The 57,671-nt window shown below is 53.6% G+C and carries 41 protein-coding genes and 2 riboswitches (2 of these 43 running past the window's edge); of the genes, 30 read left to right on the top strand and 11 right to left on the bottom strand.

Features of this window, described 5'->3' with window-relative positions; all coding sequences use genetic code 11:
- A protein-coding gene (locus tag G006_RS28230) for a hypothetical protein (RefSeq protein ID WP_152428814.1) crosses the window boundary here: on the top strand, positions 1 to 41 show its 3' portion. 244 nt of this gene lie to the left of the window's left edge; 41 of the gene's 285 nt are visible here — the last part of the coding sequence; the start codon falls outside the window, past its left edge; it ends in the stop codon at positions 39 to 41.
- A gap of 351 nt (positions 42 to 392) precedes the next feature.
- Here the strand turns inward: G006_RS28230 and G006_RS0106345 are convergent, their stop codons facing one another.
- From G006_RS0106345 to G006_RS0106320, 6 genes are all read right to left on the bottom strand, one after another.
- Positions 393 to 701 (bottom strand): hypothetical protein, encoded by a 309-nt coding sequence (locus G006_RS0106345; protein ID WP_020482339.1) that lies wholly within the window; start codon positions 699 to 701, stop codon positions 393 to 395.
- 100 nt (positions 702 to 801) lie between these two features.
- Positions 802 to 4,089, bottom strand: coding sequence for an error-prone DNA polymerase (locus tag G006_RS0106340; RefSeq protein WP_020482338.1), 3,288 nt, complete (start codon positions 4,087 to 4,089; stop codon positions 802 to 804).
- A complete protein-coding gene (locus G006_RS0106335) occupies positions 4,073 to 5,563 on the bottom strand; it encodes a Y-family DNA polymerase (RefSeq protein ID WP_020482337.1) in 1,491 nt (496 codons plus the stop codon). The genes G006_RS0106340 and G006_RS0106335 overlap by 17 nt, the downstream gene beginning before the upstream one ends.
- 7 nt (positions 5,564 to 5,570) lie before the next feature.
- Positions 5,571 to 6,185: a translesion DNA synthesis-associated protein ImuA gene (gene imuA, locus G006_RS0106330; RefSeq protein ID WP_020482336.1), complete on the bottom strand. Its 615-nt coding sequence runs from the start codon at positions 6,183 to 6,185 to the stop codon at positions 5,571 to 5,573.
- Entirely contained in the window at positions 6,182 to 6,799 is a 618-nt protein-coding gene (gene lexA, locus G006_RS0106325) for a transcriptional repressor LexA (RefSeq protein WP_020482335.1), read from the bottom strand. Before lexA ends, imuA begins: the two co-directional genes overlap by 4 nt.
- Positions 6,800 to 7,106: 307 nt before the next feature.
- The gene (locus G006_RS0106320; protein ID WP_020482334.1) at positions 7,107 to 7,913 is read right to left on the bottom strand and encodes a response regulator; all 807 of its coding nucleotides are present in this window, start codon (positions 7,911 to 7,913) and stop codon (positions 7,107 to 7,109) included.
- A gap of 153 nt (positions 7,914 to 8,066) precedes the next feature.
- Here G006_RS0106320 and G006_RS0106310 point away from each other — a divergent pair, with 153 nt between their 5' ends.
- The 6 genes from G006_RS0106310 (at position 8,067) to G006_RS0106285 (ending at position 16,814) form a co-directional block, all read left to right on the top strand.
- Complete coding sequence (locus G006_RS0106310) at positions 8,067 to 8,630, top strand: DUF447 domain-containing protein (RefSeq protein WP_020482332.1); 564 nt, start codon at positions 8,067 to 8,069, stop codon at positions 8,628 to 8,630.
- Positions 8,627 to 9,313, top strand: coding sequence for a (5-formylfuran-3-yl)methyl phosphate synthase (locus G006_RS0106305; protein ID WP_020482331.1), 687 nt, complete (start codon positions 8,627 to 8,629; stop codon positions 9,311 to 9,313). Before G006_RS0106310 ends, G006_RS0106305 begins: the two co-directional genes overlap by 4 nt.
- A 123-nt stretch (positions 9,314 to 9,436) precedes the next feature.
- Positions 9,437 to 12,742 carry a bifunctional diguanylate cyclase/phosphodiesterase gene (locus G006_RS26955; RefSeq protein WP_020482330.1) on the top strand — a complete coding sequence of 1,102 codons (3,306 nt, stop codon included), beginning with the start codon at positions 9,437 to 9,439 and terminating at the stop codon, positions 12,740 to 12,742.
- Between the two features lie 63 nt (positions 12,743 to 12,805).
- Positions 12,806 to 13,720 carry an AEC family transporter gene (locus G006_RS0106295; RefSeq protein WP_026146887.1) on the top strand — a complete coding sequence of 305 codons (915 nt, stop codon included), beginning with the start codon at positions 12,806 to 12,808 and terminating at the stop codon, positions 13,718 to 13,720.
- Positions 13,717 to 14,937: a competence/damage-inducible protein A gene (locus G006_RS0106290; protein WP_020482328.1), complete on the top strand. Its 1,221-nt coding sequence runs from the start codon at positions 13,717 to 13,719 to the stop codon at positions 14,935 to 14,937. Before G006_RS0106295 ends, G006_RS0106290 begins: the two co-directional genes overlap by 4 nt.
- Positions 14,928 to 16,814 (top strand): ATP-binding cassette domain-containing protein, encoded by a 1,887-nt coding sequence (locus G006_RS0106285; protein WP_020482327.1) that lies wholly within the window; start codon positions 14,928 to 14,930, stop codon positions 16,812 to 16,814. Before G006_RS0106290 ends, G006_RS0106285 begins: the two co-directional genes overlap by 10 nt.
- A 24-nt stretch (positions 16,815 to 16,838) precedes the next feature.
- Here the strand turns inward: G006_RS0106285 and G006_RS0106280 are convergent, their stop codons facing one another.
- Positions 16,839 to 17,246 (bottom strand): hypothetical protein, encoded by a 408-nt coding sequence (locus G006_RS0106280; protein ID WP_020482326.1) that lies wholly within the window; start codon positions 17,244 to 17,246, stop codon positions 16,839 to 16,841.
- A 102-nt stretch (positions 17,247 to 17,348) separates the two neighbouring features.
- Between G006_RS0106280 and G006_RS0106275 the strand changes: the two genes are divergently transcribed.
- The 3 genes from G006_RS0106275 to ppk2 are packed head-to-tail and all read left to right on the top strand — an operon-like array spanning position 17,349 to position 21,298.
- Positions 17,349 to 19,133: a bacteriohemerythrin gene (locus G006_RS0106275; RefSeq protein WP_020482325.1), complete on the top strand. Its 1,785-nt coding sequence runs from the start codon at positions 17,349 to 17,351 to the stop codon at positions 19,131 to 19,133.
- A gap of 19 nt (positions 19,134 to 19,152) precedes the next feature.
- Positions 19,153 to 20,472, top strand: a complete 1,320-nt coding sequence (locus G006_RS0106270) for an HD domain-containing phosphohydrolase (protein WP_020482324.1) — start codon at positions 19,153 to 19,155, stop codon at positions 20,470 to 20,472.
- Between the two features lie 43 nt (positions 20,473 to 20,515).
- Positions 20,516 to 21,298, top strand: a complete 783-nt coding sequence (gene ppk2, locus G006_RS0106265) for a polyphosphate kinase 2 (RefSeq protein ID WP_026146885.1) — start codon at positions 20,516 to 20,518, stop codon at positions 21,296 to 21,298.
- Between the two features lie 244 nt (positions 21,299 to 21,542).
- Here ppk2 and G006_RS28225 read toward each other — a convergent pair whose 3' ends face one another.
- The 4 genes from G006_RS28225 to G006_RS0106250 form a co-directional block, all read right to left on the bottom strand.
- On the bottom strand, positions 21,543 to 21,755 hold the full coding sequence (locus G006_RS28225) for a hypothetical protein (RefSeq protein WP_152428813.1): 213 nt from the start codon (positions 21,753 to 21,755) through the stop codon (positions 21,543 to 21,545).
- A gap of 92 nt (positions 21,756 to 21,847) precedes the next feature.
- A complete protein-coding gene (locus tag G006_RS26950) occupies positions 21,848 to 22,585 on the bottom strand; it encodes a DUF4365 domain-containing protein (protein WP_020482322.1) in 738 nt (245 codons plus the stop codon).
- Between the two features lie 284 nt (positions 22,586 to 22,869).
- Complete coding sequence (locus G006_RS0106255) at positions 22,870 to 25,125, bottom strand: hypothetical protein (RefSeq protein ID WP_020482321.1); 2,256 nt, start codon at positions 25,123 to 25,125, stop codon at positions 22,870 to 22,872.
- Between the two features lie 57 nt (positions 25,126 to 25,182).
- Entirely contained in the window at positions 25,183 to 26,322 is a 1,140-nt protein-coding gene (locus G006_RS0106250) for a hypothetical protein (protein WP_020482320.1), read from the bottom strand.
- Positions 26,323 to 26,475: 153 nt separating this feature from the next.
- On the opposite strand from G006_RS0106250, the gene G006_RS0106245 reads away from it, so the two are divergent.
- From G006_RS0106245 to G006_RS0106145, 20 genes are all read left to right on the top strand, one after another.
- Complete coding sequence (locus G006_RS0106245; RefSeq protein WP_160167662.1) at positions 26,476 to 27,021, top strand: type II secretion system protein N; 546 nt, start codon at positions 26,476 to 26,478, stop codon at positions 27,019 to 27,021.
- 22 nt (positions 27,022 to 27,043) lie between these two features.
- Positions 27,044 to 28,951, top strand: a complete 1,908-nt coding sequence (gene gspD / locus G006_RS0106240) for a type II secretion system secretin GspD (RefSeq protein ID WP_020482318.1) — start codon at positions 27,044 to 27,046, stop codon at positions 28,949 to 28,951.
- Positions 28,938 to 30,449, top strand: a complete 1,512-nt coding sequence (gene gspE / locus G006_RS0106235; protein WP_020482317.1) for a type II secretion system ATPase GspE — start codon at positions 28,938 to 28,940, stop codon at positions 30,447 to 30,449. The genes gspD and gspE overlap by 14 nt, the downstream gene beginning before the upstream one ends.
- 6 nt (positions 30,450 to 30,455) lie before the next feature.
- Complete coding sequence (gene gspF / locus G006_RS0106230; protein ID WP_020482316.1) at positions 30,456 to 31,667, top strand: type II secretion system inner membrane protein GspF; 1,212 nt, start codon at positions 30,456 to 30,458, stop codon at positions 31,665 to 31,667.
- 96 nt (positions 31,668 to 31,763) lie between these two features.
- Positions 31,764 to 32,195: a type II secretion system major pseudopilin GspG gene (gspG, locus tag G006_RS0106225; RefSeq protein WP_020482315.1), complete on the top strand. Its 432-nt coding sequence runs from the start codon at positions 31,764 to 31,766 to the stop codon at positions 32,193 to 32,195.
- The gene (gene gspH, locus G006_RS26945) at positions 32,180 to 32,722 is read left to right on the top strand and encodes a type II secretion system minor pseudopilin GspH (RefSeq protein WP_152428812.1); all 543 of its coding nucleotides are present in this window, start codon (positions 32,180 to 32,182) and stop codon (positions 32,720 to 32,722) included. Before gspG ends, gspH begins: the two co-directional genes overlap by 16 nt.
- Positions 32,719 to 33,093, top strand: a complete 375-nt coding sequence (gspI, locus tag G006_RS0106215) for a type II secretion system minor pseudopilin GspI (RefSeq protein WP_020482313.1) — start codon at positions 32,719 to 32,721, stop codon at positions 33,091 to 33,093. The genes gspH and gspI overlap by 4 nt, the downstream gene beginning before the upstream one ends.
- On the top strand, positions 33,086 to 33,664 hold the full coding sequence (gene gspJ / locus G006_RS0106210; protein WP_020482312.1) for a type II secretion system minor pseudopilin GspJ: 579 nt from the start codon (positions 33,086 to 33,088) through the stop codon (positions 33,662 to 33,664). The genes gspI and gspJ overlap by 8 nt, the downstream gene beginning before the upstream one ends.
- Positions 33,661 to 34,596, top strand: a complete 936-nt coding sequence (gene gspK, locus G006_RS0106205) for a type II secretion system minor pseudopilin GspK (protein ID WP_020482311.1) — start codon at positions 33,661 to 33,663, stop codon at positions 34,594 to 34,596. The genes gspJ and gspK overlap by 4 nt, the downstream gene beginning before the upstream one ends.
- Positions 34,589 to 35,782, top strand: coding sequence for a type II secretion system protein GspL (gene gspL / locus G006_RS0106200; RefSeq protein ID WP_020482310.1), 1,194 nt, complete (start codon positions 34,589 to 34,591; stop codon positions 35,780 to 35,782). Before gspK ends, gspL begins: the two co-directional genes overlap by 8 nt.
- Positions 35,763 to 36,278: a type II secretion system protein GspM gene (gene gspM / locus G006_RS0106195; protein ID WP_020482309.1), complete on the top strand. Its 516-nt coding sequence runs from the start codon at positions 35,763 to 35,765 to the stop codon at positions 36,276 to 36,278. The genes gspL and gspM overlap by 20 nt, the downstream gene beginning before the upstream one ends.
- Before the next feature lie 719 nt (positions 36,279 to 36,997).
- A riboswitch (cyclic di-GMP riboswitch) is annotated at positions 36,998 to 37,076 on the top strand.
- A gap of 39 nt (positions 37,077 to 37,115) precedes the next feature.
- The gene (locus tag G006_RS0106185) at positions 37,116 to 37,907 is read left to right on the top strand and encodes a hypothetical protein (protein ID WP_020482307.1); all 792 of its coding nucleotides are present in this window, start codon (positions 37,116 to 37,118) and stop codon (positions 37,905 to 37,907) included.
- 100 nt (positions 37,908 to 38,007) lie between these two features.
- Complete coding sequence (locus tag G006_RS0106180) at positions 38,008 to 39,567, top strand: hypothetical protein (RefSeq protein WP_020482306.1); 1,560 nt, start codon at positions 38,008 to 38,010, stop codon at positions 39,565 to 39,567.
- 109 nt (positions 39,568 to 39,676) lie between these two features.
- Positions 39,677 to 41,266: a ShlB/FhaC/HecB family hemolysin secretion/activation protein gene (locus G006_RS0106175; protein WP_152428810.1), complete on the top strand. Its 1,590-nt coding sequence runs from the start codon at positions 39,677 to 39,679 to the stop codon at positions 41,264 to 41,266.
- A 461-nt stretch (positions 41,267 to 41,727) separates the two neighbouring features.
- Positions 41,728 to 41,806, top strand: a riboswitch (cyclic di-GMP riboswitch).
- Positions 41,807 to 41,850: 44 nt separating this feature from the next.
- Positions 41,851 to 52,431: a filamentous haemagglutinin family protein gene (locus G006_RS0106170; RefSeq protein WP_020482304.1), complete on the top strand. Its 10,581-nt coding sequence runs from the start codon at positions 41,851 to 41,853 to the stop codon at positions 52,429 to 52,431.
- 303 nt (positions 52,432 to 52,734) lie between these two features.
- A complete protein-coding gene (locus G006_RS0106165; RefSeq protein ID WP_020482302.1) occupies positions 52,735 to 54,522 on the top strand; it encodes a DUF2341 domain-containing protein in 1,788 nt (595 codons plus the stop codon).
- Positions 54,523 to 54,651: 129 nt separating this feature from the next.
- Complete coding sequence (locus tag G006_RS0106160) at positions 54,652 to 55,056, top strand: ExbD/TolR family protein (RefSeq protein ID WP_020482301.1); 405 nt, start codon at positions 54,652 to 54,654, stop codon at positions 55,054 to 55,056.
- Between the two features lie 11 nt (positions 55,057 to 55,067).
- Positions 55,068 to 55,730, top strand: a complete 663-nt coding sequence (locus G006_RS0106155) for an energy transducer TonB (protein ID WP_026146884.1) — start codon at positions 55,068 to 55,070, stop codon at positions 55,728 to 55,730.
- Positions 55,731 to 55,748: 18 nt separating this feature from the next.
- Positions 55,749 to 57,443 (top strand): putative porin, encoded by a 1,695-nt coding sequence (locus G006_RS0106150; protein WP_020482299.1) that lies wholly within the window; start codon positions 55,749 to 55,751, stop codon positions 57,441 to 57,443.
- 11 nt (positions 57,444 to 57,454) lie between these two features.
- Positions 57,455 to 57,671, top strand: partial view of a hypothetical protein gene (locus tag G006_RS0106145; RefSeq protein ID WP_020482298.1) — the 5' end (the start) only. Its footprint extends 443 nt past the window's final position; 217 of the gene's 660 nt are visible here — the first part of the coding sequence; the start codon lies at positions 57,455 to 57,457; its stop codon lies beyond the right edge, outside the window.

The following is a 57,671-nucleotide window of genomic DNA, read 5'->3' as shown; positions in this document are numbered from 1 at the left end:
CTTTGAATCAAAGCGCATTCACTGTCTCCAAAACAATGTGACATTCTTGTGTTTGATTCCAATAGTTATCCGCCAGTTTTTCGCGACGGTGATTTTGTGGTTCTTCGTCCAGAATCTGTAAAAGCGGTTATAGGGATGCCGCTTGTTTCCTGCGTTCCTCGCTTTTGCTAGGGGTTGCCGAAAGGGGCTTCCTGCCCCTTCGGCAACGTGCGGCATCCATGCCGCACCCCTGCGGGCTATTCCTATCAAAAGCTGCGGTACTCGGCGCGGCATACGGGACAAACCGTCCGCAAATTTATATTGCGTAGGCTGGGTAGGAGCGATAGCGGAAACCCAGCTTGAACGTCTTTGACCCACCCAAGAACGGCATTTTAGGGCTCGTGACTTGCCGATCAAGACAGGAAAGATTTCAGTTTATCCGTGAAGCTGTGCCAGCCTTCTTCTAATTTTGCGGCGGATTCTTTCCAACCGGTTTCAAAGTTTTCTTTGACATCGTCCCAGGTTTCGTCGGCGACGGCAGCGATTTCTGCGGCTTTGGCCTTGGCTTGTTCCAATTTCGGCTCCAGGTCGGCGATGGCCGCGCGAGCTTCCTCCAGCGCCTCGTGGGATTCGTCTAGTGCTGTTTGCTTGAGCGCTTCTAATTTCACTTGCTGTTCGTCAATTGAAGCATTAACTTTGGCTAGCAGTTCATCTTTGGTCATGACACTGTACTCCCGCTTGGAGATGGGTTGAATGAACTGGCAGTCTAGCAAACTTGTGTTACCGGATGTCGATCTTCGCGGGTTTTTGCAATTTAGCGATTCAATGAAAATCCCTGGATTGACTTACCAAGTCGCCGATCCAGCTACTCCAATCCTCCAACTTCCCGGCGACCAGATGTAACACACCGTCTTCTTGCTGGATGGTCCCGGTTACCGATAGCAGGCGGGCTTTCAGTAAAGGTTTGCGTTGTGCCAGAGCGGTGGCGGGCCAGACCACCAGATTGACTTGGCCGGTTTCGTCTTCCAGGGTGACAAAGGTCACGCCGGCAGCGGTCATCGGCCGTTGCCGACAGATTACTAAGCCGGCGACCTGGGCGATGCTGCCGTTGCGTCGTTGCCATAAGGACGCGGCGGTGGTGACGCCGCGGCGGCGCAAACGTTCGCGCAACAGGCCTAGCGGATGCTCGCGGAGGCTGAGCCGGGTGCTGGCATAGTCCGCCAATACCTCCTGGCCCGGCTTGGGGGCTTTTAATAGCGGAGTGGCTTCGGCGATGACCGGTACGCCAAATGCTGGGGTGGCTGCTTCCACGCCGCTGGCCGCCCAAAAGGCGCGATGTCGGTTGCCGGCCAGGGTTTTCAAAGCATCGGCCGCCGCCAAGCATTCCAAATCTTGCCGATCCAGACCGGCACGCGCGGCGAGATCGGTAACATTGGCAAATGTTTGTCGGCCTCGGGCCTGGATAATCTTTGCCGCCGCGATTGCCGATAAACCCTTGACTTGATTAAATCCCAAGCGTAAGGCCGGCGCGGCGTTGGCGGGAAACTCCAATGAACATTGGCTTTGACTGGCTTGCACATCCACCGGTCTGACTTCCACTCCATGGCGGCGGGCGTCTTGCACCAATTGCGACGGCCCGTAAAAGCCCATCGGTTGGCTATTTAACAAGGCGCAACAAAACGCCGCCGGATGATGGTGTTTCAACCAAGCAGAGACGTAAGCCAGCAAGGCAAAGCTGGCGGAATGCGACTCCGGGAAACCGTAATCCCCAAAGCCTTTGATCTGTTGAAAAATCCGCTGGGCGAATTCGGCGCTGTAGCCGCGCGCCCGCATGCCGTCCAGCAGTTTGCGTTCGAACGGTTCCAGCCCGCCCTTACGCTTCCAGGCTGCCATGGCTCGGCGCAGTTGGTCGGCTTCGTCGGCAGTAAAACCGGCGGCGACCATAGATAATTGCATGACTTGTTCCTGAAAAATCGGGATGCCCAAGGTGCGCTCCAGTACGGCTTTAACTTCCGGGCTGGGATAATCGACCGGTTCCAGGCCCTTGCGCCTCGCCAGATACGGATGCACCATCTCGCCTTGAATCGGGCCGGGGCGGACGATGGCGATTTCGATGACCAGATCGTAATAGTTTTGCGGCTTCAGGCGCGGCAGCATGGTCATCTGCGCCCGCGACTCGACTTGGAACACGCCGATGCTGTCGGCTTGTTGCAGCATTTGGTAAACCGCCGGGTCCTCAGCGGGAATATCGGCCAGGGTCCAGGCGATGTTAGGTGAGCCTGTTTCTTCGGTAGGGGTGATAAAAGTCGAAACAGTCCCTTCTCCCTCCGGGAGAAGGTTAGGATGAGGGCGGTGGTTATGATTTGAATATCCCCTCACCCCAGCCCTCTCCCGGCGGGAGAGGGAGTTTTTGCAATTCTCTTCAACAAAGGGATATTGGTGCTGGGGCGGCCGGCAATATTGACCAAGATATTCCAAGGCCTTACGAATCGCACTGAGCATGCCCAGTGCCAGCACGTCGATCTTCAACAAGCCCATCGCTTCCAGGTCGTCTTTTTCCCATTGAATCACGGTGCGGTCGGTCATCGCGGCATTTTCTACCGGCACCAGGCGTGAGAGCTCGTCGCGAGCGATCACGAAGCCGCCGACGTGTTGCGACAGATGGCGCGGAAAGCCCTTGATTGCCTGAACCAGCACGGCCAAGCGTTGTACGGTGGGGCTTTCCGGGTCGAAGCCGCATTCTTTCAGCGATTCCGGCATTAGCTTATAGCCATCCCATCGATCCACGCTGTCGGCCAGGCGTTCGACTTGCGCCAGGTTCAAGCCCAAGGCTTTCCCGACATCGCGTACCGCGCTGCGGGTGCGGTAAGTAATCACCGTAGCGGCCAAAGCCGCTCGGTGCCGGCCGTATTTTTGGTAGATGTATTGAATGACTTGTTCGCGGCGCTCGTGTTCGAAATCCACATCGATGTCCGGCGGTTCGTTGCGCTCGCGGGATAAGAAGCGCTCGAACAATAGATTCATCCGGCCCGGATCGACTTCGGTAATCCCTAGGCAAAAACACACCGCCGAATTAGCCGCCGAGCCGCGGCCTTGGCAGAGGATGCCTTGTTCCCGCGCGTATCTGACAATGTCGTGTACAGTCAGAAAATACGGCTCGTAAGCCAAGTCGGCGATCAGAGCCAGCTCGTGTTCGATTTGTTGGCGGACTTTTGCCGGCTCGCCATGCGACCAGCGTTTGCGAACGCCGGCTTCAGTCAAATGCCGCAGCCAGGACGTGGGCGTATGCCCATCCGGCACCAGTTCTTGCGGATACTCGTAACGCAATTCGTCCAGCGAGAATTGGCAGCGTTCGGCAATGATTAACGATTGTTGCAACCATGCCGCTGGATAAAGCTCGGCCAGCCGGGGCAGGGGGCGTAGGTGACGTTCGCCACTGGCAAACAAAGCATAGCCCAGTTGCGATAAGGGTTGACTGAGGCGAATTGCGGTCAGTGTATCTTGCAAAGCCCGGCGCGAGCGGTGGTGCATGTGCACATCGTTGCAAGCGACAATTGGAATAGCCAATTGCCGGGCTATGTTTTGGGCTTGTTGGAAATGGCTTTCATCGCAGCCTGATAAAAATCTGCCGATACCCAGCCAAAGATCGTCGGCAAACAGCTTTTTCAACCAGCGGCCATCGTCTGCCAGGAATTGGTCGTTGGCTAACCAGATGGCCAGACAGCCTTGCGGAAAATGCTTGGTTAAATCGGGTCTAGTCAGCCGATAGCTGCCCTTTTCGGCTTGGCGGCGGGCCAGGGTAATCAAGGCGGACAGGTTGCCGTAGCTGCTTCTATCGGTTGCCAGCAAGACCAGTTTCAGACCGCCTTCCAAGACAAACTCGCTGCCGATGATCAAATTGATATTGTGTTTCTTAGCTGCCAGATGCGCTCTTACCACGCCCGCCAGTGAGCATTCGTCGGTCAGCGCCAGTGCCTGGTAACCCAGGCTGGCTGCTTCCTCGACCAGTTCTTCAGGATGCGAGGCGCCGCGCAGAAAGCTGAAGTTGGACAGGCAGTGCAATTCCGCAAAACCGAGGTTTGGCGCGCGGGCCTCATCCGAACAGGCCATGGATAAACCACTGTTGTCTGGCGGTTAAATCGCGATATACCCACAGCTTACGACCGCGTTTATCTTGGGCGATGTGATAGTCGCGGCGGATCGGCAGGTCGTCCCACCAGCCGGACTCGATGCGTTCCGGCGAGGATAGCAGGCTAAGGCCGCTTAGCCGCACCGGTTCGGGATTAGTCAGCAGCCACAAAGGTCGAGGCGCTAAATCGGGATTTGCGGTCAGCCGGTTTGGCATGTCGGTCATGGCGCGTTCCGGGCGATGGTCGGCTTGCATACCTGGAAATGTCAAGGCGTGATGGCCCAGTCTGGCCTGCAACTGATCCAAAACCGCTTGCCATTCGGCTTCGCTGCCTGGGGTTTCGTGGTCGTCGAACAGGCTAAAGCGTTCCGGCTGAAACGGCGCTATGGCTTCGCTCTGCAAAGTAACGGCCAGCACCGGCGCGGGTAACGGCGAGCGTTCCAGTTTTTCGTACAGCAAGCCGCACCAGTGTTTAGGGTCGCGACTGCCCGCGCGAAAATCCAATGTTAAGCGAGTGGCGGGACGGTCGTAATGGTGCAGTTCCAGGGTGATGCCTAGTGTTGTGGCGTCGCGGTTTTTTAGAAATGCGGCAAATTCGCCGGCCAGCTGTTCGACAGCCGGAAAGAAATGCTCGATACGTTCCAACTCGATCGGCATCTCTCTGCTGGCCTGGAAGTGGGGTGGACGATGGAAAGCTTGTAAAACTTGAGTTTGTTGGCCGGCGAGTCTATCCAGTTGTTGCAATAACACGGCGCCATAGCGCTTTGCCAGGCCGTCGCGCGGCAGTCGCCACAAGTCGGTGAGTTGGCGAATACCCGTGCGGAATAGCCGGTGTAAGATTTTATCGTCCAGCGCCAGGGCGGCGACGGGCAGCGGACCTAATGCCGAGCGCAAAGCCTGGCGATCTGTGACAATGGTTTCCAGGCTTAGTCTTGCCAGTAAGACGCTAGCTGTTGGGGACGGGCTAATGGCGATTAGCGGACGATGCCTAGCGGTTTGCAATGCCGTTCTTAGTTTATCTTGTAAGCGCTCTACGCCGCCGAACAGGGTCAGACAGGAACGAATTTCCAGTAGCAGGCAGTTTGGCTGATCCAGGCTGACCCAGGGGCTGAAATCCAGCGCAATTTCGGCGAGTTGTTGTAATGCCTGGCGTTCGGCGAACGGATCGCGGTTCCGAATGCTCAAGCCGGGACACAGGGCTAAAGCGGCAGCGGGGGCCATGCCTGGTTCGACGCCGGCTTGCCGGGCTGCTTCCGAGACCGCATATAAACGAGTTTGGCCTTTGCTCTGCGCCGAACAGGTGACGGCCTGATCTAAATCCAGATGCAGTGCGGCCAAAGCCAAGTCGGGAAAATACGCACACAACCAAATTTGGTTATTGGCTGCGTTGGGTTTGGCAATGGCATCGACCCGGTGCGCCGGGGTTGGCGATAGTGCTTTGGCGGTTGCAGCCATCGTTTTCTTATAGCGGCAAGATTAATGACGCGCGTTGCAAACTGCCGCGCGCCTTCAAAATGTGCAAGGCCAGGCCGGTCTCCGCCGGCTTGACTTCCAGACGTAATGCCGTATACCCGCTGCCGCTACGTTGCTTTGGAAACAGTACTGCCAACGCGGAGCCGGCTTCGGCGGCCAATTGTAAGCGGCGGATTTGATGATCGCTGAGCCGGCGCGGCCAGGCCAAGGTCATGCCGCAGCGGCGGCTGCGCAGCAGTTTTTCCAGACTCCAGGGAATATCCGACTCTTGCCGACAATCCACTACCAGAACATAAGTTAAATCAATGCCGGCCTGCGCCAATGCCGGTGCGTAAGCTTGCTGCGGCGGGGCGATCCAGGCTATCCAGCGTTTGCTTTGCGTCATGCCGGCCATGGCCGGCAGCAGCAGGCTTAATTCGCCGATGCCTAAGCAGGGCGATAGAATTTCCAACACGCCGCCTAAGGGCCAGCCACCACCTGGTAGCAAGGCATCAAGCTCGGCAAAGCCGGAAGGAATGACCGGCCAAGCTTGGTTTTCCGAACGCAAGCCGCGCCAGACGCCGGTTTGCGAGCGCAAGAGCTGGTCTATGGCACTTGCATTCATAGCCCGCTGCGAATCACGCCGACCACCACGCCTTCGATCACCAAAGGCTCGCGTTGCAAATTCACTACGATTACCGTGAAATCCGGATTGGCCGGTTCCAGATAAGCTATGTGGGCATGGGTGTCCAGGCGTAGCCGTTTCACCGTGGCTTCGTCGTGAATCCGAGCCACGACGATCTGGCCGTTGCGGGCTTCCGGCGTGCGTTGCACAGCCAGCAGATCGCCATCCAAAATGCCGGCATCGCGCATGCTCATGCCTTGTACCCGCAACAGATAGTCGGCGCGGTTATCGAATAACTCCGGTCCCAGCCGACAATAACGTTCGATATGTTCTTCGGCCAGAATCGGCTGGCCCCCCGCCACTCGTCCGACCAGTGGCAAGCCTTGGTCGGGATCGATTGTCGGTTTGAGTAGGCGGATACCGCGCGATGCGGCCGGCACCAGTTCGATGGCGCCCTTACGCGCCAAAGCCTGCAAGTGGCCGCGAATACTGTTGGTGGAGCGCACACCAAAGGCAGCGGCGATTTCGGCGATAGTCGGCGGAAAGCCGTCCAGCAGCAAACTGCGCTCGATGAAGTTCAGGATTTCTTGTTGGCGGTCGGTAAGTGGTTTCATGCTGTTTATATAGTTACTGCTTTTATGGGCAGTATAGTGCTGTTGGTCGGATTGACGCAAGCGGTCAGAACGGAAAGAGACTCCCGCTTGCTTGGCAGCGGCGGCTGAGATAGGTTGGATTATGAAGGGATGTTAATTAGCTGAAGATATGCTCAAGCATTGGCCTAACAAGCGCTTACTTGGTACAGACCGGCAGAGCCCAAGAGTGCAGACCAAGGGCGAGTTATGGCAGGTGAAAAGGGATAGGCCGCCGGTCTCTAGCTGTTGGCGGATGGGGCGGTTAATCGGGATAAAGCTTAAGCAAGCTTCAATCCGGTTCCAACACCCGAAACAACATTTCCTTAACGGTCTGCGGGTCGAAAGGTTTGTCGCAAATCGCCGAGACCCCGGCTTTGTGGACATTGCTGAGGCGGGTTTCGTTTTCTTCGCTGGTCACCATCAAGATCGGTATGATGGAATTGCCTAAATCCTGGCGGATGGTTTTTATCAACTGCTGGCCGTCCATCACCGGCATATTGTAATCTGTGACGATCAGGTCGAAGGCGTTTTGGTCACGAGCGAATACATCAACGCCTTCCTTGCCGTCCTGAGCCTGGGTGATTTTGACGATGCCCATATTGTTCAACACCCGGCTGATATGCTTGCGGGCCAGCGGACTGTCGTCAACCACCAAGACCCGCACGTTTTCGATGTCGTAATGTTCCAGGCTGATCTCTTGCGGATCGATGAACTCGATAGTGGCCCGTAAGGCGTTTTTTAAATCATCGTGCGCAAACGGCTTAGGCAAAATCGCTACTACGCCGGCTTGGCGGATGGTGTCGAGAACCGCGAAACTCGATTCGCTGGAAATCAGCATGAAGGGGACATGGCTCAAAGCCTCGTCGCCGCGCAGATGCTCGACCAGTTCGGTAGCCATCATATCCGGCAGATACAGGCTGCTGATAATCAAATCCGGGCGATGATTATGCAAGCTTTCTAGTGCAGTTGCCGCATTGGCAACGCCTTCGATTTTGGCAATTCCTTCGTCACGTAAGTGCTGCATGATGACTTTTAATTGCGTGGCTGAAGGTTCAATCAGCAAAATCGATAAGTCGGCAATATCTATGGCATGCATAATCGTCTGGCCTGGTTAATGTTGATCGAAATTGCATCCTGCATGCGCTGGCTGGAAAAAAAATCCCCAAGGGTAGCCGGCGAGATTAAAATTGCGCGTTGGTTTGCCGGTAAACCGGCAACATTTCACGCTTCAGGATAGACCTAAACCACCATGATTCAAGAAACCCTCGTCACCACCGTCAATCTGCAAGGCGATACGCACATCGCGCCGATGGGGGTGCATGTTGAACAAGATCAATACATTATCTTGCCGTTTCGGCCCTCGACCACGCTGGATAATCTGCTGGCTAACAAAACCGCTGTCATCAATTATTGCGACGATGTACGGATTTTTGCCGGTTGTCTGACCGGGCGTAGGGACTGGCCCTTATTGCCCGCCCAACAAGTCGCAGGGTATTATTTAGCCGACAGCTTGGCGCATACCGAACTACAGCTTGTCGGAAGCGAAGACGACGACACCCGGCCGAAATTGTTTTGCCGCGCTGTGCACACGGTCAACCATAAGCCGTTCCAAGGCTTTAACCGGGCGCAATATTCGGTGCTGGAAGCGGCGATTTTGATCAGCCGGCTGGATAGATTGCCTTGGGAGAAAATTCAAGCCGAGCTGGATTATTTGCGCATCGGTCTGGATAAAACCGCCGGCGAGCGTGAGCGTCAGGCTTGGGATTGGTTAATGACGGCTATTGAGCAACATCGCCGGGGAGCGCAAGTATGACCGCGATGTTGGCTAGCGTGAATAGTCTGGCCGAAGCCGTGTTGGTCGAAGCCGCCGCCGTCGACATTATCGATTTAAAACAACCGGCTCGCGGCGCGTTGGGGGCGTTGGACGTTGCCGAGGTTGCCGAAATTGTTCGCCACTTGCAACCGGGTAGCTGTGTTAGCGCCACTATCGGCGATTTACCGATGCAGCCCGAATTGATCCTGCCGGCCGTGCAAGCCATGGCGGCTACCGGGGTAAATTATGTGAAGATCGGTTTTTTTCCGGGCGGCGACTGGCAGGCCTGCATTGCGGGATTACAAACGCTTGCCGAGCGGGGAGTGGCCTTGGTCGCGGTATTGTTTGCCGATACCCGCCCGGATTTTGTGATCATCGATGCCTTAGCCAAGGCCGGTTTTCGCGGGGTGATGCTGGATACCGCCGATAAACAGCTCGGCTCGTTGACGCGGCTGATGACCCTGGACGAATTGCAGAGTTTTGTCGATAGAGTCGCCAGTCTGGGCTTGCTGAGTGGCTTGGCCGGTTCCTTGCGCGCCGACGATGTAGCGAGTTTAGTGCAGTTAAGTCCGGATTATTTGGGGTTTCGCGGCGCCTTGTGTCGGGAGCATTCCCGCACCGCGCAACTGGATGTCGCGCAAATCGACAGACTTAGACAACATTGGCGCGCTTTAGCGTATTGAATGAGCCTGCTGATGAATTGACAGTACCCATCGCACTATCGATAGAACATAACAATAACACTAGCCGCTAACAGACTTAAGTCTACATAATATTGGCAGACCGGCAAACAGCAAGGGAACACTGTGGAGCAATATAGCGAACAAAACCAGGCCAGGCCTCTGCTTTGGACGGTGCTACTACTTTTACTTGCGCAGTTGCTTAGCTTGTATTTTCCGCTATCGGAATCCTTGCGGCCGTTTGTCAGCCAATCCTTAGGCGTACATACCTTGATGGAAGGTTTTTCCATCGTGATTTCCGCATTGGTTTTCGCCGTGGGTTGGAGCGTTTATCAAAAGGAAAACTCCGCCGGATTCATGATGCTGGCCTGCTGTTTCTTAGGCGTGGCGGTCCTTGATTTAATGCATACCCTGTCTTTCAGTGGTATGCCGGCCTTTATCACAGAAAGCGATCCGGAAAAAGCCATCGCTTTTTGGTTGATGGCCCGCGCGTTTGCGGCGCTAGGCTTAGTGATGGGTTTGCTGGTGCCAAGCAGGCAAATATCACCGGTATCGCGTTCGATGATGTTGAGCGGTGTATTGCTCTACATTGCCCTGAGTTGCTGGTTGGTGTTTTTCCATCAAGACTGGTTACCGCGCACCTTTGATGCAGTTCAGGGCTTAACGTCTGTTAAAAAAGCCTGCGAATATCTATTGGCCGGCGTCTATGCTCTCAGCGCCCTCGGCTATTTACTCCAAACCCGCCGTCAACATTCTTACGATCCGGCTGGTTTGGCGGCGGCTGCCGCTATCATGGCCATGAGCGAGTTGTTCGTGACCTTTTATGCCAGCGTGACCGATTTATATATTTTGCTCGGCCACATCTATAAAGTAGTCGCCTATGGCCTGATCTACCGTTCGGTATTTCTCAACAGCATCCAACTGCCTTACCAGAGGCTTTATCAAGCCCATCAGGCGCTGTCCGGTAGCGAAGCCAAATTTCATGCAATTATCGAAGAGTCGCCAATTGCTTATGTACTGCATGATAGCCAAGGCAATATCAATTATTTGAACTCGGCTTTCGTGAAAACGTTTGGGTATACGCTAAGCGATATTCCGACCTTGGCGGAATGGTGGTGGCATGCCCATCCCGATGCCGAATATCGGCAGCAGGTCATCGCTAATTGGCACAGTTATCAGCGTGTTCCCCATTCCGCGGCCGAGTCCAGCCAAACCGCGGAATTGAAAGTGTGTTGCAAGGATGGCAGGTGCCGGATGGTGTTGGTTGACATCGTCTTATTGGGCGATAGCTTGGCCGGGAATCAATTACTGATTTTGCGCGATATTTCCGAACGGTTGGAAGCGATGCACAAACTAGCCGATTCGGTAAACATGCTGCAAACCGTCATCAACACCATCCCCAGTCGCGTATTCTGGAAAGACCTGAATTACCGTTATCTGGGGGCCAACTTAGCCTTCAGTAGGGATGCCGGGCTAGATAGCCCCGCCGAATTGATCGGTAAATCCGATGAGCAATTAGTTTGGCGAGATTTAGCGCACTTATATCGAGCAGACGATAAGCAGGTAATAGAGAGTAATACGGCAAAATTGAATTACGAAGAAACGCTAATGGGGCCGGCAGGTAAAACCATGCATTTGCGAACCTCAAGAGTGCCCTTACGTAATTTGCAACAACAGACTATTGGTGTGTTGGGTGTGTACGAGGACATTACCGCGCGGAAAAGCGCCGAAGAGGAAATGCAACTGGCGGCCTTGGTGTATTTGAACAGTAGTGAAGCAATGATGGTCACCGATGCCACGGGCACTATCATCACGGTTAATCCGGCATTTACCACGGTAACCGGATATTCGGCGGACGAAGTGATAGGCCGCGCCTTTGTTGGCGGCGCCACCGAGCCGCACGATCAGGCTTTCTACAAAACCGTCTTGCGGGTAATCAATACCAACGGTCAGTGGGCCGGCGAAATCAGCGGCCGTCGCAAGAACGGCGAGGATTGCATCCAGTGGGTAACTATCAACTCCATTCTGAATGAGAGCGGTGGTGTGCACAGGCGGGTGGCCTTGATCGCGGATATTACCGACCGGAAAAAATCCGAGGAATTGATTTGGCGGCAAGCCAATTTCGATCCGCTGACCGGTTTGCCGAATCGCAATATGTTTTTAGATAGGCTCAATCAGGAAATCAAAAAGGCTTTTCGGCATGGGCGGCATGTGGCCTTGATGTTTCTGGACTTGGACCGCTTCAAGGATGTCAATGACAGCATGGGCCACTTCATGGGGGACGTGTTGTTGAAGGAAGCGGCACGGCGCATCAGCGGCTGCGTGCGCGATTGCGACAGCATCGCCAGGCTGGGCGGCGATGAATTCACCGTGATTCTCGGCGAGTTGGACCAAGTGGATGGCGTCAACCGGATCGCCCGGAATATCTTGCAGGGCTTGGCGGAACCGTTTCGGTTGGGAAACGAGACGGCCTACATTTCCGGGAGTATAGGTATTGCCCTATATCCGGACGATGCGCTGGATACCGATTCGTTATTAAAAAATGCCGATCAGGCGATGTACGCCGCTAAAAATCAGGGTCGCGACCGTTACCAATATTTCACTGCCTTGATGCAGCAGAACGCCCAACTACGCATGCGGCTGGCCAACGATTTGCACGGCGCGCTGGCCCGGCAGCAGTTTTTACTGCATTACCAACCGATCATCGAATTCGCCAGCGGCAGCATCGCCAAAGCGGAAGCTTTGTTACGTTGGCAGCATCCGACGCTGGGAATGGTTAGCCCGGCCGAATTTATTCCGGTTGCCGAAGATACCGGGGTTATCGTTGATATTGGCGATTGGGTTTTCGACACCGCTGTGCGTCAGGCCAAACAATGGCGGCAAACCTACCATCCGGATTTCCAGATCAGCGTGAATAAATCGCCGGTACAGTTCCGCAAGCAAGCCATGGAAGCCAATCAATGGATAGTCTTGCTGCGGGAGCTGGAATTACCAGGCCAGAGCGTGATTGTCGAAATCACCGAAGGCTTAATACTGGATGCCAGCAATAGCACTCGCGAACAATTGTTGGCGTTTCGCGATGCCGGCATGCAAGTGGCTTTGGACGATTTCGGCACCGGTTATTCGTCCTTGGCCTATTTGAAAAAATTCGACATCGATTACATCAAGATAGACCAGGCGTTTGTCAGAAGTCTGGTGGCCGGCTCCAGTGACATGGCCTTGTGCGAAGCCATTGTGGTGATGGCGCACAAGTTAGGCATCAAAGTCGTCGCCGAAGGCATAGAGACCCAGGAGCAATACGATCTATTAAATCGAATGGGCTGCGATTACGGACAAGGCTATTTAATTTCCAGACCGGTTCCGGCCGATCAGTTCGAACTACTACTCGACAAGGCCGTAGCCCAAGCACCGTGCGGCGATCAGCGTATTTAGTCAATTACTAGGGCAAATGCTTTAGCCGCGTGTCACCGCCGCCAGCCTGATAAAATGCGCGGCATGAATACAACCTTGATGCAAATGACCGTGCTGATGCTGTGCGGTGCCGGTTGGCGGGTCTTGACGCCTAACCGTTTGTCGGCAGACCAGACCCGGCTGGTGTTAACCAGTGTGGTTTATTACTTTTTTATGCCGGTTATGGTGCTGGATGTGCTGTGGCGGGCGGATATTGGCTGGCAATCGTTACAATATTCAGCATTGGGTTCTATCAGTATCTTGTTGGCGATTTTGGCAAGTTGGCTGCTTGCTAAGTTGTTTAGATTCAAAAATCCGCAAACCGGGGCGGTGATTTTGGCGGCAGCTTTTCCAAACGTCACGTACCTGGGCTTGCCGGTATTGGAGCAGATTTTCGGCGACTGGACCCGGTCTTTGGTCATCCAGATCGATTTGTTTGCCGAAGCGCCGTTGGTATATACCTTAGGCATAATGCTGGCCCGCCATTACGGAGCAACCGGGGAACCGAAGCCAAAATCGCTCTTGGCGTTTTTTAATGCGCCGCCATTCTGGGCCGCTTTTGTCGCGGTCGTGTTAAACCTTAATCAGGTGCCGATACCGTTCTGGGTAGGCGGCTTACTGCAAAAATGTTCCGGAGCGGTGGCACCGTTGATGATTTTTTCTTTAGGCCTGGCACTTAGTTGGCGGGATATACGTGTGCGCAACTTACCGTTCATCGCTCCCACCGCATTGATTAAGTTATGGCTGATGCCGCTGATTGCGTTGTGGCTGGCAAATTTGCTCAATTTGACCGGCCAGCCCAGGGCGGCGGCCGTGATGGATCTAGCCATGCCGAGTATGGTGATGGGCATCGTGTTATGCGACCGCTATAAGCTGGACAGCGGTTTATATGCGATGGCCGTGACGGTGACGACGGCCTTGAGTTTAGTGAGCTTACCGCTTTGGTATCGGGTGTTATGAGACAAATTGCCGAAATATTCTCGCAAGGCGAGGAAATTGTCTGCGGGCAGACCGTGGACAGCAACGCCGCCTGGCTCTCCCAGCAATTGGTGGAACTAGGTTTTACGCTGAAACGCCATACGGCGGTGGGCGATAACCTGCAAGATTTGGTTGCGCTGTTTAGGGAGATCGGTGAACGGGCCGATTGCTGTATTTGCACCGGCGGCCTAGGGCCGACCAGCGACGATCTCACCGCCGAGGCGGTCAGTATTGCCAGCGGCCAGTCATTGCAATTCGACGCCCGGGCCTTTGCGGACATTCAGCAGTATTACGCGCGTCGCAATCGAGTGATGCCGGAAGCCAATCGCAAGCAAGCCCTGTTGCCGCAGTCTGCGATGCGCATCGATAACGCTTACGGCACCGCGCCGGGCTTTGCCCTGCAATTTAAACGCTGCTGGTTTGTGTTTTTGCCGGGTGTGCCGTCGGAAATGAAACATATGTTCACCACTCTTGTAAGGCAGCAATTACTGGAGCGTTTTGATTTGCAGCCGGAGTGTTTGGTTAGCCTACGCAGCATAGGTATAGGCGAATCGGCGATTCAGCAATCTCTGGACGGTATACAACTGCCCGACGGTGTGCAACTGGGTTTTCGCGCCGCGCCGGACGAAGTACAAACCAAACTGTTGTTTCCAGGCGGTTTCCAGGAATCGCTAAAACAGACTTGTGTGGGCGAAGTGGCGGATCGGATCGGCGATTATGTGTTCGCCATCGACGGACTCACCGAACAGCAAGGCGATCTGTTTGAGGTGGTAGCTACCGCGATGCGCGCAAAGCGCTGCTCCCTGGCCTTGCTGGAAACCGCCAGTCAGGGTCTGCTGGCCAGCAAATGTCTGGGGCGCGAGTGGTTGACTTGCGTTGAAGTTAATCTCGATTGGGGGCGCAACACAGGCGCAGGCCAAGCGGATGGCGGTGATGTACTGCCCATCGCCAAAATTTGGGCCGAACAACTCAAAGCCCGCGAGCAAACCGATTTTGCCTTAGTTCAGCTTTTTAGCGGCAGCGCCGCAGACTATCGGGATAAAGATAAAGCCATTGTCCTTTACAATGCATTAGCCACACCCAGCGGCGTGGTCTCGACCCAGCTCAATGCCTATGGCGCCCTTAAATCCAAACAAAACCAGGCCGCCTTACTGGCGCTGGACTTACTCAGACGTTACCTACAAAACAAATGCCTTTAATCCGCTTAACCAATGTTTCCATCGCCTTCGGCACCCATGCGCTGCTCGATAACGCCGCCTTTCAACTCGACGCCGGCGAACGGGTCGGCCTGCTGGGCCGCAACGGCGAGGGCAAATCGACCTTGATGAAAATCATCGCCGGCGATATTCATGCCGATCACGGTGAAATCTGGAAACAGCCGGAGCTGCGTTTGGCTTGGCTGGAGCAGTCGCCCAATTTGGACGAAAACGAAACTATTTACGAAGCCGTCGCCGGTGGATTGGGCGAATTGGGTCGCGTGATCGCCCGTTATCACGAATTGTTACACCACATGGACGGCAGCGAGCAATCGCTGCAAGCCTTGGGTGATGTGCAGCACAAGCTGGAAGCCGACAACGGTTGGGAGTTTCAAACCCGCGTCGAAGCGGTGTTAAGCAAATTGCAGCTACCGGCGGATGTGCTGGTCGGCAGTCTGTCCGGCGGTTGGAAGCGTCGGGTGGCCTTGGCGCGGGCCTTGGTGATAGACCCGGAAGTGCTGTTGCTGGACGAGCCGACCAACCATCTGGATTTCGAAAGCATTGCCTGGTTGGAAGAACAAATCCTGGCCTTTCAAGGTGCGGTAATGTTTGTCACCCATGACCGGGCATTTTTGCAAAAACTGGCGACGCGAATTATCGATTTGGATCGCGGCCAATTGACTTCTTGGGCCGGCAATTACCAGGATTATCTGGCGCGCAAGGCGGCGGCCTTGGAAGACGAAGCTAATCAAAACGCCGAGTTCGACAAGAAGCTGGCCAAGGAAGAAGTCTGGATCAGACAAGGCGTTAAGGCCCGGCGCACGCGTAACGAAGGTCGGGTCAGAGCCTTGAAAAGGTTGCGCGACGAACGCTCCGAGCGCCGCAATACCCAAGGCACCGCCAAACTGACCCTGAACAAAGGCGAGGCCTCCGGCAAGAAAGTCGTCGAGGCCATCGACGTGAATTTTAATTATGGCGATAGAACCATCATCAAGGACTTTTCGTTGCGTATCGAACGCGGCGACAAGATCGGCTTGATCGGCAATAACGGCGCCGGCAAATCCACCTTATTGAAATTGCTATTGGGCCAATTGCAGCCTACCACCGGCACCATAGAGCTGGGCACCAATCTGCAAATCGCGTACTTTGACCAATTACGCGAGCAGCTGGATCCGGAAATCTCGGTGGCCGACAGCGTGCTGGACGGCGGCGAGTTTGTCGATACGCCGGATGGCAAGCGGCATGTGATGTCCTATCTGGCCGACTTTCTATTCGCTCCGGCCAGAGCGCGATCGCCGGTGAAAAGCCTGTCCGGCGGCGAGAAAAACCGCCTGCTATTGGCGCGCCTGTTTACCAAGACCGCCAACCTGATCGTGATGGACGAACCCACCAACGATCTGGATTTGGAAACCCTGGAGATATTGGAAGAAAAACTGGTCGAGTACCAAGGCACCTTATTGTTGGTCAGTCATGACCGGGAGTTTCTGGATAACGTTGTGACCAGCGTACTGGTGTTCGAAGGCGAGGGCAGGGTCGAAGAATATATCGGCGGTTATGCCGACTGGTTTGCGTTGATGGAGCAGAACAAAAAAGCCGAAGCGGTAAAAATCGCCGAGCAAGCCGTAAAAAAAGAAAAACCCAAAACCGGCCCGGCCAAGAAGCTTAGTTTTAAGGAACAGCGGGAACTGGAACAACTGCCGGCGCTGATTGAGCAACTGGAAACCCTGCAAGTCCAGCTGACGGCGGAAATGAACGAAGCCAATTTTTATAAACAAAGCCCTGATGCCGTAGCCGCCAAGCTGGCGCAATTGCAGACTGCCGAGGCCGATCTGAGCCAGGCTTATCAGCGTTGGGATGAGTTGGAAGCCATGCAAGGCTAAGAATTTCCGGCCGGTAATGCATCGCTAGGGGCGCAGTTCGATATTCAGCATTGCCACCAGCGTATTGGGTTGACCTTGTAAAAACTTGATGATCTCCATGCGGGCAGCGTCTGTGGAGATGTTTCGCGCTTGCATGGCACGCAACATATTCTCAAAAGCCAGGCGTTGTTTTACGCCGTTTTCGCTTTGATCTCGCCGACAGCCGAACTCGTCCATCAGCGTGGAGCCACAGCGGCAGTTTCTGAATACTTCCACTAGAATTAAGCCGTCGTCCTCGATGGCCGACCGTAACGATGAACGACCATGGGGCATGTCTTGGGTTTCGATAAAAAACTGCTCGGCCGAGATATATACGTAACCGCAACTGCGGCAGGTTTTCGGAAACGTTGAGTCCAGCAAGGCGCGTAAACCGTCGAAATCTTGAATATCCATACCAATAAACCTGAGTCTTGAAAAAACCGGCAGAGTAAATGCATTGTGCCATAATGCCAGGGGTCGGTAATCAGACTTGACCCTGCTAAGAATGGATCGCGGATGAGTATTTTAACGTGGAACGACCAACTGCTGGTCGGTATAGACAGTGTGGATAATCAGCATCGGCATCTGGTCGCGCTGATTAATCGCCTGGATGAATTAAACGCCTTGGGTGCCGACCTGCAAACCGTGCTGGAGACCGTCAAGCAGTTAGTCGATTACACCGTAGATCATTTCCAACACGAAGAGCAACTGATGATGGAGGCAGGCTTCAATCTGCGGATGCAGGCCCAGCATTGCCAGCAGCATCAAGAATTTATCGATAAAATGCAACAAGTGCATGTCGAGGCGCAATCCGATGTTTCGGTCCTTTCCAAGGATCTGTTGGATTTTTTGGTCGACTGGCTTTGCCACCATATTTTAAAAACCGACAAGTTGATGGCGATCAGCCTTAATCAAGGCATCGACGCCGAGCAAGTTAGTATCGATAAGGATGAACATGTCGATATTTTACACAGCAATTTATATTCAGCTTTACGGGAAAGCGAAGAGCGTTTCAAGGAGCTTGCCGATCATCTGCCGGCTCTGATCTGGATAACCAATGCCAAAAACCTGCCGATTTTTTGTAATCGTTTCTGGTTTAAAACGTTCAATATCCAGCGCGGCTTTGTTGACCGGCGCCAGTGGTTAAATACCATACACGCCGAGGACAGAGACAAAGTGGTGCAGGCTTATCAACAAGCTGCGGCTGAGTTAACCAAGTTCAAAATCCAATATCGCTTATACGCACCGGACGGAGCGGTGGTGTGGATTTTGGAAACTGCGGTGCCCAGGGTGCGCAAAAGCGGCGAATTCGCCGGCTTGATGGGCTGCGGCATGGATATCAGCACGCAAAAGCAGGCGGAAAGCGCTTTGCTGAAAATCAATCAGCAACTGGAAGAGCGCGTCAGGGAGCGCACCCAGGCGTTGACAGAGGCTAATAAGACCCTGGAGCTGGAGAAAAACCAGCAAACCCTGCTCAATCAGAAACTCCAGGAAACCCAGGCTCATCTGGTGCAGTCCGAAAAGATGGCGTCGATAGGCCAATTGGCGGCCGGCGTGGCGCACGAGATCAATAATCCGCTGGGTTATATTTATTCCAATCTGAATAGTCTTAAACAATACATACAAGATTTGACCCAAGCCGCCGAATTGGCCGAACGCCTGGCCGGGCAGCTGAGCGCAGACCATCCCGACGCGCAAGCCTTCCAGCAATTTAAACAATCGGTCGATCTGGCTTTTGTGAAGGACGATGCCGCCGATTTGGTCGATGAATCTCTTGAAGGCGCCAACCGCGCCAAGAAAATCGTCCAGGATCTACGCGATTTTTCCCGGATCGATAAGCAGGGCAGGGAAATATTCGATCTGGAAGCCGGCATCGATGCTACCTTGAACATCATCAACAACGAGCTCAAATACAAAGCCGAAGTCGTCAAGGAATATGGCGGCATTAAACCCTTCGAATGTGTTGGCGCGCAACTGAATCAGGTATTCATGAACCTGTTGGTCAACGCCTCGCAAGCCATTGAGGACTTCGGCAAAATTACGGTGCGTACCGGTTATCAGGATGCCGATTGGCTGTGGGTCGAAGTGGAGGATAACGGCCAGGGTATGAACGAAGCAACCCGAGCGCGGATGTTCGATCCATTTTTTACCACCAAGCCGGTCGGTAAAGGCACCGGCTTGGGCTTGTCGCTATCTTATAAAATCATCCAGGACCATCATGGTCGTATCGAGATAGATTCGGAAATCGGGCGAGGAACTCGGTTCCGGATTTATTTGCCGACCTGTACCCCTGCCAGTTAACGAATATCGCAGCCGCGCCATGACCGAGCTTTCCCAAGACCCGCAAACCGTTGCCAATTTATTATTCGTCGATGACGAGCCTAATGTGTTGAAGGCCTTGCGCCGCTTGTTTCGCGGTGCGGAATATCAAGTCTATATGGCGGAGGGCGGCGCCGACGGCCTGGAAATTTTGGCGCAACATCCTATCGATCTGATTATCTCCGACATGCGCATGCCGCAGATGGATGGTGCCGAGTTTCTGACCAGAGCGGCCGAACGCTGGCCAAATATCGTGCGGATTTTATTGACCGGCTATGCCGACATTGAATCGACCATCGCCGCCGTTAACAAGGGCAAGATCTACAGTTATTGCAGCAAGCCTTGGGAAGACAACGAGCTAAAAATTCTGGTGAACAACGCGCTGGAACAAAAGCGCTTGCGCGACGAGCGCCGGCAACTGTTTGAAATTATCAACCGGCAAAATCAGGAGTTGAAAGAGCTGAACGCCGGTTTGGAAGACAAGGTCGAAAAACGCACCGAACAGCTGCGAAAGTCCTTGCAGCTGATCGATCAAGCCCACGATGCCTTGAAAAAACAGTATGCCGATTCGGTTAAGGTGTTCGCAAAAACCATCGAAATGCGGCCGGGTATCAAGAGCGGCCATGCCAAATATGTGGCAGAAAACGCCAGGGAAGTCGGGCGGCGGCTGGGCATGGATGCCGCCGCACTGAAGGATTTAGTGTATGCCGGCCTATTGCTGCAAATCGGCAAAATGAGCTTACCGGACAGTTTGCTGACCCAGTCTTTGTTAAGCATGAACAGCCTGCAACGCAAACGCTATTTAAACCACGCGTTGGAAGGGCAGGCGCTATTGAAAGGCCTGGAAACCTTGCATAACGCCGCCGAACTAATCGCCGCCCAATACGAACATTTCGACGGTTCCGGCCAACCTTTGGGTTGGGCTGGCTCGGAGATACCCTTGGGTGCGAGGATATTGACGGTGGTGCGCGACTATATCAATTATCTGGACGGCTCGATCACCGGCACCGCGATGACGACCGAGCAAGTGAAAGTGCGTCTGCTGAGTAAAAAAGCCAAGGACTACGACCCACTGGTGGTCGATACCTTTCTGGCGCTGCTCGCCGAATCGGAAACCGTCGATGAACGACCGATAATCGAAATTTCCTGGACCCAGTTGCAACCCGGCATGGAAGCCGCCGAGATTATTTGTAATGACGTGTTGTATTTAAAGAATCAGATTCTCAACGAAAAAAACGTCGAGGACATTCTTGAACTCAGGAAGCACAAGAAAAATCTGATTTTGCGGGTAAGAATGGGCAGTGACCAACAAAGCGGTTGAATTGGCCGGACAGGCGGAAACCATTTTAGATAGGCAGGTAAATATGAGCAAAAAACACCCACCAAAAGCCGATAAGCAAGTTTATAAAGACACTTTACAGCAACTGCAGGTGGAACTGGTCAAATTGCAGAATCACATCATCAAGCATGGCGACAAAATCCTGATTATCCTGGAAGGCCGCGATGCCGGCGGCAAAGACGGTACCATCAAGCGCATCATTCAACATCTCAGCCCGAGGGAAATCCGGGTGGTGGCGCTGGGCAAACCGTCCGACCGCGACCTCAGTACCTGGTATTTTCAGCGCTATACCCACCATTTGCCGGCTGCCCAGGAAATGGTGCTGTTTAACCGCAGTTGGTATAACCGCGCGGGCGTGGAGCGGGTGATGGGTTTTTGCAACGATGACGAATATCACGAGTTCATCGAAACCGTCGCTCACTACGAACAGCTGCTGGTGCGCTCCGGCATCAAGTTGCTGAAATACTATCTGGACATCAGCAAAGCCGAACAAAAAGAGCGCTTAAAGCAGCGGCAAAAAGACCCGTTGAAACAATGGAAAATCAGCCCCATCGACAAGGAAGCTCAAAAACACTGGCAGCAATACAGCGAAGCCCGCAACATCATGTTTGCCAGAACCCACCATTTATCCGCACCCTGGACGGTCGTTAGATCCGACGATAAACAATCCGCGCGGATCAATATCATCAAAGATTTATTGTTTCGTTTGGATTACAAGGGCAAGGACGAAACGCTGGTCTTGCCGGATGCGAATATAGTATTTAATTACGAAGAAAGCTATTTGCACAATGGAATGATCGCGCCGTGAGGATTGGCAGGAAAGGAGTTGGGTGTGGGGTAAATACCCATATGTACCAGTCTGAACAGACAGTTGATCAAGCCATATTCAAATGTACGGTGGGCAACGCTTTTCTGCCCACCATTTCGCGCGATTGCTTTAATTCCGTGTGGGCACAAAAACCGAGCCCACCCTACGTGACTCACGTCGGCGCGTGGGCACTTTGAAAATAGTTTTGCCTCTTGGGTTTATCATACAGTGCATCACGCTATAGTTATTGCTCTATATCCGGGCTATTGAAATCTGGATATTTAAAATCTGGAAAGAATATTTGACTCAATTGTCTTGATATTTCATAGTTAAACTTCTTAGTCCAACCCCATTTTTCAGTGGCTTCATTCAGTCCAACATAACATTCTTCTAAAAATTCAAGTATTTCTTCTGGGCCATTTTCAATCAAATATCCGACTCTGCCGTTTGGCCACACAGTTGGATCACCTTTAACCTCGGCTGCGCAAGCAGCTATCCACAGAAGAGTAGAGATTCGTGGCTCATCGATTGTGCAAAGATACCACTCATTTATATTCTTTCTCGCTTTTTTACCCAGCGTCTTACTTCTTTTATTTGATGCACTTCTCTAATATCATCCTCATATCCATAGGTGCAAATATATAATCTGCCTTGCACAGCTAAAGTCAATTTTTCATTTCTGGTTATTCGACTTATAAAGTCTCTAAGGTTTCTTATATTGCGTTTTTCAATATCATATTTTGGAATGCAGTATTGGATAAAAGAATCATTCGATGTCATCTCCATTAACTCATTATCTCTCTCAAAATCAGAAATATGATCCTCTATTTTTCCAAATATTTTAATTATGCTATCTTTATACGTGCTTGAAAGCCTTTGATTCTTTGGTATAGGGTGTCTCCAATTCTTCTCGCGAAAATCAATATGATCTTTGTCGAGACGTGCCCAAAAGCACTCTTTTTTATCAGGGTCACATACAATCAATAAAATTGGAACTGGTAAGTTTAAAAAATAGTTTAGATGCTCTTTGGAGTCTACATACCAATGTGTATTACCATTCTTCGATAAATAACTTTGCCCTGTTTTAATCTGAGCGGCAATAAATTTTCCGGTAACAAATCCATCATCTGTAACAAAATCTATATATGCGTCAACACCATAATCGTGTTCCAGATGGGTTTTTCTAAATACCCAACCATAGATGTCGTTGATAATCGTTGAAACGAGGTTAACTCCAATTTCTGATATTTTATCTGTGGTTAATCGCTTAGGAAATGCGTTTGTCACGTATGTGTTTTTCCTTCAATTTCGCCTAATTTAAACAGGGCGCATTCGCGCTATACAGAGCAAAGTTCAAACAAAATAGGATTAGCGGAGTTTTCATGACGGCCCAACAAATGATTAAAAGCCCGTGTAGTGCGCATTAGCGTAAGCGTAATGCGCCGAATGATTTAAGGCCAATATGCGGCGCAATACGGCTACGCCTATTGACGCCCTACATTTCCAGCACTAGATAGGGCCGAAGCAACAGCTGATAAGCGCCACCGCTCCGGTCGTATGCAACGAAAGACTTACTTAGCCGGTTCCGCAGGCTTGGCTGGAGTCGCTGCCGGAGCAGGCGCATCAACTTTAGCTGGCGCCGCTTTTTCCTCAACCTGGGCTGCTTTTTCCGGTTCTGGCTTAGGTCCGATATAGCCTTTATGCCAGGCGTAGGCGGCGCCGGCCAGCAGGATCAGCAAAAACACGTAGCTTTGCCAATGGCTTTGCTTTTCGCCGAACGGATCGACCATTTGCATTTCCGCGTCTTTCGGTAATTTGGCGACGCCGGTCAACAAGCGGCCGAACGGGATGTTGATAAAGGCCTTGGCGTTTACCGCCCAGCCGCAGGCATCCAGGACTGGTGCCAGATTGCGTTGGCGCAGTTTCAAGTAAGCGATGAACATGGACGGGCCGGAAATCGCCAGCATCACACCGACGATGGCCAGCGGCATTTGCCACCAAACTAAGCCCATGAAGCTGCTCATAACGGCTGCCAGTGCGGTACCGATCGCGCCAATTGCCAAACCGATGGCAGCGAAAATACCGGCAAATTTACCGACATCGAAGGGTGCCGGCGGCTCCTTGCCTTGTCCGACATTGGCGCCGGCTTCGGAAATGCCTTTAAAAGCATTGGCGTTAGCCGCTTTGTCGCGCGCCGCTGCGCTTTTTTCCAGTTGTTCGTTAATCATCCGGGCGACGCGTTTGTACGGCGACCAGAATGCTTCTTTGATACTGATCGGATTTTCGATAATTTTGACGATGGTCGCGTCCCAATCCAGGCCGTTGCGGTCGTAAAACACGCCGTTGCGGCCGACGCGCAAATTGTCGCTGTCGCCGCCGGTAACCGCTGCGGCGATAGTCAGCGTTTCGTTACTGCCTTGCCGACGGCATACGCAGTAGGCCAGAAAGATTTTGCTCAGTTCGGCCAGTTTGCTGTGGCTGTCCACGTCATCCACTTTCACGCACAATTGACAACTTCTGCCGTCCAGATACAAGGTACCGGCCTGGAAAATAGCGTGCGGTTCGGCACTGTAAAAATCGCGAAACGACACGAAGTTATTTAATAAGGTGTAAAGATCGCGGTAGTAATGCAGCAAGCGCACGACCGAGTCGATGGCGGTGGCTTGCGGTTCCAAGGCCAGATCCTGTTCGATCAAGCCGGTCAGTTTGGCTTGTGCATCGCTTTGCAACAGGGTTTTGATGCGCTCCAGCCCCAAGCTTTCGACGGCATTGGCGGGCTTTTTCTGCAACCAGGCCTGGTAATCAGCAAACTGACCGATCACGCTTTGCCATTGTGCGTCGGACAAGCTGTCCAAAGCGCCCAGCAGCGGTGTCAGCACCAGGGTTTTTAACTGTTCTATCGCAGCTCGCCAGGCCGGATTCAAGCCGGCATTTAACGGCAAGTTAGCGCCGGCGGCGATAGCGGCCAGCGGCAATTTAGCCAGTTCTTCGTTGCTTGCCGACAAGTCTATGCCGGCCAGTTGCTCGTAGCGGCTGTCGGCGGGGTTCAACAACTCGGTCGCGCCGGTGTCGAATTCCGCCAATTGGCAGCGGGTAAAAAAGTCGTCGATTTTCGGTTTTATTTGGGCCAATAAAGCCGCCGCCGCTTCAGTGTCGGCGATTTGATTGCGAATCCGCACGGCTTCGGCATCGCTCTGTTGCCACCAATCGAAGTATGCGCCGGCATCTTTAAAAAACTGCTCGATTTTTTCCAGATTAATACCCGGCTCGCCGCAGCGATCCTCAACCTCGCCCAAGCAGGCGATGATGTCGGTGATGGCTTGCTGGCCGGCTTCGTCGCCGGCGGCTTTAACCGGGATAATACCGTCACCGTTAAATTGAGTGTTGGCGAAGACCTTGGTCATGTCGGCCAGATCGTCGGTGGTGATTTCGGTCGCATCCGCCTTGCCCAGATTTTTTAAGATCTCGACGGCGGAGGCCAGTAGCTGTTGACCTTCTTCATCTTGATCGTTTATCGCCGCCAGCGGTAGGGTGGTCTTCTGTTGGATCAAATCGGCCGGGTTTTTCAGTACCTTACTTACCCAACGCACCGCCTCGATTACCTCATTGGCTCGGATGCGGCCATCGTTATCGGTATCCAGCAGCACCAATGTTTGGTTGTCGAAGAACAATCCGTGCGTCGGGCAACTCAGTGCCGCCCATAATTTCTGATCCAGTTCCGGCAGTCCGATTAAATCGCTACCGCGTTTCAATTCAACCTGATCGAAACCGCCGAGTCTGGCAAACCGCCATTTTTCGGCAACATTACGGCTGGATATGGGCGTCATTGTGTGTCTCCTGAGTTGAGTAGTTTTTGTTATGTCTATCACGAAATTTCGCTAGTTTTACAGACTTGGGTCGCTTGACGCAACTTGCTTTGTTGGGTTGCAGGCCGGGCAGGAGACTTGCAATAACTCGCCGCTATGTCTATGCCTTAAAGGACGGGCTCGGCCGTCCAATTGGTTCATATCTTGGTATAAACGATTTTCGTGATTGATCACTTCGCGTTCGTGCTCGAAGGGGTACAGGGTTTGGGCCATGCCGCCGCCGTCAATAAAATGCTGGCTATCCAGCAGCATCAATTTGGCATGCAGCAATTCATGCAGTAAGGCGTCGGCGGGCGAGATGCTGCATGCGGGTGTGCTGTCGCAGCCCGGATCGTTCAGCAATTGCGCACCCAAACGGGTGTCGAAGTAAATCGTCACGCTATCCACCCCAAATTGATTGCCAAAGGCCTGAGTTTGCCAGGTATTTTGCCGGTATTTGAGGATGAGTTTTTGGCCGCGCAGTTCGCTGAGCAAATTCACGGCTTGCGGGTAATGCGAAAAATAGTCGGCCATGACTGCCAAGTCTGCGCTGATATTGGCCGGATCGCTGGACTCGGCCTGATAGCTAGCGCTGAGGAAATTGGCCATTTCCGTTTTCGCCAGCGGATCGCTGTTCAGCGTGGCCTGCTTTTGGCTGTATGCAGCCATCACTTCTGCGGCGCTCGGCGGTTTCCGCAGGCGTAAGCGTATCGTCGCTGCGCCGTCCTGATCGACCGACAGCTTGGCCTGCATCGTATTGACCGGCTCGGCCAGTTGGCTGGCGACTGCATGCACGGCATTGACCGGCTGCAAATCGTTGGCGGTTACGATGCGCGAAGAGCCCATCATGCCTATGCAAAAACTCAGCACCAGACTGACTTCACGGCGGCGGTTATGCAGGATAGAACTATCGTCGCGCTGCCGGCCGTCTTCTTTTAAATAAATACCGTAGCGCCGGGCGATTTCAGCCAACTCGGCATATGCAGCGGAGGCATCGCGGCTCAGGCCGGCTTGACATACCAAAGCCGGTTTGCCGCCGATTAAGCAGGGATGTAGGAAGTTGCGTTCCGCCGGCTGTTGCAAATACCAGCGATTTAAATCGCCGGCTAGTTTATCGATTCCCTTGATGCGGCTCGCAGCGCCGGCAAAGGCCTGTTCCAGGGTTGATAGTCCATTCATGTGCTTAGTTGATGTCGGTGAGTTTATGGCTTCCGGTCAACTCTAACAGCGCTTGGGGGCTACCGGCAAGTCGGCTGCCGGCGCGGATTGGGCACTATCGTGCCAAGCTGGGATTGTCATAAAACAGTCATGTTTTCCCAGCATAATCCAACCATGATGAAATTTGCCGGTTTTTCAAAATTCGCTTTCGATTGGAAAGCAGCGGAACGAGAAGTGGTGGGTGGCGCCTATCTGCAATGGCTTGCCACAGCCCTGGCTACGGTTTATTTGCTTGGGGTGTTGTATGTAAATCTGTCCACCGCGTTGGCGGACATAGATCGGACTTCGACAGGGGCTGCTGCATCGGTGCCTACCGAGACGGCCACGCAAAATCCGCCCTTGGATTTGTCGGAAATCGCCACCTGGCATTTGTTTGGGCAAAGCCCGGAGAGTGTCTCGAGTAACGACGCCGTTGCGGAGACGCAATTGCAGCTGAAACTGCTAGGCATCATGTTTTTATCCAAGAATCCGGAAAATGCCAGCGGCATCATTCAAGCCGACGACGGGCAGCAAAAGAAATATAGGCTGGGCGACCAGCTGCCCGGCGGCGCGGTGTTGCAGGCTGTTGAACAAGACCGGGTCTTGCTAAAACGTGGCGAACTCCAGGAATCCTTGTTATTAAAAAAAGATAGCGTCCGCGCACCAAGTGCCACCGAATAATCCCCTCCCTTGTAAACTGCAAATGAAAACACGCTTGTTGCTCGGCTTTCTGCTGGCTATTTTCTGCCCGATGCTGCTGGCGGAAAAAGACGAATTCTCGCTGAATCTGAAAGATGTCGATATTCGCGCGCTGATCGAGACGGTTGCGGATGTCACCGGTAAAAACTTTATTATCGATCCGCGCATCACCGGCAATATCTCGGTGGTGACTTCCACACCGATGAAATCCGCCCAGGTTTACGATGTATTTCTGTCCATATTAAAGGTGCATGGTTACTCCGCAATTCCGAACGGCAATGTGGTTAAGATTATTCCTAATATCAGCGCCAAACAGGACGGCGAGGAAAGCGAATTGCGCGGCAATCCGCAGAACGGCGACGAGCAACTGACCCGGGTGTTACAGGTGCATCACGTCGATGCCACGCAGCTGGTGCAGACCCTGTTGCCCTTGATGCCGCAATACGCCTTTATCGGCGCGGTGCCGGAAAGTAACACCGTGATCCTGTCCGATACCGCCGCCAATGTTAAACGCTTGGCGGCGATGATCAAGCAAATCGATAAAAGCGATTTGCAAAACATTGAAATCATCAATTTGCGACACGCCAATGCCGCGGATTTGATTCTGCCGCTGAACACGCTAATAACCAGTAACAGTGCCGGCAAAACCACGCCGGTCGCACCGCCGATGGTGGCCGACGAACGCTCCAATTCCATTATCCTGGGTGGCGATCCGGAGATGCGTTTGCAGATGCGCGCCTTGATCGCCAATCTGGATACGCCGATGGAAAAAGCCGGCAATACCGAAGTGATTTATATGCGTTATGCGGTGGCCAAGGAATTGGTGGAAACTCTGACCGGGGTGGGGTCTTTGAAGGACGAAAAAGCTGACCAGGCCAAAACCAAAGCTTCCACCAGCAAGGACTTTGATATTCGGGCGGACGAGGCGGCCAACGCCTTGATTATCACGGCGCCGCACGATTTGATGGCGACCTTGAAATCGGTGGTCAGACAATTGGATGTGCGCCGCGCCCAAGTGCATATCGAAGCGATTATTGCCGAAGTCAGCTACGACAAATCGCAGAATATTGGCGTCGAATGGCAAACCAAGGAAGACGGCAGCGTATTTGCGGCCAGCAGAAAAGGGGAGGGCAACTCGCTCGATCTATCGCAATTTATTTCCTCCGTCGGTAAGGGCTTGAGTATCGGTTATTTGGCAGGCAGCGAGTTAAAAGCCTTGTTGACCGCGTTTGCCAATGATACCGACGTCAACGTGTTATCCACGCCGTCGCTGGTGACGATGGACAACGAAGAAGCCAACATGATAGTCGGTCGCAACATCCCGTTAACCACCGGCCAATACACACCTTCCGTCGGCGGCAGCCTGAGTACCCCATTTCAAACCATCCAACGCGAAGACATCGGTATTAAACTCAAAGTTTTGCCGCAGATCAGCGAAGGCAATGCGGTCAAATTAAAAGTCGCGCAAGAGGTTTCGAGCGTTGTCCAAGGTACTACCGGTGCGGATTTGCAGACCAATAAACGCAAAATCGAAACCAGCGTATTGGTCGATGACGGCAAGGTGTTGGTATTGGGCGGCTTGATCCAAGACGACATCACCGAAACGGTGGATAAGGTGCCGCTGTTGGGGGATATTCCTTATCTGGGCTACTTGTTCCAAACCAATTCGACGATTATCACCAAAAAGAATCTGATGGTGTTTTTGCGCCCGCAAATCATCAGGGATGCGGGTAAGTCCAGCGGCTTAACCCACGACAAATACAATTACATCCGCGACAAGCAACAAGAGTTTAACCAGGACGGCGTGCTGTTGATGCCGGAGCAGAAACAGCCCTTGCTGGACAACTTATCGGACGACAATTCGGTTGCGGAAGACAATCGCGGCGAGGCTGGCGGCAATGGCAACCGCTGAACCGACAGCGCCAGCGCCGACCGATAACAGGCTGCCGTCCTACGGTTTTGCCAAACGCCACGGCGTGATAGTCGCGGAATGTTCCGCGCAGCAGGCGCGTATCGTTTACCAGCCTAAAGCCACGGTAACGGCCTTACTGGAAACCCGGCGCTTCGTGGCTAGACCTGCCAGTTTCGAAGCGGTCGGCGCGGAAGAGTTCGAGCGGTTGCTGCAAGCGGTCTACGAACACAAAACCGGCCATGCGCAACAGATGGTCGATGATATGCAGGACAATCTGGATTTGTCCGAGATGGCCCAGCACTTGCCCAAGCCGGAAGACTTACTGGAAAGCGAAGATGAGGCGCCGATCATTCGTTTGATCAACGCGCTGCTCACCGAGGCCATCAAGGAAAACGCCTCGGACATTCACATCGAATCCTACGAAAAACGCATGGTAGTGCGGTTTCGGGTGGACGGCACCTTGCGGGAAATTATCGAGCCGCAGCGCGAATTCGCGCCCATGGTGATTTCCCGGCTTAAAGTCATGGCCAAGCTGGACATTGCAGAAAAGCGCTTGCCGCAGGATGGTCGTATCTCCTTGAATATCGGCGGCCGCACCGTGGATGTGCGGGTCTCAACCTTGCCTTCCGGCCACGGCGAGCGGGTGGTATTGCGTTTGCTGGATAAGCAGGCCAACCAATTAAGTCTTAAGCAAGTCGGTATGTCGGATTATGAGCTGAACAGCATTCAGCAAATGATCGCTCGTCCGCACGGCATCATTCTGGTGACCGGGCCTACCGGTTCCGGGAAAACCACCAGCCTGTATGCGGTGGTTAATCAATTGAATCAACGCAGCCGCAATATTCTTACCGTCGAAGACCCTATCGAATATTACCTGGATGGTGTCGGCCAAACCCAGGTGAATGCCAAGGTGGACATGACTTTTGCCAAGGGCTTGCGGGCGATTTTGCGGCAGGATCCAGACATCGTGATGGTCGGCGAGATTCGCGACCGGGAAACCGCCGAGATTGCGGTGCAAGCCAGCTTGACCGGCCACTTGGTGCTTTCGACACTGCATACCAATACTGCCGTAGGCGCCATCACCCGGCTGCGCGACATGGGTATTGAGCCGTTCTTATTGGCGTCCAGCTTGGTCGGCGTGATAGCCCAGCGGTTGGTGCGCAAACTGTGTCCGCATTGTAAAAAACCGGAACAGGTGCCGGAACAGGATTTAGCCAAGCTCGGGTATCGCAGCGAAACCGGCAAGCCTGTTACTGTTTATCAAGCCCAAGGCTGCCCGCAGTGCCATAACCACGGTTACAAGGGCCGGGCTGGTATTTTTGAAATGATCATGCTGGATAGCACGATGCAACAGCTGATCCATGATGGCGCCGGCGACCTTGAGCTGGAACGCCATGCCCGACTTACCTCACGCAGTATTCAACAAAGCGCGCTGGAAAAAGTGCTGAACGGCGACACCAGCATCGACGAAGCTATCCGTATTACCTTAAAGGATTAACTGGGTATGGCGGTCTTCGAATATCAAGCGCTGAACGGCAAGGGCAAATCGGTTAAAGGTACGCTTGAGAGCGACACGATCAAAACCGCGCGCCAACAATTGAAGGCCAATGATTTAACGCTGCTGGATATTCAGGAAGTTCATAAAAAAGAACGCAGCGGCCAGTCGCCGCTATTGGCGCAAAGCATCGGCATGCGCGCGCTGGCGCATATCACCCGGCAGTTGGCCGCTCTGCTGAAGTCCGGCTTGGCGATAGATGAAGCGCTAGGCATCATTGCCCGGCAACTGGAATCGGCGCGGGCTAGGCGGATATTGCTGGCGATCAGAAGCCGAATTCTGGAAGGGCAAAGTCTGGCCGTGGCTTGCCAGGCCTTTCCCAGTACCTTTCCACCTTTGTACCGCGCCACTGTTGAAGCGGGTGAATCCTCGGGCAAGCTGGATCAGGTGCTGGAAAAACTGGCCGATTATCTAAGCGACAAAGGCCAGCTGCATCGCAAGTTACAAATGGCGATGATTTATCCGGTGTTGTTGTCGTCGGTGTCCGTATTGGTGGTCATCGGCCTGTTGGCGTATGTGGTGCCGGAAATCACCGGCGTGTTCGACAAAATGGGCCACGAGCTGCCGGCTATTACCCAGGCCTTAATTAGTTGTAGCGATTTTTTGCAGAGCAATGGCTTGCTGTTGCTGGTCATCGCGGTGGGCTTGTCTGTGGCGGCGAAGCTGATTTTGCGCCGGGAGCGGCCGCGCATGCTGTTTCACCGTTGGCTATTGACCATGCCGATTACCGCCCGCTTTTCCAAGGGCTTAAACACTGCCCGCTTTACCCGTACGTTGGCGATTTTGACCAATAGCGGCGTCGAGCTGCTGGAAGCCTTAAAAATCTCCAGTCAGGTGTTGTCCAACAACGCCATGCAGCAGGCGGTGGCTCATACCGCTATCCGCGTGCGGGAAGGGCAGAGTTTGAACAAGGCGCTGGAAGCCAGCGGTTTCTTTCCGCCGGTAACTATTCACTTGGTTGCCAGCGGCGAAGCCAGTGGGCAATTGCCGCGCATGCTGGAAAGTGCTGCCGACGATCAGGAGCGCGATATTCAGGCGCTGACCGAATTGACCATGGGTTTATTCGAGCCGGCCTTGATTTTGTTCATGGGGCTGGTGGTGCTGACCATCGTGCTGGCGATTCTGTTGCCGATATTTGAAATGAACCAGCTGATTAGATAGGTGTTTTGTCATACGCCTGTCACGTTGTCTTTCTAATCTTCTCCCAGTTGTCCCGCATACCGGGGTGTGCTTTAACCAATACGAATTTAGACCGCTATGAGCAATAAAAAACAGCAAGGCTTTACTCTGATCGAAGTGATGATCGTTGTGGTGATTTTGGGCATTTTGGCGTCCATCGTCGTGCCGAAAATCATGGGCAGACCGGACGAAGCCCGTGCCACTCGCACCTTGCAAGACATCAGAGCCATCAGCGCCGCGCTGGATCTGTATCGCCTGGATAACTTCAGCTATCCGACCACCGATCAAGGCCTGGAAGCCTTGGTACACAAGCCGGCCAATCTGCCGCAAGGCGCGCATTGGAAGCAGGGCGGTTATCTGGATCAACTGCCGGCCGACGCCTGGGGCAAACCGTATTTTTACATGCAGCCCGGCGCGCACGGCGAGTTTGATTTGTATTCCTTCGGTGCTGACGGCGTGGAAGGCGGCAGCGAAGCCGGCGCGGACATCACTAATTGGGCGCAAAAATAAGTCAGCTTGAGGGCTTGAAGGTTCGCGGCTTTACGCTTATCGAGCTATTGATTGCGATGGTCCTGATCGGCGTGATGAGCAGCATGGCGATGCTGGCGATGGGCAATGCCGATCACAGCAAGCAGCAACAATTGGAAGTTGAGCGGCTGGCAAAATTGCTTGAGCTGGCTGAGCAGGAAGCGATGATACGCGGTGACAGCATCGGTCTGGAATTGGTCGGTCAAGGGTATAGGTTTCTGTCGCCGACCCAAGGCAAGTGGCAGCCGGAGACTGGCGATGCGCTATTCAGACAACGGGATTTGCCAGCCGGTATGACCTTGGCGTTGACCCTGGACGAAAAGCCGGTGTACCTGACTATGCACTTTGGCAGCAAGGTGCATCCCGAGCCGCAGATTGTATTTACGCCGGACGGGGCCGCGGATGCGTTCCAAATTGCGTTGGATTTAGCAAAAAGCGATCTCCGGTTTTGGCTGAGTAATAGGGCGGACGAGGGCTTAGCGGTTTCCAGCGTCGCCATCAAGCCATGAAACATGCGGGCAACGGCGGCTTCACGCTGTTGGAAGTGCTGATAGCTTTGGCTCTGTTAGCCATCCTGATGGCCGGCTTGATCAAAATTACCGCCGATAACACCAAGAATCTTTGGTATCTGGAAAACAAAACGATAGCCGCGACGATAGCCGCCAATCATGCGGTGCAATTGCGCCTGGCTAGCGAAAAACCGGAAAACCAGGATGGCTGGGACACGATGGCCGGCCGGCGTTGGTATTGGCAGGCCAAGCGCGGTGTAACGCCGAGTATCGGCGGCACGGTCTGGGATTATCGGATAGAAGTGTTTTTGGAAGGCGACAAGTCGCCTTATGCCGGATTGCTTAGTTATGTTCCGACCGGCCATGAATAATAGCGCCAGTCGCGGCTTTACCTTGCTGGAAATCCTGATCGCGATGGCCGTGTTCGCGATCATGGCGGCCATGGCCTACGCCGGCTTGAGCGCGGTGTTGGATGCCAGAGCGGGCACGGAAAAACGCTCGGACAGCGTCGCCGCGTTGCAGCAAACCCTGTATTTGCTGAACGAAGATTTAGCCCAGGCTTTGCCGCGCTCGATTCGGGACGAATTCGGCAGCGAACAGCCGGCGTTTTCCGGCGGTAATGGCGAAGACTTGCTGACCTTGACGCGTAGCGTGCCGGAATGGTCGGCGTTGGCGATGCGCAGCCAATTGCAACGTATCAGTTATCGTCTGGAAAAAGGCAGCTTGTATCGGCAAGTTTGGACAGTGTTGGATCGTACTCAGCAGACGCAATTTCGCCGGAAAAAATTGCTGAACGTCGCGGCGCTTGATTTGCGGTTTTACGGCAGCGACTGGACTACGCATTGGCCGGCCGGTGGTACCGGCTTACCCAAAGCGGTGGAGGCTAATTTTAACTTGGCCGGCTTAGGTGTCATTCAGCGGCTGTTTCTGGTGCGGGAATGAGGTCGCTACATCAGGCGCAATGCGGGATCGCGTTGATCACCGTCATGTTGATACTGGCTATCGCTACCGTTGCCGTGGTGTCGATGTCCAGCGCGCGGCAGTTGGATATTCGCCGCACCGAAAATCAGCTGCGTAGCGCGCAAGCCTGGGAATACGTGTACGGCTTGGAAAGTTGGGCCATCGGCCGGTTGGCTGCCGACACCACGCCCGGTAATGGTTACGGTTTGGCTGAAGAATGGTCTATACCGTTGGCAAGGACAAACGTCGTCGGCGGCACGATGCAAGCACAGATTGAGGATTTGCAGGGCCGGATTAATCTGAACAACCTATTGGTGGAGGGCAAAATTTCCAAGGACGATATCAAGCGCCTGGAACGCTTGCTGGCCATTCTAAAACTGAAAACCGAGCTGGCGCAGGCGATAACCGATTGGGTTGATGCGGATATGGATGTCAGCTATCCGCACGGCGCGGAAGACGAAACCTACACCCGCCAAAAGCCGGCTTACCGCGCCGCTAACCGGCAATTTGCCGATGTCAGCGAGTTGCTGTTGGTACAAGGCATGACGCGCGAGACCTATCTGAAATTGCTGCCTTATGTCTACGCGGTGGAGGGTTACGCGCCGCTGAATGTCAATACCGCCAGCGCTACGGTGTTGCGTTGCTTGGCGGACGACATCAGCGCCGATCAGGCGGAATCCATATTCAGAGCCCGAGGCAAGCCTTTTGCAAAAGTCGCCGAATTTTTAAAGGATGAAACGGTTGCCGACGCCGGCATCGGTAAATATGGCTTGGGTGTCAGTTCGCAAAACTTTTTATTACAAGGGCAAATCGATATGGGCAAAACCCATTTGCAGTTTGAGTCGCAATTGCAGCGCGATAGTGGTGGCGCGCAAGTGGTGAAGCGCCAGCGCCAGGGCTTGGCGCATGGCTGAAAAACTGCTGGTCAGAGTAGGTGCCGAATCTGCCGATAAACTGGAATGGTTGAATCTTGCCGAGCCTGATAGCCAGCCGGCATCAGGCACGATGGCCGAGTTGGCAGCGGCTGCGCAGGGTAAGTCTGTACTGCTGTTATTGCCGGCCGCTTCGGTGCTATTGCTGGAAATCGAGCTGGCAGTTAAAACCACCGCGCAACTGAAAAAAGCCTTGCCGTTTGCGTTGGAAGACCTACTGGCCGAGGACGTGGAAAATTATCATCTGGTTTGGTTAAAGCAGGACCGGGATAAACTCGCCGTGGCGGCGATTACGCACGACACATTAGCGGCGCGGCTTACTCCGTTTCGCGAAGCCGGTTTAGAGCTGGCAGCTGCGTATCCGGAAACCTTATGCCTGCCGTATCAGCCTGGACAAACGACTTTGTTGCTCGAAGAAAGCAACGCAATTTTGCGCAGCGCTGCCTATTTGGGCGGCGGCGTGGATGCGCAATTTCTGCCGCAACTGCTGGAAAAAGCCTGTGCCGAAGGTGCCGATTTCCAGACTTTACTGATATGCAAACACAGCGAAGACACCCAGCTGCCGGATGGTTTGGCAAATAACGGTTTGGAAACAGTCATAGCCAAGCCTTTGCAATTCATGGCGAGCTCAGTCGAGTCATTGCCAGCCGAGCTGAATTTGTTGAGCGGTGCGTATGCCGTCAGTCATCGTCCAAAAGGCCGCTGGCAACAGTGGCTGCCGGCGGCCATCATTTTGGCTGCGGCCTTGGCGGTGCAGAGCTACGCTTTACTACATACCTATTGGCAACAACAAGCCGAACTAAGCGAGTTGGAAGCGAAAAGCCAAGAGCTGTTCAAACAAACTTTTCCCGATGTGAAACGCATCGTCAATGTCAAAGCTCAGGCCGAGCAACAGCTGGCGCAGCTCAGAAAACAACAGGCTTTTGCCGGTAGCGGCTTCATGCGCTTGATCTACCGTTCCGGATTGGTGTTGAAAGAAGCGCCGGCCGTACACTTGAAAAAGCTCAATTTCCTGAACGGCGGTTTGCAGTTACATCTGCTTGCCGACGACATCGGCCAACTGGAGCAATTCAAACAGCAGCTGCAAAGCAGTATGCAGGTGAAAATTCAATCCGCCGACAGCGGCGCAAACGGCGTGGAGGCGCAACTTGAGATTCGCGAAAAATGATTTAGCGCAGCGTTTTGCCGAATTAACGCCCAGAGAGCGAGTACTGGCGCTGGGTGGTGTGCTGGTCGTGCTGATGTATGGCGCATACCTGCTGTTTTACCAACCAATTGCTGAACAAAGCCGCTTGCTGACCCTAAAAATCCAGGCGCAACAGCAAATCTATACCTACTTACAACAAGTCGGTAACGAAGCGGCGGCTTTGCGGCAACAGGCTACGGTTGATGCACCGGCATTGGATGGCGCTAATCAATCGCCGCTGGCGGTAGTCGATTTCAGCAGCCAGCAGCTGGACATAAAGCCGGCGATCAAACACCTGTCGCCGGAAGGCGAGGACAAAGTCAGCGTCTGGCTGGAGCATCTGGCCTTCGACCAACTGATGTCCTGGTTGACAATTTTGGAAACCAAACACCGTTTGCAAGTGCTGCAAATCGATGTTGAAAAACCGGCCGATGCTGATGGCATCGTCAATGCCAAGGTCTTACTGGGTGTTGTTTAGTCTGCTCAGGTATCGTCGCTCCCGCGCAGGCGGGAGCCCAGTTGCCGCAGCTGATTTGCTGCGCGGTCCCAAGGCGTCCAGTTTACCGTGAATGCCGAGACCAGAATTCTTTGATAGCTTCAAACTTGCCATCCATGGCACTGGATGCCCGCTCTTGTGCCCTGTGGGTATCCCGGCGGGCATGACGGACTTCTTGGGTTTAGCTGAAGTAGCTCAATAGTCAGGATACGCCTTGCCGTCCACAGCTCACGACAATTCATACCTGGACCACGTCCCACTGCTATTAAGTTAAGAGCGGATGGTTCTATCTCCCCTCATCCCAACCTTCTCCCGGAGGGAGAAGGGGCTTCTTCCTTCGCTCAATGGCAGTGAGGCAATGCCCGCAAAAAGAATCTTAAATTTCATAGCTACCGCCCGCGCCCGATCATCCGCTGAATTTTCGTGTTAGCGGCCGGCTTTGTAATACAGATGTATTACATGTCACGTGAATTTAACAATGCTGTAACCGAAAAGCCGCTATTGCTCTGGAATAATCCGCGTCAAGTTGAAGGGTCGAGGATCGGCAGTTCAGCAAGGATTCAGGAGCAACTAGGGAACACGGACGGCACGGACAAGGAGCGGCTAAGGAAGAGGATAGGGAGGAGGCTAAGGGGGAAATGGTAGCGGGGGCAACAAAGCGGCGCTGTCAGGATGTTAGATGGCGTCGAGTACGATCTAAAGCGTGTAAAAGCCAAACTCGTTGTGAAGCGGGGACGGAAAGTCACAGGTCTTGCAGGTCAAGACGGCTGGGCTGTCACCTTATGTCATTAATCGAAATTTAAACATGAGGTTTTAAAAATGAAATTGTCTAAAAAATTGTTGGCAGTTGCAGTATTGGCGGCGGCCGCTTCAGGCGCCGCGGAAGCGCGTATCCAAGCTATCGGTGATGCAACAGCAGACGGTAGCGAGTTTTTGTTCAACCTGGTTGACTACACAGCGAAAACTTCATTTACACTGGATTTGGGTATCACTGTTGAGCAATTTCTGGCTAACCCTAGCCAATCATTGTCTTTCTCACTGAGCGACAACAACTTTCAATCATTCGCTGCTGCTTACACTGCCGGCAACGATGTTGCTTGGGGAGTTTCTGGTGGTCATGGGATCCTGGCTGACCTGACTGACCTGCCTAAATTTGGTTTCTACACAACGTCAGTAGTTCCTTCTCCTGCCGTCATCGATAGCAATGCAGGCGACATTGGTAATACTATGAGTAAATGGAACGTTATGGTTGGTTCTGTTCAAACTCAAGATGCCAATTCTAACAATCTGAGCACCTTCAGAACTGTTGGCCAACAAGGTTATACAGCTGTTTACGGTAACGATTTCCAAACTGCTTTGCCATTTGCGGCCCAAGGTCAGTTAGGCAATGCTTTGGCGTTCGTTCATGAAAAAGTCAATGCCGACGATTTCGATACTGGAGAATTGGAAACTTTCCCAGGTACATGGAATTTTTCATTTAGCGGTAACGTGGGTTCTTTGACCTATACCGCTGCACCCGCTGCTGTGCCACTGCCTGCCGCAGTTTGGATGTTCGGCGCCGGTTTGATGGGCGTACTGCGCGCAACTCGTCGTAAATCATTGGCGGTTTAATCCCGCAAACGTCTTGAGCCGGCCGGATTCTGCTTTGCTGGTTCCCCCTTCATGAACGGGTCGGCTCAAACTTTAAATTCAATCAATTGAGAGATATACAATGAAAAATCAATTATTGTCTGCTGCTATCGCAGTGGCTTCTCTGGCAGGTTTCTCGCAAGGTGCATCCGCACATGCGCCAAGCGTCACGCCGGATATCGAAATCTTTATGTCCGGCGCTAGCGCGCAAGACAAAGCCCTGGCGGCATTGTTTGTTAATTTGTGCGACGCCGGTACTTTGGATGTATTTAAAGACAACGGTACAGCGGGTTCCGAAGGTAAAAACCATAGTGCTTATTTCTGCACACTGAACTCTACTAACGTACCCGGCCTGACCGTCAACGGTGCTGCCGCAACCACGGCTAAAGTATTGTTCCACAAACGTTCTGCCGGCGGTTCTGCGCAAGGTGTTAACCCGCTGATCGACGGCGTGGCGATTGCTGCTATGCGTATTGACAACGGTAACTGCACCCAACAAGGCGCGACCAACACTTGGTTTTGCAACGCCAGCGGCGCTAACCTGACCAACGTGCTGTCCGATGCCGGTATTTCCGATGTCGAGCCAAAATTGTTCGTCGGTCCTAACAAACCTTCAAACGCTAGCGAAGTTGATCCAGTTAAAGCAGATGCCGCACTTAACGTGGTGCCAGCAGCGGCCTTGGTATTTGGTGTGCCGGTTTCCGATAACTTGTATGTGGCTTTGCAAAGAGCGCAAAACCTGCTGGCCGGTTTTGGCGGCAGCTGCGCACCTGGCGATTACACCGAAGCCTGTATGCCGAGCTTGAGCAAACAACAAGTGGCTGAATTGATCTCCGGTCAAATCAAAAGATGGTCCGAGTTTAAAGTAAACGGCACTGCCTTAACCAGCTTGACTGCCGGTTTGACTTACACCGATTCCGACGGCACTGTCAGAAACGTTACCCCTAACGATACCAAAGTGCATTTTTGCAAACGTATCGACGGTTCCGGTACCGGCGCGCAACAATACGTCAAATTCCTGAACAACCCTTGCAGTTCTGCCGGTTTGTCACCTGATTGGCCTGGTTCTCCATTGGCGGGCCCCGTGAAACATGAAGTTAGCGGTTCGGGTGATATGGAATTGTGCTTGGAAGACTTTGCCGATGGTGAAACTGCTTCTAAACAAATCACCACTACCAACCCTGACGTGTTCAACACTGCGGTTAACACTGCCGGTAACAGAGGCTGGGCCATCGGTCACCAAAGTTTGGAAAACAACGCCACGCATGCCAAGCATTACCGCTTTATCAAAGTGGACGGTGTAGCACCAACTCTGGAACAAGCTTTCAGAGGCAAATACATGGATTGGGTTGAGCAAACCTTCCAATGGCGTAAAGCTATCAGCGCCGATAAATCCACTGTTATCGCTAAAATCGCTGCCGACGCGGCAGCACCAACCATTTTGGCTACCGAGTTGAACATTAGTTTCGTTCACCCATTCGGTCAATCAGGTTATTTGGCTATCGGTAACGGCAACAACTTTACCGACACGTTCAATGTCAATTCACCTGTTATGCCTTACTCGCACGCGGTAGCGGGTTCTTTGAGCAACTGCCAAGTGCCGGTTATCAAAAACTCTACCAACACCAGCAAACCGATGTAATCAGCGTGTAACAAACCTTTAGTGTAATAGCTAGAGGTTCGCGCAAGGATGCGCATTGAATACAAACAGCCTTCGCTTGCGGAGGCTGTCTTTTTTTGCGATGGGTGAAATGAAACAACATTTGTTTTTAGGCTCGGTCCGTTTCGGTTTGGCGGCTGTGTTATTGACGGCTAGTGCGCTGGTTTGCGCGGAAGAAGCCGGCAATCAATTCGATTTACTTGAGCTGCGCCTGAAAGGCAGCACTTTATTGGACCGGAAATTGGTAGAACGCTGCGTCTACCGGTTTTTAGGCCCGAAAAAAACCATCGATACCGTGGAAGAAGCGCGTAGCGCACTGGAAGAGCTGTATCGCAGTAAAGGTTATCAAACTGTGTCTGTGGATATTCCCGAGCAAAACGTGGTGGGCGGCGTGGTGTATTTACAGGTGACGGAAGGCAAGGTATCGCGTTTGCGAGTCACCGATTCCCGTTACTTCTCGCTGGGTGCCATCAAAGCCAAAGTACCCGAGCTGGCGGAAGGTAATGTGCCCAATTTACCGAAAATGCAGGAACAGCTGACCGCATTGGCCGGCGAGAGCGAGGACAGGAGCGTAGTACCGGTGCTGCGGGCCGGTGAAACGCCGGGTACGCTGGAAGTGGATCTCAAAGTTAAAGACGAATTGCCCTTGCACGGCAAAGTGGAAGTCAATTCCCGCAATACGCAGAACACCAGTCGGTTACGGACTTTGGTGTCATTGCGTTATGACAATCTTTGGCAAAAATTTCATAGCGCGTCGTTCATGTATCAAACCTCCCCGGAAAATCCGGACGAAGTGGAAGTGTTGGTTGGTAGTTATGTGCTGCCTATCATCGACGACGACAAGCGCCTAGCTTTATACGCGGTCAGTTCGTCTTCTACGTCGCAAATTGCCAGTGCCGGCGCCTTATCGGTGATCGGTACCGGTGATATTTACGGCGCGCGTTTTGTGTCGCCGCTGAAGACGCTAAACAATTATACGCACACGGCGACGCTGGGCGTCGATTACAAAGACTTTAAGGAAGATTTGAATTTATTAGGTTCGGATACCTTAAAAACCCCTATCAGTTATTTGCCGTTCATGGCCCAGTACAGCGGTAATTTGCGAGATGCCGAGTCTTTGTTGTCTTTCAATGTCGGGGTCAACTTTGCGATACGCGGCTTGGGCAGCGATGAGCAGCAGTTTGCCGACAAGCGCTTTTTAGCCAGATCCAATTTTATCTATCTGAGTGGTGGTATGGACTACCGGCATAACTTGCCGTGGGGTATGGAAGTGGCGGCGCGGATGTCCGGACAGATTACCGATTCGCCGCTGATCAGTAACGAGCAATTTTCGATGGGCGGTTTTCAAACCGTGCGCGGCTATTTGGAAACTAATGCACTATCCGATGACGGCGTGACCGCCTCGCTGGAATGGTATAGCCCAAGGCTGGTGCCGGACGCATGGGACGAGTTCGACAAAATGCGGGCACTGGTGTTTGTCGATGCCGGCAAAGGCTGGATTGTCGACGCCTTACCAGGCAACGCCAACGAAATGGCACTGGCCAGCACCGGGGTGGGTTTACGTTTCGATATGTTCAAGCATGTGCAAGGCGAGTTTGATTTCGGCATTCCGTTGCTGGACCAAGGCACTGTCAGGCGCGGCGAGAACAGGGTTGACTTTAGGATTGCAACACAATTTTAGGGTGCGGCGGCTGAATGGTTGCGGAAGACGGGAGCGAATTAACTGGTGTCTTTGGGTTATTCGCTCCGGTCTTTTGTTACTTAAGAGGAAGTCGAAAAACGCGTCATTTCCGCGTGTGCGCGAGCCGCAGACTGCGCTGCAAATCCGGTTTGTGATTTTCAACGCCCCTCATTTTTCGGGGGCGACCACTAAGTAATATTATTATTTCTGCCTTACTAATTATTTATTATAAATATTACATATTTGTTACAAATCTATTTTCTGTAATAAATATGTAATATTTTATATTGCCTTGATACTACTTTTGTACAGTTATTATGCGGCTGTTTTAAATTAGTATTTACTCCGAGTTAAATGGTTATTTAGGCAGTTAAAAGTTATTTGTATTTATTCACCGCGAAGCACAACAATCCCTCTCCAGCGGGAGAGGGCAGGGTGAGGGGGGTGAAAACGAGGCAACTTTTAAATATTGCTAAACCCGTTGCGAAGCGGGGGCGGAAAGCCGCGGGTCTTGTCAGTCAAGACAGCCGGGTTGCCAACCGATTTTTTATGCGGTTGTTTCTTCGATTGGCACAGGCGATATTATGACTAATAGACAACAGCACCAGCATGACGACGCGGTATTTTTCAGATTAAATCCCATTGCGGCTTGCGTAAAGTCGGCAGTCGCCGGCAGTATGCTGATCGCTTTTGTCTCGCCGGTCTGCGCCGAATTACCGGTGCCCAGCGCGGTCTGGGCCAGCATGGGCGGCGCCAACCGTTCCGTAGTCGGTAATAATATGACGATTAATCAGGAAACCGACCGGGTTATTCTGAATTGGGATAAGTTTAATGTCAGCGCCGACAGTTCCGTCGAGTTCAAACAGCCCAGCGCCAGTGCCATCGCCCTAAACAAAATCGTCGATCCCAGCAAAAATCCCAGCCAGATTTTGGGCTCGGTAACCGCCAACGGCCAGATATATCTGGTTAATAAAAACGGTTTCGTGTTCGGTAGGGATTCCGTGGTCAATGCCCGTGGGCTGGTGGCGTCGACGATGGATGTCAGTTTCGAAAAAACCTTTGATAAGGAAACCATAGGCACTGTCTCCAAGGATGGTCGCGCTGCTTTTCAAGGGTCCGGCGATTTTTATCAAAAAAACGGTGACGGTAGTTTCAAGCTGGATGCCGACGGTCAAAAAGTCCCCATCGAGATCAAAGTGGAAAGCGGGGCGCGGATCAAGTCCAGCGAGGGCGGCCGCATCCTGGTGATTGCCCCGAGCATCATGAACAAAGGCGATGTGGAATCGCCCGGCGGTCAGGTAATCATGGCGGCGGCGACCGACAAAGTGTATTTGCAGGAAGCGCCAACAGCGGATGATAGGACCAATAACGACGTGCGCGGCTTGCTAGTGGAAGTCGAGACCGGCGGTAAAGTGGAAAACTTGGGTAACATCGCCGCCAATCGCGGTAACGTCACCTTGATGGGCTTTGCTGTCAAGCAAAGCGGCAAGGTATCCGCAACCACCTCCACCAACGTCAACGGCACGATCCGCCTGTTGGCGCGGGAAGGTTTTACTACCAAAACCGAAGGCGGCGAGACTGTTATCACCGCGAAAGCCACCACCCGCACCGCGGATAAAGGCGACGGTTTGGGCCGTTCCGCACAAGTGACTTTGGGCGCGGGCAGTACCACCGAGATTCTGCCCGAGGTGGAATACATCGAGGAAACCCAAACCCTGGAGTCCGGCGAAACCGTCAAGATGTTGGTAGAGAAAACCGCTGTACCCGGTCAGGTGCAGCCGCAATCTCGGGTCGAGATTATGGCTGATAAGGTGCATTTACAGGCTGGGTCGGAAATTAACGCGCCTTCGGGGAAGGTATCAATTACCGCGACTAAATCGCCGTTAAATCCGGTTGCCGACAACAGCCTAAAAAACGATAGCCGGATCCTGATCGATGCCGGCGCGAAAATCGATGTGTCCGGTACAGATAAAGTCATCCGCACCATGGAAAGCAATGTCTTGGAAGTGGAGCTGCGCAACTTTGAATTGAAAGACGCGCCGTTGCAAAAGACCGGCATATTAAAAGGTAAGACCGTCCTGGTGGACATCCGCGAAGGCACGCCGCTGACCGATATTGCGCCCACCGTGGCGGGGATTGGTCGGACGGTCGCCGAACGGATGGTTAAGGGCGGCGAGATCGCGCTTAACTCCGAAGGCGATGTCATCCTGGAAAAAGGCGCGGTTCTGGACTTTTCCGGTGGCGAGATTACCTATCTGGATGGCTTTATTACCACCAGTAAGTTGCTAGCCAATGGCCGCTTGGTCGATATTAGCGAAGCCGATCCTTTGGTGCCTTACGAGGCGATTTACGGCGAGGTGGTGAAAAAATATCAAAAATGGGGCATCACCAAAGTCTGGAAAATCGACGGTCCATTCACGCTGGCGCGTTTCGAGCCGGGTTATGTCGAAGGTCAGGACGCGGGCAGCTTAATGGTCAGAGCTAACAACGCGATTTTAGACGGCGAACTGCTGGGTAAAACCACCAACGGGAGGCGGCAGCGGACGCTGGCCGAGCAAGCCAAGGGCAGCCGTCTGACGGTAGATACCGCGTTTACCCAGAGTAATGCGCAGGCATTGATTTTCTCCGCTGGCGTGCAAAACAGCATTGATTTGGATATCGACGACGTGTTCCCGGTCGGAAATGACGGCTTGGCCATGGCTTTGGCCGTGGATGCCAACAAGCTCATCGACGGCGGCGTGCATACTGCGGTGTTTAAAACCAACGGTAACATCAGCGTCGCCGACAATGCGACCCTGCGCTTGGTCGCCGGCGGCAATCTGACGTTACAAGGCGGCGCGGTTGACGTGCGCGGCAATATCGTCGGTGCCGGGGCCACGGTAAAGCTGGAAACCGCCGAAACCAACGCGGCGGGATTGCAAGGCGAGATTAACCTGGCTTCCGGGGCGACAATCGATTTGCGCGGGGAATGGATTAACGATTTCGCCCAGCCGGAAAATCTTGACGGCAAGACGGTGGCCATAGACGGCGGTACTTTTATTGCCAAGGCCAAGGGTAACGGCGGCGGCGTGAATTTGCGGGCCGGCAGTTTGATCGACATCAGCGCCGGCGCCTGGTTGCACGAAGACCGTACGCTGGAAGCCGGTAAGGCGCAAAGAACCACAGGCAAGGGCGATACCTTGCAAGAGGGCGGCATTGTGTTGGTCGCCGAACCTGCCATAGACAACGCCGGCGCTAACGTGCTGATGGATGGCGTTATGCACGCCTATGCCATGCAACAAGGCGGCGGCTTTACCGTAAAAGCCAACGCGGTAGCCATTCGTCGGGAAGAAACCCCGAGCAGAGGCGATGGCGGCGTGCAGCCTTTGCAAATTGCCACTGCGTTTTTCGGTGAAGGCGGCTTTGCCGAGTTCGATATCGGCGCAAATCTGAACGGATTGACGGTGGAAGACGGCGCCAATATTGAGCTGCGCCAACAGAACAGAGTACTAAACAACACCTATCTGGAACAGGCCAACGCTGACGGTATCGAAGCATTCTCGGATTTGACGACGTTGTTGCCGGAACTGCGCGCACCCAGCAAATTGACCTTGCGAGCCGATCATGCCGCCGGGATTAATGCCAACAGCAATTTGCTGGTGGCTGCTACCGCAACTATTAACGCCGACGATTTAAGCAGCGTTACGCTGGAGTCCGATTCGTCCCTGGTGCTGGATGGCCGGATCGTCGCGCATGGCGGTACGGTGGCTCTGGATATTATTCCCGATCAAAGTGAGGTCGATCCGCAGTACCAGCAGAATCAAGGCATCTGGCTGGGCAGCACTGCCCGCATCGATGTGTCCGGTGGCAGTCAAATTACCGTGGACGGCTTGGGCCGGCGTATCGGTAAGGTTTTTGACGGCGGCAAGGTGGTCGTCAATGCGCAACGCGGCTTTTTTGCCTCCCAGGCCGGCTCTTTGATCGATGTATCCGGTAGCCAAGACATCCTGGATTTACCGGTTAATAGTCCCGCGGCGATAGGTGCGAGTTTTGCTGCTACCCTAGTAGGTTCGCATGCCGGCAGTATCAATATTACCGCCGCCGAAGGCGCGTTTCTGGACGGCGATATGCAAGCCGCCGGCGGCGCTGCGCCCGGCACCTCCGGCGGTAAATTGTCGGTGTTTCTTAACGTAGATAATCGTGCCGATCCGGATGCAGAAAACTCCATCTTTCCGCGCGCCCCGCGCATTTTAAAAATCTCCCAGGAACGGAATGTACCGTTTTCCGCTGCTTTTTCTAAACCGGGCGATTCATTACCCAAGAAAGATTCGCCCGGTGATCGGCTGACCGGCATTGGCTATCTGGCCGCTGAGCAGATTAGCGAGGGCGGTTTTAGCTCTGTGGATCTGGCTGTATCCGGAGAGAAGGGTGAGATTCGTTTTACAGGCGATGTCGATCTGCAACTGAATAACGCTATTGCTTTGGATGCGGTCAATTTTGGTTGGGAGCGGAACACCGCCGCAGATACCGGTAATGTGCAAATCAGCGCTACCACCGCGACTTTGGGGTCGGATAGCTATCGCGCACCGATAGTAAAAACCAGCAACGGCGATGGCCGATTGGCGGTTAATGCCGATTTGATCGATTTGGTCGGTGGCTCGGTAACGACCGGTTTTAATACGGTTGATCTTGCCGCCGACGACGATATTCGCCTGAAAGGGATACGGATCGACAGTAAGGAACTGGATTTTGTCGGCGAATTTAAAACCTTTTCCAAGCTTAATTTAACTGCGGCGCAGGTTTATCCCACCTCCTTGACCGAGTTTACCTTGGCGGTCACCGGCGATCCGAACGGCACGGTGACTTTCAACAAAAGCGGTAAGGCCGCGCCGGTGCTGTCCGCCTTGGGCAGTTTGACCGTGCAGGGGCCGAATATCGTCCAAAACGGCGTGCTGACCGCGCCCTTGGGCGAGATCGTTTTGGAGGCGACAAAATCGGTGACCTTCGGCGCCGACAGCATGACGTCGGTTTCGGCCAAGGGGCAAATCATCCCGCTGGGCGTCACCCAGGGCGGCCTGGAATGGCTGCTGCCCTTGGCCGGCACCGGCAACAATCTTAACGTGGTCAACCCCGATCTGAAACCGGCTGAAACGGATAAAAAGCGGGTGTTTGAAAGCCCCGAGAAGAAAATAACCGTTAAAGCCGCGCAAATCCTTCGGGAAGACGGTGCTTTGGTGGATTTATCCGGCGGCGGCGATTTATTGGGCTTCGAATTTATTCCCGGTGATGGCGGTTCGGTAGATGTTCTTGATACTGATCAACGCTTTGCGGTAGTGCCGGGTATATCCGGTTATTCGCCGTTCGACCCCAAATCGTTTCCCGAATCAGGTTTGAAGACTGGCGATAGCATTTACATCGGTGCCGGTAGCGGCCTTGCCGCCGGCTACTATGCCTTACTGCCGGCTCGTTACGCCTTATTGCCGGATGCATTTTTGGTGTCGCCGGTCGCCGGCAGCGCCAATGCAATTCCCGGCACCAGTAGAACCCGGGTCGATGGCGCTGCTGTCGTTACCGGCTACCGGAGCGTTGCCGGAACAGACATCCGCGATCAGTATTGGTCCGAGTATGTGGTCGAAGCCGGCAGCATTGCTAAAACGCGTAGCGAATACAACATCAGCTCGGCCAACCAATTTTTCGCGGATAGAGCGGTAAATAAAGAACTGGCGATTCCGCGTCTGCCGCAAGATGCCGGGCAATTGGTGCTAAACGCCAAAACCCGTCTGGAGCTACCCACCGTGGTGGCCGATGTGGTCGAGGGCGGACGTGGCGGCTTGGTAGACATCGTGGCGGATAAATTGGCCTTGGGCACAACCGCCGCAACCGACGATGTTGAATTGTTGGTTAGCGACCTGGATAAGTTTAGAGTGGATAGCTTGTTGCTGGGGGCGGTGAGAAGCTTTGACGCCGCGACCGGCCACACCAAGCTGGATGTCATCGCCAAGTCGGTGACGGTAGCCGAAAACACGACCTTGAAAGCACCGGAGGCCTTGCTAGCCGCCAGCGAAACCGTCACGCTTGAACAGGGCGCCAAAATCGAAGCCAGCGGCGCGGTCGCTGATACCGATAGCGATACGGTGCTTGAGGTGAACGGCGACGGCGCGTTGCTGCGCGCATCGGCGGGCAAACAGGCAACGATCAACCGAACCGGCGCCAAGGGCTTGAAAGGCGATCTAAACATAAGTGCCGGCGCGGTAATTTCGGCCGGCGCGGGTTCGGTGGCGCTGGACTCGACACGGCGGACCAAAATGGCCGGCGAATTGAATCTGGCCGGCGGTTCCTTGTATCTCGGCGCGGAAACTATCAACCTCGGCGAAACCGCCGGCGTATCGACTGGCCTGTCGCTGGATAATACTCAGCTCGCACACTTGACTGTTAACGAGTTGGTGTTGAGCAGCCGGGGTATGGTCAACTTGTACGGCGAGTTATTGCAAACCGATGCCCTTGGTCAGCCTTTTCAATTCGGCGATTTACGCATTGATGCCTTGGGTCTGGCCGGTAAAGCCAATGCTGGGAAAACCCTGTCTTTGAATGCGAAAACCCTGAGTATTGCCAACAGCAAGTCTACGGGCAGTGTTTTGGCGGGCGACGGCAGCGGGGTATTGAATATCAATGTGCAACAGCTGTTGTTGGACCAAGGTAAATTCCAGCTGTCGGGATTTGCCGCAGTCAATGTTAATGCCGGCGAGCGTATGTTGGGCAAGGGTGACAGCACCTTAACCGCATTGACTGACTTGAGCGTGAATACGCCGTTTGTCAGTGCCGAGAATGGCGCTAAAACCATCATCAATGCCAGCGGCCATGGCTTGTCTCTCACGGGCGGTAGCCAGACGCTAACTGCCGGTACCCAAGGCATAGCCGCGCAATTATTGTTGGAAGCCGATAGCATTGGTTTGAACACGGCCTTGTTTTATCAAACCGGTAATGTGGCCATGAACGCCTTGCAGGGTGATGTGACCTTGGGCGGTAATGCGCTGATCGATGTCTCCGGCGCGGTGGCGTATGCCGGCCTAAGCAAGCCGGTGAATCTGTCCGGCGGCAAAATCAGTTTGAGTTCTCAGCTTGGCAATGTCAGCATCGAAGCCGGCAGCAAGCTGTTGTTAAACGCCAGTAACGCCGAGATGCTTGCCGGTTTACTGTCCGTGCAAGCCGGCGCCGGCCAAGTGCAATTCAACGGTTTTATCGATGCTCGTGGTGTCGGCAAGGCAAACGGTGGCCGGGTCACCGTTGACACCGGCAGTTTGAGTGCCGGCGGATTTAGTGCTTTGAACGCGGTGTTTGCCGCCGCCGGTTTTAGCGGTGCTGTCGAACTGAGAACGCGTAGCGGCGATATCGTTGTAGAGGCCGGGCAAACCGTGAGTGCAAATGCGATCAATTTATTCGCCGATACCGGCAATATCAGCATTGCCGGCACCTTGGATGCTGCGGGTGCGAATGGCGGTTCGGTGACGTTGGCAGCCGAAGATCTGCTGACGCTGAATAGCTCGGCGCTGATTCTGGCGAACGCGCAAGCGGCGAATGGCAACGGCGGCAAGGTCAGTTTGTCGTCTATCGATGGGTCCGCATTAGATGGCGCGGGCATTGATATCCAGTCCGGTGCGCGCATCAACGTTGCAGCGGCTGGAGCCGGTGCGGCGGGCGAGGTGTATTTACGTGCCGACCGCGACGATACCGACGGCGACGGTCTGGCGGACATTAACGTCAAAGCCATCGCCGCCGGTACTATCGTTGGCGATACCGACGTCACCGTTGAAGGCGCGCGTATTTATAACAATAGCCGTATCGCCTCCGCCGAACAGCTGGCGATGCATAACGATAATCTGGCCTATATGAGCGATTTGGCGGCGGCTAATGTCGCTAACAGCCGCTTCGGCGCCGGCTTTACCATTATCCCCGGCGTAGAAGTTCGCAGCAGCGGCAATTTGACCATCGCCGAGACGTGGGATTTGGGAAAACTCGATAGCGGAGAAGCCTGGCGTTATGGCGCGAATAACGATCTGGTTGGGGTGTTAACGCTTAGAGCGAAAGGCAATTTGTTAATCAATGCCAATTTGAGCGACGGCTTTTCCACCGGCGTTTTGAATTCCGCAAGTTTTGGAGCTATCAACGTCAGCGATTATTTGCAAACCGGTGCTTCATGGAGTTACCAGCTGATCGGCGGCGCCGATTTGGGTTCCGCCAATGCAATGACAGTGCTGGCCTCTGCCAGTCTGTTGACCAGCGCCGGCAGCGGCGACGTCAGTTTAGCCAATGATGTCAGCGTGCGGACCGGCACCGGCGATATTGATATTCGCGCGGCTCGCGACTTGGTCTACGGTAATGCAAGCTCTTCAATCTACACGGCGGGCCGCGCGGATGCCGACGACGCCAAACGCTGGGGTAGTGGCGGGCCGGATTTAGCCGCGCTGTTCTATGCCGAATATCCCGTGGATGGCGGCGATATCAGCATTCAGGTTGGGCGCGATATCGATGCCAAACCTAGTGCGCAGTTGCTCAGCGATGCGTTGGTACGTACCGGCGATTGGTCCAACAGCAATCAACACAGTACGGAATTTGATTCGGAACGTCCGACAGCCTGGGGCGTGGCCTTGGGTATTAGCGATTCAAGTGGCTTTTCTCGTCAGCATCAGCAAAGCGTAACCGCTTTCGGCGGCGGTAATGTCCGCATCAGCGCGGGCGGAAATGTCGAAGACTTGTCGGTGATGATCCCTACCACCGGTAAACAGGTAGGTGAACGGGATACGCCGGTAGCGGATGCCACTGTTATCACGTTCAAGACCAATGTGGTCGAAGTGAACGGCGGCGGTAATCTGCAATTGCAGGCGGGTGGCGATATCGCCGGCGGCGTGTTTTATGTGGATGGCGGGGCGGCGGATATTTATGCGCACGGATCGCTGAAAGCCGGCACCAACAAAGGGCTGAATCCGATACTGGCTTTGGGAGATGCGCAGTTTAATGTAGTCGCCGGCAAGTCCATGGCCCTGGAAGCGATTGTCGATCCGATGTTCGTGACCTTGCCGGATTCGGTCGATTTGATCAATGCTTCATCGAATCGGTTTTTCCGCTACAGCACCGATAGCAATGTGACATTGACCACGCTCTCCGGCGACCTTGGCCTGAAAAACGACATCGCCAGTTTGAAGAAGGCCACCAATACCAATATTTCCGAAGGCTTTTTGGTTTATCCCGCCGGCCTGCATGCCTACGCACTGAACGGCAATATTACCGTGGACAAGAGCTTCACCTTGTACCCATCGGCGCAGGGTGACTTGGAGTTATTTGCGGCTGAGAATTTAACCGGTAAGGGTAATCCGCGGATTATTTTGAGCGATGCGGAACCAGCGGCATTACCTAGCGCCGCATTGCCCTTCGTCGGGTCTTCCTTAACCGACTTGGACAATGTGCTGAAGGTTCTGGATATTCAGCAACCGCAATCGCCCACCGCGATACATGCCAGCACGCCGCTGCACGCCAATGACCCGAATCCGGTGTTGATTAGCACCGGCAGCGGCAACATCGGCCGTATCGATGATGACATCGTATTCGTATTAGCCAAGCCCGCCGAGGTTAGCGCTGGTCAGGATATTGTCCGCGCCACGTTCAATATTCAACATAACAACGCCGACGCTGTCAGTATCTTTAATGCCGGCCGGGATATTCGTTACACGATTAATATTCACCCCGATACCGGCAATATCATCGAAGCCGATCAAGGTATAGACGTGGCCGGTCCCGGACAACTAACCGCGCTGGCGGGCCGGGATGTGAATTTGGGATCGTCCATCGGCATTACTTCGTCGGGCGATCAATCCAATGCCGCGCTGGCGGATGATGGTGCCAACATTACCGTGATTGCCGGTTTGGCTGGCGGTGCGCTGAACAGCAACGGCTTTGCCGAAGGGTTTATGCTCAACTCGGGTAAATACGTCCTGGAAAATCAGCGTTACCTGAATTTGTTCGTGCAGGAAATGCGCAGCATCACCGGCGACTCTTCGTTAAACGTCGATTCCGCCAAACTGGCATTTAGCGGGCTTTCCACGGTGGATAAGGCCCGCCTGGACAGTAAGCTGTTAAGCGTCGTGCAAAGCGTGTTTTTGCAGGAGGTAAAAGCCAATGCAAGCACGTTGGCCAAAGCCACTACCAAACAGGCTCAGGATCTGGCCGAACTAAAATTGCTGGCTACCATCGAGTCGCTGTTCCCCGGTACTACCTTGTTGGCAGGCAATAGCGAATACCGCATTGATGCTGCGAACGGCATTGTAGTAAACGCCGATACCAGTGCCAGCAATATCTTGAACAGTCTGAATGCCGCGTTACAGCAAAAGATCGAGGCGGAGTTGGCACGGCAGGGTAAAACCTTTGCCAGTGCTAGCGACCGCGAGAAAGACGACGCCCGCGAACTGGTTAGGCCCAAGCTGGGCAATATTTCGCTGTTCTTGAGTTCGATACAAACCAAGGATGGCGGCGATGCCAATCTGTTTACTCCCAATGGCGGCATTACCGTGGGTTTGGCGACCGCCGATATTGGTTTGGCAAAGGAAGATGATGAGTTGGGCGTGATCGTGAAAAAGCAGGGCGAGGCCAACCTGCTGGCCCGCAACGACATCGACGTGAACATCCAGCGCGTGGTGACCTTGGGTAACGGCAATATAACCGGCGGTTCCACTGAAGGCGATGTCGATGCCGGTCGTAGCGCGCAAACCGCATTGGCGGCTCCGCCGCTTAAAGTCAGTTACGATGCGGCGGGTATGCCGGTACTGGAAGTATCGCCGGTGTTGCAAGGTGGCGGTATCAGAACGGTGGGAGCAGGGGACGTGTTGTTGTTTGCACCGCGCGGCATCATCGACGCCGGTGAGGCGGGTATCAGAGGCAATAACATTACGCTGGCGGCAACCGCCATCGTCGGCGCCGATAATATCGATATCGGTGGTTCTGCCGTGGGTGTGCCGGTGGCTGCGACCGGCAGTGTCGCCGCCGGTTTGACCGGCGTCAGCAACGTGGCGGCTGCGGTCGGCAAGTCGCTGGATAGTACCGGCAGCGTCGGCAAGGAAGCTGCCGAAAAACTGGCTAAGGCAGCGACCAACACCTTGGGTATCTTGAGCGTGGATATTTTGGGTTTTGGTGAATAGCCTGCTGTCTTGCTATTCAGGCTGAAAATGGCCGAATTGCCCGCTGTGTTCGCAGCGGGCAATGGGTTTGCCGCCTTTCGCGGCCACCCCGGCCCTATATCACCGGTATTTCGTTCGAGCTGAGCTCGTCAAAGCCCAGAGTGGTGTGCCCTTCGACAGTACCCGCAAAGACATTTAGGCGAACAGTATTTAAGGTCCGGCTTAATAATATTTTTTCCAGTTTTTTCGATACTTTACCGCTCGTCATAATCATGTAAAAAAACGTTGGGATAATCCAGTTTATGTTTTGATTTGAGAGTGATCATGAAACGGATTGTGTTATTAGTAGCGGCCCTGTTGGCGATGCCCGGACTGGCCCAAGCTTGGTGGAACGACGACTGGGGATATAGAAAGAAAATAACCATAGACGCCCAGCAATTGCAGCAGGGCGGCGTGACGCCGGTAGCTGAAGGCTTGGTGCTGGTGCGTTTACATACCGGCAATTTCAGCTTCTTCGCCGATTTGGGCGAAAACGGCAAAGATTTGCGCTTCATGGCCGGCGACGATAAGACTCCGTTGAAGTTTTATATCGAAAAAATCGATACGGTCAACGAGATGGCGCTGATTTGGGTGAAATTGCCCAAAGACATCGCAAGCGCTGAGGAGTCGATGTTCTGGATGTATTATGGCAATCCCAAGGCTGTGGACGGTCAGGATGCGCCGGGTATTTTTGATGTGGCGCAAGCGGTTGCCTATCACTTCGAGGCCGGTCCGGTGAAAGACGCTACGGCGTACGCCAATCAACCGGCTACGGCTACGCAAACGGTTGTGGAAGGCGGAGCCATTGGCGAAGCTGGCGGTTTTAACGGCAGTCAATCGATACGCATTGCGGCAACGCCCGCCATTCAGATGGCTGTCGAATTTGGCTGGACGGTTTCGGCATGGGTGAAAATCGATCAGGCGCAGACCGACGGAGTAATATTTGCGCGCGATGGGCTGATTTTATCTGTTAGAGGTCAAACCCCAGTTTTGGAAGTTAATCGTAAGCAATTGGTTAGCTCCGCCGATCTAAATTTGGCCACGTGGCAGTATTTGTCGGTCGCCGGTAACAAGGACGGTTTTACGTTATATGTGGATGGTAAGCCGGTCGGTATCTTGCCGGCGAGTGTGCCGTCGTTGTTGGGCGATATGAGTATCGGCGCGGCGGTGGACGGTTCACGCGGCTTAGTCGGCGCCATTGACGAGTTCGGTATTGCTAAAGTGGCGAGGGATCAGAATTACCTACAATTCGCGGCGCTCATGCAAGGCCAGTCGTCGGCGTTGTTGAACTATGGTGAAGACAGTACGCCCGACAGCGAAGAGGGTGGCGAATCCTATTTAATGTCGACGCTGGATAACGTCACCGTGGACGGCTGGGTCATCATTGGTATTCTGGGGGTGATGTTCATCGTCAGTACCTTGGTGATTGTCAGCAAGGCGATTGTGTTGAACCGTACCCGCAGTGAAAACAAAAAATTCGAAGAAGCCTTCAGCCAATTAGGCGCCAAAAATATAAGCAATCTGGATCACCAGGACGAAGACGGCCAGGAAGATTATGACGAATCGCCGTTGTTACTGTCCTTGACCGGCAATCATGCGGCTTTTGCGGGCTCTTCCATTTATCGCATCTACCATGTCGGCGTGCAGGAAATGAATAAACGTCTGGCTAAAAGCGTGGGTGCCGAAGCGGCCGACCAGGGCTTGTCTGCCCAGGCTTTGAATGCGGTAAAGGCCTCGATGGACGGCGTGTTGGTCCGGGAACTGCAAAAACTTAATTCGCAAATGGTGTTATTGACCATCGCGATTTCCGGTGGTCCGTTCCTGGGTCTGCTGGGCACCGTGGTTGGGGTCATGATCACCTTTGCGGCGATTGCCGCCAGCGGCGAAGTGAATGTCAACGCTATCGCACCGGGTATCGCAGCGGCCTTGGCGGCGACCGTAGCCGGTTTGGGCGTGGCGATTCCTGCTTTGTTTGCCTACAACTATCTGGGCAGCATCATCAAGGCGGTGACCGCCGACATGCATGTGTTCGTCGATGAATTCGTTGCCAAACTCGCCGAGCAGCATAGCTGAGTTGAAAAGAAATGTAGGTCGGCTTAGGCGCTAGTCTTAAGCCGACATGTTGGCTTCGATGTGCCGGATTGCGCTCTATCGAGCGAACCCAACTTCCGAAACCCGATCTGTGGATCACGAGAATACTCAATGAAAGTTCAAGAAGAAAATGCGGCGTACGACGAAATCAACGTCACGCCGATGCTGGATTTGGCTTATGTGTTGCTGGTGGTGTTCATTCTGATGACCACGGCTGCTGTGCAAGGCGTGCAGGTCAATCTGCCCAAGGCCAGTAATACGCCCAGTTTGGCCAAGCCGCAAACCAAAGCCATCACGGTGACGGCGGACGGTACTTTGTTTCTGGATACCTTTCCTGTGACGATGGAGCAGCTGGAATCGACACTGATGCAATACAAGGCCGCCAATCCGGAATTGCCGGTGGTGGTTAAGGGTGACGCCACCGTCCAGTACCAAAGCGTCGTCGATATTCTGGCCTTGCTCGGCAAACTGGAAATTACCCAGGTTGGTCTGGTCACCCAAAATCTGACCAAATAAAGCCTTGCGACATGTCAAAGAAGAAACATTGGCGGGTTTATATTCCGATGCTTATCGCTGCCGTAATCGCCGCTATCGCGATTTTCTACGTCGTTAAGATCATTATGGAGTTCGTCGACAAAAAACCGACGAAAAGCGAGAAAAAAATTCAGCCGGTGACCTTGCTGAAACCGCCGCCGCCTCCGCCACCGCCGCCCAAAGTAGAAAAGCCGCCCGAGCCGGAAATCAAGGAAAAAATCAAGGAACCCGATCCGGAACCCGAGCCTGAGCCGGAACCCGAACCGGAACAAGCACCGCCGCGCGACCTTGGCCTGGATGCCGAGGGCACGGCCGGTTCGGACGGTTTTGGTCTGGCAGCCCGTAAGGGCGGCACCGGGCTGTTCGGCGGTGGAGCCGGCAACCCGTTTGCCTGGTACGGCGGTTTGGTCAAGAACGGCATTCTGAACATTCTCAGCAGCCACGAAGAATTGCGCCGTAAAGGTTATACCGCCATCGTCAAGGTCTGGCTGAAAGCCGACGGCTCTGTAGAACGGGTGGAATTGGCCAAGGGCAGCAACGATGCGGACATAGACGAATTGCTCAGCCGCTTGTTAAACAAATTCGACCGAGTCGCGGAGGCACCGCCGCCGGGCATGCAGCAGCCGATTAAGTTAAAAATTTCATCACGTATTTAAGTATCCACAGGTAAAACAATGGCGAACAAAAAACAGCTGATGGCCCTGGCACTATCAGGGCTGATCGGCACCGTGCAGGCCGGAGAAAAGGAAGAGTTGCTGAAACTGCGCAATACCACCACTAATTTGATCAAACAACTGGTCAAACAAGGCGTGATTACCGACAAGGCTGCTAACGAGATGATCAAGCAAGCCGAAGTCGAAGCGGGCCAGCAGGTGGCTGAAGCCAAGGCCTCCGGTGCCAAGGAAGCGGTGCCGGCCGATGAAGTACGCGTGGCTTATGTGCCTGACTTCGTCAAAGACGAGATTCGTCAGCAAGTGCGCAGTGAGCTGCGCGAAGAAGTGGTCGGCGATGTGATGCAAAAGGCCAAGAACGAGCAATGGGGTATGCCGAATGCGTTGCCGGAATGGACCAAGCGCTTCAAATTGTCCGGCGATATTCGCTTGCGCTCGCAGCATGAGTTAATGGCCAAGGAAAATATCGCCAATTCTTATATCGATTGGCAGGCGGTTAACGAAAGAGGCGGTCTGAACGCTGCGGGTGTTGATCAGTTCTTGAATACGACTACCGACAGACAACATTTTCGCGAGCGTTTTCGTCTAGGCATTGATGCGGCGATTACCGATGGTATGAAAGCTGGTGTACGTTTGGCGACGGGTAATCAACGTGATCCGGTATCCACCAACCAGTCTCTGGGATTTACTGGGCAAAAATACGATTTCACCGTGGATAGGGCTTATCTGCAATACGATGCGTTCGACGATAACAAATTCAAATGGCTGACCTTGTCGGGCGGTCGTATCAAGAATCCCTGGTATACCGGCGGCGGCGAATTTACCGGCGGTAGCGAATTGGTGTGGGATACGGATTTATCTTTCGAGGGTTTTGCCGGCACTGTGCGCCACCGTTTGGGCGGTTCGGACAGCTTGATGGCCAACGACGATCAAACCCATTCCGTGTTTGCCACGGCGGGTGCGTTTCCGCTGCAAGAGTCGGCACTGAGCAGCGATAAATGGTTGTTCGGCGGTCAGGTCGGGGTCGATTGGGGCTTTATCAATCAAGACAATTTAAAGGCGGCGCTGGCTTATTTCGATTATGTCAACGTCGAAGCCAAGCAAAATACTAGCGTTTTAGGTACTTGCGATCTCAATACGCGTGGCAACACCGCTTCACGGCCTGAATTCATGCAGGGCGGCAATACCTTAGCGTCGATCTGCCGAGAAGGCACCGGGGCGTTGGCTTCCAATCCGGGTATGGTCGGCTTGGCGTCCGATTACAACATCGTCAATGCCAATATTTCCTACGAAATGGCCATGTTCGCTCCCTATCGCTTGCGTTTAAGCGGTGATTACGCCAAAAACGTCGGCTTTAATAAAGCCGCGGTGAGCCGGATGCTGAACGGTACCGTGGTCGAGGGCAAAACCAACGCTTGGCAGTTTAGAGCGGATTTCGGTTGGCCGCGAGCCGAAGTGGCCGGGCATTGGAATGTGTTTGCCGCCTACAAGTACGTGGAGCGCGATGCGGTATTGGACGCTTTCACCGATTCCGACTTCCACCTCGGCGGTACCAACAGCAAAGGCTGGTTCATCGGCGGTAACTATGGCTTGATGAAAAACGTCTGGCTGACCGGTCGCTGGTTGAGTGCCGATATCATCACTGGACCCCCTCTCGGTATCGATGTGTTGCAGATCGATGTCAATACGCAATTCTAGGTAGGTTGCCAATGAACACATTTCCGATAGTTGCCGTTTTATTTCTGCTTGTCAGTAGCGGCTGGTCTGCCGGTCAGGCCGCGCCGCGTGAGGCCGCCAAGAACGACGGCGCCGTGTTAAAGCTGCAAGCCATGGTCAAAAGCCTGACGGCCGAGCGGGATGCGGCAAAGGCCGAATCGGCCAAGTTAGCCGAGGAATTGCAGGAGCTTGAGCAGTTGAAAAAAGCGC

The organism is Methylomonas sp. MK1, assembly GCF_000365425.1.
Taxonomy (GTDB): domain Bacteria; phylum Pseudomonadota; class Gammaproteobacteria; order Methylococcales; family Methylomonadaceae; genus Methylomonas.
The sequence above is the reverse complement of the archived record's forward strand: the minus strand, read 5'-3'. Positions and strand labels throughout refer to the sequence as shown.

Bases quoted from the DNA above. Each gene is read 5' to 3' on its own strand.
- G006_RS0106295 (WP_026146887.1), top strand. From the start codon at position 12,806: ATGAATACAACCTTGATGCAAATGACCGTGCTGATGCTGTGCGGTGCC.
- G006_RS0106305 (WP_020482331.1), top strand. From the start codon at position 8,627: ATGACCGCGATGTTGGCTAGCGTGAATAGTCTGGCCGAAGCCGTGTTG.
- gspG (WP_020482315.1), top strand. From the start codon at position 31,764: ATGAGCAATAAAAAACAGCAAGGCTTTACTCTGATCGAAGTGATGATC.
- ppk2 (WP_026146885.1), top strand. From the start codon at position 20,516: ATGAGCAAAAAACACCCACCAAAAGCCGATAAGCAAGTTTATAAAGAC.
- lexA (WP_020482335.1), bottom strand. From the start codon at position 6,799: ATGAAACCACTTACCGACCGCCAACAAGAAATCCTGAACTTCATCGAG.
- G006_RS0106345 (WP_020482339.1), bottom strand. From the start codon at position 701: ATGACCAAAGATGAACTGCTAGCCAAAGTTAATGCTTCAATTGACGAA.
- G006_RS0106285 (WP_020482327.1), top strand. From the start codon at position 14,928: ATGCCTTTAATCCGCTTAACCAATGTTTCCATCGCCTTCGGCACCCAT.
- G006_RS0106170 (WP_020482304.1), top strand. From the start codon at position 41,851: ATGACTAATAGACAACAGCACCAGCATGACGACGCGGTATTTTTCAGA.
- G006_RS0106340 (WP_020482338.1), bottom strand. From the start codon at position 4,089: ATGGCCTGTTCGGATGAGGCCCGCGCGCCAAACCTCGGTTTTGCGGAA.
- G006_RS0106310 (WP_020482332.1), top strand. From the start codon at position 8,067: ATGATTCAAGAAACCCTCGTCACCACCGTCAATCTGCAAGGCGATACG.
- imuA (WP_020482336.1), bottom strand. From the start codon at position 6,185: ATGAATGCAAGTGCCATAGACCAGCTCTTGCGCTCGCAAACCGGCGTC.
- G006_RS0106255 (WP_020482321.1), bottom strand. From the start codon at position 25,125: ATGACGCCCATATCCAGCCGTAATGTTGCCGAAAAATGGCGGTTTGCC.
- G006_RS0106245 (WP_160167662.1), top strand. From the start codon at position 26,476: ATGATGAAATTTGCCGGTTTTTCAAAATTCGCTTTCGATTGGAAAGCA.
- G006_RS0106280 (WP_020482326.1), bottom strand. From the start codon at position 17,246: ATGGATATTCAAGATTTCGACGGTTTACGCGCCTTGCTGGACTCAACG.
- G006_RS0106180 (WP_020482306.1), top strand. From the start codon at position 38,008: ATGAAAAATCAATTATTGTCTGCTGCTATCGCAGTGGCTTCTCTGGCA.
- G006_RS0106270 (WP_020482324.1), top strand. From the start codon at position 19,153: ATGACCGAGCTTTCCCAAGACCCGCAAACCGTTGCCAATTTATTATTC.
- gspE (WP_020482317.1), top strand. From the start codon at position 28,938: ATGGCAACCGCTGAACCGACAGCGCCAGCGCCGACCGATAACAGGCTG.
- G006_RS0106150 (WP_020482299.1), top strand. From the start codon at position 55,749: ATGGCGAACAAAAAACAGCTGATGGCCCTGGCACTATCAGGGCTGATC.
- gspF (WP_020482316.1), top strand. From the start codon at position 30,456: ATGGCGGTCTTCGAATATCAAGCGCTGAACGGCAAGGGCAAATCGGTT.
- G006_RS0106275 (WP_020482325.1), top strand. From the start codon at position 17,349: ATGAGTATTTTAACGTGGAACGACCAACTGCTGGTCGGTATAGACAGT.
- G006_RS0106160 (WP_020482301.1), top strand. From the start codon at position 54,652: ATGAAAGTTCAAGAAGAAAATGCGGCGTACGACGAAATCAACGTCACG.
- gspI (WP_020482313.1), top strand. From the start codon at position 32,719: ATGAAACATGCGGGCAACGGCGGCTTCACGCTGTTGGAAGTGCTGATA.
- G006_RS0106290 (WP_020482328.1), top strand. From the start codon at position 13,717: ATGAGACAAATTGCCGAAATATTCTCGCAAGGCGAGGAAATTGTCTGC.
- G006_RS0106250 (WP_020482320.1), bottom strand. From the start codon at position 26,322: ATGAATGGACTATCAACCCTGGAACAGGCCTTTGCCGGCGCTGCGAGC.
- G006_RS0106165 (WP_020482302.1), top strand. From the start codon at position 52,735: ATGAAACGGATTGTGTTATTAGTAGCGGCCCTGTTGGCGATGCCCGGA.
- G006_RS0106175 (WP_152428810.1), top strand. From the start codon at position 39,677: ATGAAACAACATTTGTTTTTAGGCTCGGTCCGTTTCGGTTTGGCGGCT.
- G006_RS0106155 (WP_026146884.1), top strand. From the start codon at position 55,068: ATGTCAAAGAAGAAACATTGGCGGGTTTATATTCCGATGCTTATCGCT.
- G006_RS0106335 (WP_020482337.1), bottom strand. From the start codon at position 5,563: ATGGCTGCAACCGCCAAAGCACTATCGCCAACCCCGGCGCACCGGGTC.
- gspL (WP_020482310.1), top strand. From the start codon at position 34,589: ATGGCTGAAAAACTGCTGGTCAGAGTAGGTGCCGAATCTGCCGATAAA.
- gspD (WP_020482318.1), top strand. From the start codon at position 27,044: ATGAAAACACGCTTGTTGCTCGGCTTTCTGCTGGCTATTTTCTGCCCG.
- G006_RS0106185 (WP_020482307.1), top strand. From the start codon at position 37,116: ATGAAATTGTCTAAAAAATTGTTGGCAGTTGCAGTATTGGCGGCGGCC.
- G006_RS0106320 (WP_020482334.1), bottom strand. From the start codon at position 7,913: ATGCATGCCATAGATATTGCCGACTTATCGATTTTGCTGATTGAACCT.
- gspJ (WP_020482312.1), top strand. From the start codon at position 33,086: ATGAATAATAGCGCCAGTCGCGGCTTTACCTTGCTGGAAATCCTGATC.
- gspK (WP_020482311.1), top strand. From the start codon at position 33,661: ATGAGGTCGCTACATCAGGCGCAATGCGGGATCGCGTTGATCACCGTC.